At 57.9% G+C, this 56,460-nt stretch carries 60 protein-coding genes (2 of these 60 only partly in view); 47 read left to right on the top strand and 13 right to left on the bottom strand.

Translation table 11 applies throughout. The features are described 5' to 3' along the window. On the top strand, positions 1–405 hold the end of the coding sequence (locus H7B67_RS24930; protein WP_185122590.1) for an FAD-dependent oxidoreductase. Its footprint begins 936 nt before the window's first position; the window shows 405 of its 1,341 coding nt (coding positions 937–1,341); its start codon lies beyond the left edge, outside the window; its stop codon occupies positions 403–405. Between the two features lie 211 nt (positions 406–616). Beyond that, entirely contained in the window at positions 617–973 is a 357-nt protein-coding gene (locus tag H7B67_RS24925; protein WP_185122589.1) for a hypothetical protein, read from the top strand. Positions 974–1,067: 94 nt separating this feature from the next. Here the strand turns inward: H7B67_RS24925 and H7B67_RS24920 are convergent, their stop codons facing one another. Next, complete coding sequence (locus H7B67_RS24920; protein WP_185122588.1) at positions 1,068–1,244, bottom strand: YjfB family protein; 177 nt, start codon at positions 1,242–1,244, stop codon at positions 1,068–1,070. A gap of 247 nt (positions 1,245–1,491) precedes the next feature. Here H7B67_RS24920 and H7B67_RS24915 point away from each other — a divergent pair, with 247 nt between their 5' ends. From H7B67_RS24915 to H7B67_RS24885, 7 genes are all read left to right on the top strand, one after another. Then, positions 1,492–4,047, top strand: a complete 2,556-nt coding sequence (locus H7B67_RS24915) for an S-layer homology domain-containing protein (RefSeq protein ID WP_185122587.1) — start codon at positions 1,492–1,494, stop codon at positions 4,045–4,047. Positions 4,048–4,168: 121 nt separating this feature from the next. Then, the gene (locus H7B67_RS24910) at positions 4,169–4,702 is read left to right on the top strand and encodes a type 1 glutamine amidotransferase domain-containing protein (protein WP_185122586.1); all 534 of its coding nucleotides are present in this window, start codon (positions 4,169–4,171) and stop codon (positions 4,700–4,702) included. A 256-nt stretch (positions 4,703–4,958) separates the two neighbouring features. Beyond that, entirely contained in the window at positions 4,959–6,095 is a 1,137-nt protein-coding gene (locus H7B67_RS24905; protein WP_185122585.1) for an ABC transporter substrate-binding protein, read from the top strand. 2 nt (positions 6,096–6,097) lie between these two features. Then, positions 6,098–7,042: an NHLP bacteriocin system secretion protein gene (locus H7B67_RS24900; protein WP_185122584.1), complete on the top strand. Its 945-nt coding sequence runs from the start codon at positions 6,098–6,100 to the stop codon at positions 7,040–7,042. Positions 7,043–7,058: 16 nt separating this feature from the next. Then, the gene (locus tag H7B67_RS24895; RefSeq protein ID WP_185122583.1) at positions 7,059–9,272 is read left to right on the top strand and encodes an NHLP family bacteriocin export ABC transporter peptidase/permease/ATPase subunit; all 2,214 of its coding nucleotides are present in this window, start codon (positions 7,059–7,061) and stop codon (positions 9,270–9,272) included. Positions 9,273–9,293: 21 nt separating this feature from the next. Continuing rightward, positions 9,294–12,239, top strand: coding sequence for an NHLP bacteriocin export ABC transporter permease/ATPase subunit (locus H7B67_RS24890; RefSeq protein ID WP_185122582.1), 2,946 nt, complete (start codon positions 9,294–9,296; stop codon positions 12,237–12,239). Between the two features lie 104 nt (positions 12,240–12,343). Continuing rightward, entirely contained in the window at positions 12,344–12,826 is a 483-nt protein-coding gene (locus H7B67_RS24885; protein WP_185122662.1) for a hypothetical protein, read from the top strand. Positions 12,827–12,946: 120 nt separating this feature from the next. Here H7B67_RS24885 and H7B67_RS24880 read toward each other — a convergent pair whose 3' ends face one another. Continuing rightward, positions 12,947–13,537 (bottom strand): ImmA/IrrE family metallo-endopeptidase, encoded by a 591-nt coding sequence (locus H7B67_RS24880; RefSeq protein WP_185122581.1) that lies wholly within the window; start codon positions 13,535–13,537, stop codon positions 12,947–12,949. A 101-nt stretch (positions 13,538–13,638) separates the two neighbouring features. Then, positions 13,639–14,031: a helix-turn-helix domain-containing protein gene (locus H7B67_RS24875; protein WP_185122580.1), complete on the bottom strand. Its 393-nt coding sequence runs from the start codon at positions 14,029–14,031 to the stop codon at positions 13,639–13,641. 242 nt (positions 14,032–14,273) lie between these two features. Here H7B67_RS24875 and H7B67_RS24870 point away from each other — a divergent pair, with 242 nt between their 5' ends. The 23 genes from H7B67_RS24870 (at position 14,274) to H7B67_RS24760 (ending at position 32,232) form a co-directional block, all read left to right on the top strand. Further along, positions 14,274–14,858 carry a sigma factor-like helix-turn-helix DNA-binding protein gene (locus tag H7B67_RS24870; RefSeq protein WP_185122579.1) on the top strand — a complete coding sequence of 195 codons (585 nt, stop codon included), beginning with the start codon at positions 14,274–14,276 and terminating at the stop codon, positions 14,856–14,858. 108 nt (positions 14,859–14,966) lie between these two features. Then, the gene (locus H7B67_RS24865; protein ID WP_185122578.1) at positions 14,967–15,824 is read left to right on the top strand and encodes a hypothetical protein; all 858 of its coding nucleotides are present in this window, start codon (positions 14,967–14,969) and stop codon (positions 15,822–15,824) included. Positions 15,825–15,834: 10 nt separating this feature from the next. Continuing rightward, complete coding sequence (locus tag H7B67_RS24860; protein ID WP_185122577.1) at positions 15,835–16,050, top strand: YqzN/YkzM domain-containing protein; 216 nt, start codon at positions 15,835–15,837, stop codon at positions 16,048–16,050. A 4-nt stretch (positions 16,051–16,054) separates the two neighbouring features. Then, the gene (locus H7B67_RS24855) at positions 16,055–17,503 is read left to right on the top strand and encodes a phage tail sheath family protein (protein ID WP_185122576.1); all 1,449 of its coding nucleotides are present in this window, start codon (positions 16,055–16,057) and stop codon (positions 17,501–17,503) included. A gap of 15 nt (positions 17,504–17,518) precedes the next feature. After that, the gene (locus H7B67_RS24850) at positions 17,519–17,926 is read left to right on the top strand and encodes a phage tail tube protein (RefSeq protein ID WP_185122575.1); all 408 of its coding nucleotides are present in this window, start codon (positions 17,519–17,521) and stop codon (positions 17,924–17,926) included. Between the two features lie 20 nt (positions 17,927–17,946). Next, positions 17,947–18,357 (top strand): phage tail assembly chaperone, encoded by a 411-nt coding sequence (locus tag H7B67_RS24845; RefSeq protein WP_185122574.1) that lies wholly within the window; start codon positions 17,947–17,949, stop codon positions 18,355–18,357. A gap of 23 nt (positions 18,358–18,380) precedes the next feature. After that, entirely contained in the window at positions 18,381–18,518 is a 138-nt protein-coding gene (locus H7B67_RS24840; protein WP_185122573.1) for a hypothetical protein, read from the top strand. A gap of 15 nt (positions 18,519–18,533) precedes the next feature. After that, positions 18,534–19,979, top strand: coding sequence for a hypothetical protein (locus H7B67_RS24835; protein WP_185122572.1), 1,446 nt, complete (start codon positions 18,534–18,536; stop codon positions 19,977–19,979). 37 nt (positions 19,980–20,016) lie between these two features. Continuing rightward, entirely contained in the window at positions 20,017–20,646 is a 630-nt protein-coding gene (locus tag H7B67_RS24830; protein WP_185122571.1) for a LysM peptidoglycan-binding domain-containing protein, read from the top strand. Then, positions 20,643–21,608, top strand: a complete 966-nt coding sequence (locus tag H7B67_RS24825; RefSeq protein ID WP_185122570.1) for an XkdQ/YqbQ family protein — start codon at positions 20,643–20,645, stop codon at positions 21,606–21,608. Before H7B67_RS24830 ends, H7B67_RS24825 begins: the two co-directional genes overlap by 4 nt. Beyond that, positions 21,601–22,020 carry a hypothetical protein gene (locus tag H7B67_RS24820; RefSeq protein ID WP_185122569.1) on the top strand — a complete coding sequence of 140 codons (420 nt, stop codon included), beginning with the start codon at positions 21,601–21,603 and terminating at the stop codon, positions 22,018–22,020. Before H7B67_RS24825 ends, H7B67_RS24820 begins: the two co-directional genes overlap by 8 nt. Next, positions 22,013–22,468, top strand: a complete 456-nt coding sequence (locus H7B67_RS24815) for a DUF2634 domain-containing protein (RefSeq protein ID WP_185122568.1) — start codon at positions 22,013–22,015, stop codon at positions 22,466–22,468. Before H7B67_RS24820 ends, H7B67_RS24815 begins: the two co-directional genes overlap by 8 nt. Beyond that, positions 22,465–23,559 carry a baseplate J/gp47 family protein gene (locus H7B67_RS24810; protein ID WP_185122567.1) on the top strand — a complete coding sequence of 365 codons (1,095 nt, stop codon included), beginning with the start codon at positions 22,465–22,467 and terminating at the stop codon, positions 23,557–23,559. Before H7B67_RS24815 ends, H7B67_RS24810 begins: the two co-directional genes overlap by 4 nt. Before the next feature lie 3 nt (positions 23,560–23,562). Beyond that, positions 23,563–23,961 (top strand): phosphoglucomutase, encoded by a 399-nt coding sequence (locus H7B67_RS24805; protein WP_185122566.1) that lies wholly within the window; start codon positions 23,563–23,565, stop codon positions 23,959–23,961. A gap of 1 nt (position 23,962) precedes the next feature. Further along, positions 23,963–24,988 (top strand): DUF2793 domain-containing protein, encoded by a 1,026-nt coding sequence (locus H7B67_RS24800; RefSeq protein WP_185122565.1) that lies wholly within the window; start codon positions 23,963–23,965, stop codon positions 24,986–24,988. A gap of 12 nt (positions 24,989–25,000) precedes the next feature. Further along, a complete protein-coding gene (locus H7B67_RS24795; RefSeq protein WP_185122564.1) occupies positions 25,001–25,360 on the top strand; it encodes a hyaluronate lyase N-terminal domain-containing protein in 360 nt (119 codons plus the stop codon). A 3-nt stretch (positions 25,361–25,363) separates the two neighbouring features. Beyond that, positions 25,364–25,981 carry a putative phage tail protein gene (locus H7B67_RS24790; RefSeq protein ID WP_185122563.1) on the top strand — a complete coding sequence of 206 codons (618 nt, stop codon included), beginning with the start codon at positions 25,364–25,366 and terminating at the stop codon, positions 25,979–25,981. A 7-nt stretch (positions 25,982–25,988) separates the two neighbouring features. After that, the gene (locus tag H7B67_RS24785) at positions 25,989–27,671 is read left to right on the top strand and encodes a phage tail protein (RefSeq protein ID WP_185122562.1); all 1,683 of its coding nucleotides are present in this window, start codon (positions 25,989–25,991) and stop codon (positions 27,669–27,671) included. Positions 27,672–27,686: 15 nt separating this feature from the next. Continuing rightward, a complete protein-coding gene (locus H7B67_RS24780; RefSeq protein ID WP_185122561.1) occupies positions 27,687–28,073 on the top strand; it encodes a hypothetical protein in 387 nt (128 codons plus the stop codon). Between the two features lie 93 nt (positions 28,074–28,166). Beyond that, positions 28,167–28,571, top strand: a complete 405-nt coding sequence (locus tag H7B67_RS24775) for a phage holin family protein (protein WP_185122560.1) — start codon at positions 28,167–28,169, stop codon at positions 28,569–28,571. 265 nt (positions 28,572–28,836) lie between these two features. Beyond that, positions 28,837–30,069 carry a glucosaminidase domain-containing protein gene (locus tag H7B67_RS31360; RefSeq protein ID WP_342592619.1) on the top strand — a complete coding sequence of 411 codons (1,233 nt, stop codon included), beginning with the start codon at positions 28,837–28,839 and terminating at the stop codon, positions 30,067–30,069. A gap of 55 nt (positions 30,070–30,124) precedes the next feature. Then, the gene (locus tag H7B67_RS24765; protein ID WP_185122559.1) at positions 30,125–31,219 is read left to right on the top strand and encodes an AI-2E family transporter; all 1,095 of its coding nucleotides are present in this window, start codon (positions 30,125–30,127) and stop codon (positions 31,217–31,219) included. A gap of 269 nt (positions 31,220–31,488) precedes the next feature. Further along, positions 31,489–32,232 (top strand): tyrosinase family protein, encoded by a 744-nt coding sequence (locus tag H7B67_RS24760; protein WP_185122558.1) that lies wholly within the window; start codon positions 31,489–31,491, stop codon positions 32,230–32,232. On the opposite strand, the gene H7B67_RS24755 is transcribed toward H7B67_RS24760, so the two are convergent. After that, positions 32,175–32,858: an NUDIX hydrolase gene (locus H7B67_RS24755; RefSeq protein ID WP_185122557.1), complete on the bottom strand. Its 684-nt coding sequence runs from the start codon at positions 32,856–32,858 to the stop codon at positions 32,175–32,177. The two genes, H7B67_RS24760 and H7B67_RS24755, sit on opposite strands and share 58 nt — an antisense overlap. Positions 32,859–32,877: 19 nt before the next feature. Continuing rightward, the gene (gene mscL, locus H7B67_RS24750) at positions 32,878–33,384 is read right to left on the bottom strand and encodes a large conductance mechanosensitive channel protein MscL (RefSeq protein WP_185122556.1); all 507 of its coding nucleotides are present in this window, start codon (positions 33,382–33,384) and stop codon (positions 32,878–32,880) included. Between the two features lie 106 nt (positions 33,385–33,490). Here mscL and H7B67_RS24745 point away from each other — a divergent pair, with 106 nt between their 5' ends. After that, positions 33,491–35,248 (top strand): ATP-binding protein, encoded by a 1,758-nt coding sequence (locus H7B67_RS24745; protein ID WP_185122555.1) that lies wholly within the window; start codon positions 33,491–33,493, stop codon positions 35,246–35,248. Here the strand turns inward: H7B67_RS24745 and H7B67_RS24740 are convergent. Further along, positions 35,212–36,132, bottom strand: a complete 921-nt coding sequence (locus H7B67_RS24740; RefSeq protein ID WP_185122554.1) for a diacylglycerol/lipid kinase family protein — start codon at positions 36,130–36,132, stop codon at positions 35,212–35,214. The two genes, H7B67_RS24745 and H7B67_RS24740, sit on opposite strands and share 37 nt — an antisense overlap. 181 nt (positions 36,133–36,313) lie before the next feature. On the opposite strand from H7B67_RS24740, the gene H7B67_RS24735 reads away from it, so the two are divergent. Further along, positions 36,314–37,417: a DNA alkylation repair protein gene (locus H7B67_RS24735; protein ID WP_185122553.1), complete on the top strand. Its 1,104-nt coding sequence runs from the start codon at positions 36,314–36,316 to the stop codon at positions 37,415–37,417. After that, positions 37,414–38,490, top strand: coding sequence for an FUSC family protein (locus tag H7B67_RS24730; protein ID WP_185122552.1), 1,077 nt, complete (start codon positions 37,414–37,416; stop codon positions 38,488–38,490). The genes H7B67_RS24735 and H7B67_RS24730 overlap by 4 nt, the downstream gene beginning before the upstream one ends. A gap of 75 nt (positions 38,491–38,565) precedes the next feature. Here H7B67_RS24730 and H7B67_RS24725 read toward each other — a convergent pair whose 3' ends face one another. After that, positions 38,566–38,847: a transposase gene (locus tag H7B67_RS24725; RefSeq protein ID WP_185122551.1), complete on the bottom strand. Its 282-nt coding sequence runs from the start codon at positions 38,845–38,847 to the stop codon at positions 38,566–38,568. A gap of 49 nt (positions 38,848–38,896) precedes the next feature. Here H7B67_RS24725 and H7B67_RS31170 point away from each other — a divergent pair, with 49 nt between their 5' ends. Continuing rightward, positions 38,897–39,028, top strand: coding sequence for a hypothetical protein (locus tag H7B67_RS31170; protein WP_281067898.1), 132 nt, complete (start codon positions 38,897–38,899; stop codon positions 39,026–39,028). A gap of 160 nt (positions 39,029–39,188) precedes the next feature. Here H7B67_RS31170 and H7B67_RS24720 read toward each other — a convergent pair whose 3' ends face one another. The 3 genes from H7B67_RS24720 to ilvA form a co-directional block, all read right to left on the bottom strand. Next, the gene (locus H7B67_RS24720; RefSeq protein WP_185122550.1) at positions 39,189–39,515 is read right to left on the bottom strand and encodes a hypothetical protein; all 327 of its coding nucleotides are present in this window, start codon (positions 39,513–39,515) and stop codon (positions 39,189–39,191) included. A 65-nt stretch (positions 39,516–39,580) separates the two neighbouring features. Next, complete coding sequence (locus tag H7B67_RS24715) at positions 39,581–40,210, bottom strand: TVP38/TMEM64 family protein (protein ID WP_245364004.1); 630 nt, start codon at positions 40,208–40,210, stop codon at positions 39,581–39,583. Between the two features lie 515 nt (positions 40,211–40,725). Further along, positions 40,726–41,988: a threonine ammonia-lyase IlvA gene (ilvA, locus tag H7B67_RS24710; protein WP_185122549.1), complete on the bottom strand. Its 1,263-nt coding sequence runs from the start codon at positions 41,986–41,988 to the stop codon at positions 40,726–40,728. A 401-nt stretch (positions 41,989–42,389) separates the two neighbouring features. Here ilvA and H7B67_RS24705 point away from each other — a divergent pair, with 401 nt between their 5' ends. The 5 genes from H7B67_RS24705 to H7B67_RS24685 all read left to right on the top strand — a co-directional run bounded on the left by H7B67_RS24705 (position 42,390) and on the right by H7B67_RS24685 (position 46,929). Next, positions 42,390–42,950: a hypothetical protein gene (locus H7B67_RS24705; protein WP_185122548.1), complete on the top strand. Its 561-nt coding sequence runs from the start codon at positions 42,390–42,392 to the stop codon at positions 42,948–42,950. A gap of 133 nt (positions 42,951–43,083) precedes the next feature. Then, complete coding sequence (locus H7B67_RS24700; protein ID WP_245364020.1) at positions 43,084–44,283, top strand: copper amine oxidase N-terminal domain-containing protein; 1,200 nt, start codon at positions 43,084–43,086, stop codon at positions 44,281–44,283. 121 nt (positions 44,284–44,404) lie between these two features. Then, positions 44,405–45,877, top strand: coding sequence for an AMP-binding protein (locus H7B67_RS24695; protein ID WP_185122546.1), 1,473 nt, complete (start codon positions 44,405–44,407; stop codon positions 45,875–45,877). A 256-nt stretch (positions 45,878–46,133) separates the two neighbouring features. Next, positions 46,134–46,469, top strand: a complete 336-nt coding sequence (locus tag H7B67_RS24690; RefSeq protein ID WP_185122545.1) for a hypothetical protein — start codon at positions 46,134–46,136, stop codon at positions 46,467–46,469. A 268-nt stretch (positions 46,470–46,737) separates the two neighbouring features. Further along, positions 46,738–46,929, top strand: a complete 192-nt coding sequence (locus H7B67_RS24685; RefSeq protein ID WP_126959616.1) for a hypothetical protein — start codon at positions 46,738–46,740, stop codon at positions 46,927–46,929. Between the two features lie 53 nt (positions 46,930–46,982). Here H7B67_RS24685 and H7B67_RS24680 read toward each other — a convergent pair whose 3' ends face one another. Then, a complete protein-coding gene (locus H7B67_RS24680; protein WP_185122544.1) occupies positions 46,983–47,714 on the bottom strand; it encodes a hypothetical protein in 732 nt (243 codons plus the stop codon). Between the two features lie 448 nt (positions 47,715–48,162). On the opposite strand from H7B67_RS24680, the gene coxB reads away from it, so the two are divergent. The 6 genes from coxB to H7B67_RS24650 all read left to right on the top strand — a co-directional run bounded on the left by coxB (position 48,163) and on the right by H7B67_RS24650 (position 53,596). Next, positions 48,163–49,176 (top strand): cytochrome c oxidase subunit II, encoded by a 1,014-nt coding sequence (gene coxB / locus H7B67_RS24675; RefSeq protein ID WP_185122543.1) that lies wholly within the window; start codon positions 48,163–48,165, stop codon positions 49,174–49,176. An 84-nt stretch (positions 49,177–49,260) separates the two neighbouring features. Next, on the top strand, positions 49,261–51,066 hold the full coding sequence (gene ctaD / locus H7B67_RS24670; protein ID WP_185122649.1) for a cytochrome c oxidase subunit I: 1,806 nt from the start codon (positions 49,261–49,263) through the stop codon (positions 51,064–51,066). Further along, positions 51,063–51,677 (top strand): cytochrome (ubi)quinol oxidase subunit III, encoded by a 615-nt coding sequence (locus H7B67_RS24665; protein ID WP_185122542.1) that lies wholly within the window; start codon positions 51,063–51,065, stop codon positions 51,675–51,677. Before ctaD ends, H7B67_RS24665 begins: the two co-directional genes overlap by 4 nt. Before the next feature lie 4 nt (positions 51,678–51,681). After that, entirely contained in the window at positions 51,682–51,996 is a 315-nt protein-coding gene (locus H7B67_RS24660) for a cytochrome o ubiquinol oxidase subunit IV (protein ID WP_185122541.1), read from the top strand. A 137-nt stretch (positions 51,997–52,133) separates the two neighbouring features. After that, positions 52,134–53,045: a cytochrome c oxidase assembly factor CtaG gene (gene ctaG, locus H7B67_RS24655; protein WP_185122540.1), complete on the top strand. Its 912-nt coding sequence runs from the start codon at positions 52,134–52,136 to the stop codon at positions 53,043–53,045. Positions 53,046–53,134: 89 nt separating this feature from the next. After that, complete coding sequence (locus tag H7B67_RS24650) at positions 53,135–53,596, top strand: DUF420 domain-containing protein (protein ID WP_185122539.1); 462 nt, start codon at positions 53,135–53,137, stop codon at positions 53,594–53,596. Positions 53,597–53,688: 92 nt separating this feature from the next. On the opposite strand, the gene H7B67_RS24645 is transcribed toward H7B67_RS24650, so the two are convergent. Both H7B67_RS24645 and H7B67_RS24640 read right to left on the bottom strand, forming a co-directional pair. Continuing rightward, entirely contained in the window at positions 53,689–55,566 is a 1,878-nt protein-coding gene (locus tag H7B67_RS24645) for a putative bifunctional diguanylate cyclase/phosphodiesterase (RefSeq protein WP_185122538.1), read from the bottom strand. Between the two features lie 270 nt (positions 55,567–55,836). Further along, positions 55,837–56,460, bottom strand: the 3' portion of a protein-coding gene (locus H7B67_RS24640) for an RluA family pseudouridine synthase (RefSeq protein WP_185122537.1). It continues 321 nt past the right edge of the window; the window shows 624 of its 945 coding nt (coding positions 322–945); its start codon lies beyond the right edge, outside the window; it ends in the stop codon at positions 55,837–55,839.

Raw genomic sequence — 56,460 nt, 5'->3', positions numbered from 1 at the left:
ATTCGCGAGTCGAGGCGGATCGACGGGCTGTACAGCTTGACGATCGACGACGTCGTGTCCGGGCGCAAATTCCCGGACGCCATAGCTCGCAGCGGCTATCCCGTCGACATTCACGATCCCTCGGGCAAGGGAGTCAAGGCTGCCTGGATCGGAGGAGACGGAGCCTATGACATTCCGTACGGCTGCCTGGTCGCCAAAGGAATCGATAACCTTCTGGCCGCCGGCCGATGCATCTCGACGACGCACGAGGCGCTGGCGACGACCCGCCTGACGCCAAGCTGCATGGCGACCGGCCAAGCCGCGGGTACCGCCGCCGCCCTGGCGGCGCTGCAAGGGACCTCGGCCGCCGAAGTGGACGCGAACCGGTTGAGGGAATGCCTGAGGAAGGATGGCGCCGTCGTCTAGGGATGGCGCATTCCCGATAAAGATTGGCGAAATAAGATGCGGTTCCTCGAACGAGGACCGCATTTTTGCATGCCGCGGATGTGGGGGAGCGCGAGTATAAAAAAGATAGGAGAAACTGCAAAATAATTGATCCGATACTCCTTCTTTTCTGGTAAAATATGTTCTGCCTAATGACGAATACGACAAGCGATTATAGACAAGGGGGATTCCCATGAGCAAGGATCCGCGTATCGCCAATCTTGGCGACGAGCTGATCGCCAGGGCGGAGAAGGACCCGGCTTTCCGGCGGCTGCTGGCAGACGATTTAGAAGGAACGCTCCGGCAGGCGACCGCCGAAATTCTCTCTTCCAAGGATCCTTCGGAGCTGTCCGATCAGGAGCTGGAAGCCGTCGTAGGAGGCGCCGGGCTCGAATCGGAGGCTCAGTATCGAACGACGGAGTCGGGCAGCGACAACGCTAACGACCAAATGCAGCAAATGATGGAGCTCATTCGCCAAGTCAGAGAGAAGCTCTCGGATATAGAACAATCCAGAGCGGACACCTTCAAGGGAATTGCCAGGAATACGTAGGGAGCTAACCCGACTCCCGCTACTCCAATACGATCCGATAGGAAAAGGGCTGTCGCGCTAGGTGAAGAACCTCGCGGCAGCCCTTTTCGCATGCCTACACCCGAATATCCAATCGATTGCCCAGATTCGGGTCCAAGCTCTGGGTCATCATCTGCGCGAGATTCTGACCCTGCACTTCCATCTGATCCTTCATCAGAGAGAGGACCTTGATGCTTACCGCTTGCGCAAGCGACGCTTGACTCATCGATACGGATGCTGCCGCGATATCCATTTTGTCCACCTCCCTCCCTAATATCGGCGAAGGCTGCCGAAGGAATGAATAGACGGATTTGGATATAGGAGATTAGAACGAGAATCGATAAGAATCTGTGATAATAAACCATTAAATGTAAAATAATATGTGATAATTTAACTATTCTTTAGGTGAATTTTCCCAATCGCATGCTATTATCGAACTTGTCAACTACCTAGTTGATAGGAATTGTAGGACATTTAACCTAGTCGGAGGGGAATCGGGTTTGAGAAAAGCAAGAATCGCAACAGCTAGCCTTCTAACATTCGCTCTAACATTCGGATCCATGCTGTCCGCCGCATTCGGTGCGGTTCCAAAGGATGCCGAGAAGCACTGGGCTTCGGCTACGCTTACGAAATGGACCGAATCCGGTCTTCTCAAGGGGTATGAAGACGGGACGGTCAAGCCTGACGCTGCCGTTACCCGCGGCGAGTTCGCGGCTTTGCTCAATCGCGCGTTCGAGCTTAAGGAAGAAGCCGCCGACGCGGCTTTCGCCGACTTGCCGAAGAGCAATTGGGCGTACCATGACATCGCGGTAGCGCTCAAAGCAGGCTATATCCAAGGCAATGGCAACGGCGGCGCGGCTCCGAACGCGAAGACGACGCGCGAGGAAGCGGCTGTCATGGTGGCCAAGGCGCTGCAATGGAAGGGGGACGCGGGCGCCGACCCGATCTCGTTCAAGGATGCCGCGCAAATCTCCGAATGGAGCCAAGGAGCGATCTCCGAGCTTGCGGCCGCGAACGTCGTCAAGGGCGACATGCAAGGCAATTTCCGTCCGAAAGCGTCGATTACTCGCGCGGAAGCCGTCGTTCTGCTCGATGCCGCGCTTGGTTTGAAGAACGCGGCGAAGGTGTTCGATCAAGCGGGCGAATACGGCTCCGACGACCGGACTCAGACGATCGCGGGAGACGTCGTAATCTCCGCGAGCGGCGTAACGCTAACCAATATGGTCATTGCGGGCAACCTGACGATCGCCAAGGAAGTCGGCGACGGCGACGTTACGCTTAAGAAAGTAACCGTTAAGGGAACGACGAACGTTAACGGCGGCGGCGCGAACTCCGTTCACGTGGAGGATTCGGTTCTGCTGCGGATCATCGTCGATAAGCCTTCCGGCACGGTGCGTATCGTCGCCATCAGCGCGACGACCGTACAGGACGTCATCGTCAACTCGGCCGTTAAGCTCGAGGAATCGAACACGACCGACAGCGGCTTCACGAACGTAGAGCTGTCGAAGGCGCTGCCTAAGGACTCCGGCGTCGAGCTGGTCGGCCAATTCGAAGACGTTCGGGTGCTGGCCGCGAATATCCAAATCAACGTTCCGAGCGGCTCCATCGGGAATCTGTCCGTAGCGGAAGGCGCGGACAACAGCACGATCAACCTGAGCAAGGAAGCTCAAGTGTTGAAGCTCGTGCTCGACTCCGTCGCCAAGCTGATCGGCGAAGGCAAGATCGAGAACGCTACGGTCAACGAAGGCGCGAAGGGCTCCTCGTTCGAGACGAAGCCGAACGCAGTGGACGGAAGCGGCAAGGATACGGGCTCGACTCCAACGGGTTCGACGTCTCCGGGCGGATCGAATCCGCCGGGAACGACCGATCCGGGCACGCCTAGTCCAGGCAACGGAAACAACGAGTGCACGGAAAATTGCGCCGACGCTACGCTGCATTCCCTGTCGGTCGCGAGCAGCGTGTACATGGAGCTTGAACAGAGAGATGGCGGCAACCTTTTGCTAGGCACGGGCTATAGTCCGGACGTAATGTCTTACTCCGTTGCTATTCCTGCCGATTTCACCGAGTCGGATGTTACGCTAAGCGTATCGAGCGCCGTTTATTCTTCGGTTAGGTACACCGTGCAAACCGACGACGGCAATTACAGCTGGGGAAGCTTGGAGAACGGAGCGACCGAATTCTCCGTCCGACTGCAGCCGCATCATGATCTGCACGTCTATCTCTACGTGTACAGCGCCGACGGAGTGCGTTCCAAGCAATATCAAGTTCATTTCTACTATGAGCGTTCCCTTCAGGAAGCGTTCCGACTGAGGAATGCCGGCAACGGCCCTGAGGTAACTGTCTACCAATTAGAAACGGGCTCTCTCGAGAAGGGAGACCGGGTAACCATTACCGTCCCTGCGGCGGATACGACGCTGGGATCGGAGATTTCGGTAACCGAGACGGTCTATTACCCGAATGCTTCGTTCAATCTGGATGATTGGGGCAGGGGGAACCACTTTAGCCCGTCTTCGCTCCAAGGCGCGTTGCATGTGGTAGTCGAACGAGCGGGACAAACGGTTATGGACGGCGATTATCAATACGACCTGACGCCTATTACGGTAATCGAGAACCAAGCCGGCCTATCGGTCGAATTGTTGACCAAGGAAGAACTGCTTGAAGAAGACGCTACGAGCAATTCCGAGAGCAGGCATTCCTTCCAACTGAGAATCAACTTGAACAAGGAGACGGCGGACCCGTCCCTGCGGAACGCGCAGTACATCGAAATCAAATCGACGGACAAGTACTATACGGATACGCAGCCCCGCTTGTGGACGAAAGAAGATCTCAAGAACGTACAAAATCAGTTCACCGGGATGTTCTGGCCGATCAAGCTGTACGAAGGCGGTAATGAGCACGGGTTCCTGGGATACAAAGAACTGTACAATCAGTATCTGTACGTGTTCTACTATGATGCGCAAAAGAATCCGATCGGCTACTTCCTGTACGATCTAAACTTCGACTACGATCATGTTGGCAAGGATGTCAAGCTGATGCCTTCGAAGACCAGAGAGTAAACCGTAAGTCATCCAAACAACCGCCCGAAGCGAATAAGCTTCGAGGCGGTTGTTTTTAGATCCGGCTGCTTTGGGTAAGTTAAAGGACGGAAGGAATGTCCAACGAAGGGAGCGAGACGTCATGAAACAGAGCGCGAAGAAAGTCGCTTTCCTCTTGGCCGAGGGCTACGAGGACTCGGAGATGAAGAACCCTTACGACGCGATGATCGAGAACGGCACCGATGCCGTCATTATCGGGCTTAAAGCGGGCGAGGAGCTGAAGGGCAAGAAGGGGACGATCTCCTACACGACTCACCTCGCCGCTTCCGAAGCGAACGCGGCCGATTACGAGGCGGTGATCATCCCCGGAGGAAGCTCGCCGGAGAAGCTGCGCGGGGACAAGGCCGTACAGGACTTCGTGAAGCAGGCGAATAGCCGGGGCATCCCGATCGCGGCGATCTGCCACGGCCCGCAGGTGCTCGCGAGCGCGGGCCTGCTGCAGGGCAAGACGTTGACCGGCTATTCCGGCATTCAAGGCGAGATCGAGCAGGCCGGAGGCAAGTTCGTCGACAAGGAGGTCGTCGTCGACGGGAACCTGATCACGTCGCGGGGGCCGAAGGACGAGCCGGCGTTCATCCAGGAGACGATCGACAAGATCGGCGTAACGGCGTACTAAGGCTCCTCGACAGTTTAATAACGTTAAAACGCGAAACGCGGCATCTCGAACCCGAGAGCCGCGTTTTTGCGTATTCGCAATCTCGCAATCGGATCGTTTGACCCCTCAAGCGAAGGTTGCGAAATCTCGCTTTTTTACATTTTTCGGCACTATTTTACCTTAATGAATGCAGAATTCGGAGAGAAAATGCTAGAATGCTAGAGATAGAGGAATAGAGAGGGAAATAAAGGGCGATATGGCGGAGGGGGCCAGGCAAGTGAGGGGACGATGGCTGATCGTCTTGATCGTTATGCTTTTGATAGGAGGCTGCGCCTCGAACGGAAATAATCCCGTGCGGGGATCGGATAAAGGGGACATCGTCATCGGAGTCGGCTGGCCGCTCGCTTCCCGCAACGAAGGGCTGGCGGAAGGAGTGGCGATGGCCGCGGAGGAGATCAACTCGAATGGAGGCGTGCTTGGACGCCAAATCCGGATTGAGAGCATGGATGACGGCGGAACGGCAACGGAAGGCTTGGCCGTGGCGGGCAAGCTCGCGGAGAATCCGGATACGGTCGCTGTCATCGGCCACCGCGGCTCGTCCGTCTCGATACCGGCGTCCGCCATTTATGAGAAAGCGGGCATCGTCATGCTGACGCCGGGCTCGACTTCGCCTAAGCTGACGCAGAACGGATACCGGTACGTCTTCCGGATGATTCCGAGCGACGCGGAGATCGGAGAGCGAATGGCGCGCTATGCGGCTTCCCGAGGCTACAAGAGGGTAGCGATCCTATACGCGGACGACGAATACGGGCGCGGGCTGGCCAACGCGTTCGAGGACGGGGGCAAGGGACACGGGATCGACACGATCGATCGGCTGACCGGCTACTCGGATTCGGCGGAGCTGACCCGTCTCGTCCGCGAATGGGAAGCGCTTCGCTGCGATGCCGTGTTTATCGCCGACGTGATGCCGGCAGCGGGACGCACGGTTGCGGACCTGAGGCTTGCCGGCTCCAACCTGCCGGTGCTCGGCGGCGACGGCCTCGATTCGGACCAGCTGCCGCGGACGGCGGGAGCCGCGGCGGAGGGCGCGGTCGTCGCTTCGATCTTCAATCCCGAGGGCAACAATCCGGAAGTCGCCCGGTTCATAGCCGACTATGAGGCGAAGTACGGGACGAAGCCGGGCAAATGGGCGGCGCAAGGCTACGATGCCGTTCGGCTCCTTGCCGATGCGATCGCCCGCGCGGGCTCCGCGAAACCGGCCGATATCGCGCAAGCGCTGCGGGATACGAAGGGATGGACGGGCGTGACGGGCAGCCATGCCTTCGACGACGACGGCGAGCTGACGGGCAAGCCGATCGTTCTTAAGACGATCAAGAACGGGCAATTCCAATATTCCGACGGGCAGGAGGGATAGACGTGTCAACCCGGAACGTATTCCGCCAATCGGCGGTCGACCGCCTCTCCTCGCCCGAACAGCTCGATACGCTAACGCGCGTCACGACGCCCAAGGGGTGGATCGCGCTGGTTGCCGTGGGCCTGCTGATCGCGATAGCCGCCGTCTGGTCGATTGCCGGCAGCCAGTCGGTGAAGATAACCGGCGACGGCTTCATCGTAAGACCTGGAGGCGTCGTCGCCATTGGGGCGACCGTGGAAGGTCAGATAACCGACGTGAGAATCCGGCTGAACGACCAGGTCAAGCGGGGAGACGTCATCGCCAGGGTCAGTCAGCCCGAGCTGATGGACGAGCTTCTGCGGTTGCGCAACCTGCACCAGGCGACGGCAGCCTCGGATACGAAGGCGATCGCCGAGCTGGACGAAGCGATTCTCCTGCAGGAGCAGCTCATTAGCGAGAGAACCCGCATCGTCAGTCCTTATGACGGAAGAGTGCTCGAGGTCGGCGCGAAGAAGTACGACCGGCTGTCCGCCGGAGTCCCGGTGGCGACGCTGGAATTGGACGGCGGCACCCAGGGAGGCTTGCAGACGATCATGTACATCCCGGCGCAAGTGGGCAAGAAGATTACGCCGGGGATGGAAGTATCGATCAATCCTACGTCCATCAATAAAGAAGAATACGGCAACCTGCTCGGCCGGGTCGTCTCCATCTCGGAGTATCCCGCAACGCAGCAGAGCATGATGAACACGCTCGGCAACGAGGCGTTCGTCCGGCAGTTGTCGGTAACGGGAGAAGCTCTGCTCGAGGTACGGATCGAGATGCTGACGGACGGTTCCACGCCGAGCGGCTATCGCTGGTCGACCAAGGAAGGACCGCCGATGAAGCTGGACAGCGGGACGCCGATGACGGGCTCGATTACGCTTTATAAGCAGAAGCCGATCACCAACGTTCTTCCATTCATCCGATGAGGGGGGAGCGCATTCGATGAGACGGTTTACATTAGGGCGAAGAACCCGCAAGTCCGCTCCCGGCGACCGCGTCCGAACGCCGACGATCCTGCAGATGGAAGCGGTCGAATGCGGCGCCGCTTCGCTGGCGATCGTGCTGGCTTACTTCGGAAGGCAAGTGCCGCTCGAGAGGCTTCGCATCGATTGCGGCGTGTCGCGCGACGGCAGCAAAGCGATCAACATCGTGAAGGCGGCCAGATCGTACGGCTTGGCTACCAAAGCCTACCGCAAGGAACCCGGCGAATTGCGAGCCATGAAAGGGCCGATGATCGTCCATTGGCGGTTTAATCACTTCGTCGTGCTGGAAGGCTTCGGCCGGGGCAAAGTGTATTTGAACGACCCCGCGACCGGGCCGCGTACGGTGACGGATGAGGATTTCGACGAGTCGTTCACCGGCGTCGTCCTGACGTTCGAGCCGACGGACGAATTCGAATTCGCCAAGGAGCGATGGCGAACGCTTCGTTCGCTGCGCAGCCGTCTCGGAGGCACCGGCGACGGAATCGCCTACGCGGCGCTCGCCGGGCTGCTGCTCGTCGTGCCCGGGTTGGTGATCCCGGCGTTCAGCCGCATCTTCGTCGACGACGTGCTGCTGGCCGGCTTGTCCAATTGGCTGATGCCGCTGCTGATCGGGATGGGAGCGACGGCTTTGATCCGAGGCGCGTTGATTTATCTGCGCCAGCACTTCTTGAATCGGCTGGAGACGAGCCTCGCGATGAATATGTCGGGCCGGTTCGTCTGGCACGTGCTGAGACTGCCGCTAGCCTTCTTCCAGCAGCGCCACCCCGGCGAGATCATGTCGCGGATCGCCATCAACGGAAGGATCGCCCAATTGCTTGGGGGAGAACTGGCCTCGACCTGCCTGGATCTGGTCATGATCGTCTTTTACTTTATTATGCTTGTGCAGTACAGTTGGGCGCTGACGCTGGTCGGACTCGGCATCGCTCTTCTCAACTTCGTCTATCTCCGGTTCGTCTCCCGTTCGCAGATCGACCGGAACCAGAAGCTGATGCTCGACGCGGGGAAAATGGACGGGGTGTCGATGTCGGGACTGTCGATGATCGAGACTTTGAAGGCCGGCGGCTCGGAGTCCGATTTCTTCACCCGCTGGTCGGGCTGGCAGAGCAAGCTGATGAATACCCAGCAGAAGCTCGGAGAGACGGGCCAGGTTCTCTCGGCCGTGCCGGCCTTCCTGTCCGCGATCAACTCGGCGGTCATCCTGGTCGCGGGCGGCCTGCTCGTCATGAACGGCTCGTTCACGATCGGCATGCTCGTCGCCTTCCAGAGCTTGATGGCCAGCTTTCTTGGGCCTATCGGCCGGATTCTCCAGCTTGCGACGGCGGTTCAAGAGGTATCGGGCGGACTCGCCCGGCTGGACGACGTGTATCGGTATCCGCTCGATTCTTCCGCCGCTCGCGAAGAGGAGCCTCATCGGGAAGGAAGCGAAGAGGAGGAGAGGAGGCAGCAGCCGAAGATGCAGGGCAGCCTGGAGCTGTCCGGAGTTACGTTCGGCTACAACCCTCTGGAGGCGCCTCTTATCCGCGATTTCAGCCTGACGCTGAAGCCGGGAGAGCATGTGGCGCTCGTCGGCGGCACGGGCAGCGGCAAGTCGACGATCGCCAAGCTGATCGCCGGCCTGTACGAACCGCAAGCGGGCGAAATCCGCTTCGACGGGAGGGCGCGGGCGGACATCCCGCGAATCGTCATGGCCGGCTCGCTCGCTTCCGTCGACCAGGAAATCCGGCTGTTCCAAGGGACGATTCGGGAGAACGTGACGCTGTGGGACGACACGGTTCCCGAACGGGATATCGTGCAAGCGTGCAAGGACGCCCTCATTCACGAGGAGATCATGGCCCGGAGCGGAGGCTACAGCCATGAGGTGGCGGAGAGCGGGGCGAACTTCAGCGGCGGCCAGCGGCAGCGGCTCGAGATCGCGCGGGCCTTGTGCGGCAATCCTTCCATGCTCATTCTCGACGAAGCGACGAGCGCGCTCGACCCGCTGACCGAGCAGGCGGTTATGGACGGGCTGAAACGCAGAGGGTGTACCTGCGTGACGGTCGCGCATCGGCTTAGCACGATACGCGACGCGGACGAAATCATCGTGCTCGACCGCGGACAGGTCGCCGAGCGCGGCAATCATGAACAGCTCATTCGACTGAACGGCGCGTATGCGGCGCTCGTTCGAGCGGATTGAAGCGGGGCGGGAGGAACTCTCATGCATGCGTTACAATCCGAGGCCGAGTCGGCAGCGTCGACGGCGCTGCGATTCGGAGGCAAGCCCTTGCGCGCCCCGTCCGGCGGATTGCTGCTGGATGGCGGCGGCTTATGGCTGGTCAAGTCCGGAGGCGTCCGCCTGTTCACGGTGCTCATTCGGGAAGACGGCAGCTACGGAAGACGGTCGCATCTGTTCGACGCCGGCGCGGGGCGGGTGCTGTTCGGGATTGGGGAGCCGGCGGCTTCCGGAGGCGGAGACCGTATCGCCTTATTGGCTTCGTCGCTTGGCGATACCGAACTCGTCTCGCTGGAGAGGACGGCGGTTTACGAGATGGCGGCGGAACCCGCGCCGCGCGGATGGTTGGCGGGCGAGCTGAACCGATGGATCGAGGCGTGGCATCTCGCGCTGGCCGAGGAAGCGCTCGTCGCGCATCCGTTCGTGCTGCCGGCCGGCGAGATCGCCCGAGTGCTTGATGCGGCGGCGATTCGCACGGACGGCTCCGCACTATGGGTGCGTTCGGTAGAGGCGGATTCGCCTGCGCTTGCCTGGAACGTGCGCGGGAGAAGCATCGAGCTCGGACCATTGGGCGAAGAGGCGTTCCCTTTGAGCGGCCCGGGCCGTCTCGAGTGCGCCGGTCCGGTCTCGCTGCAGGCGGACGACACGGAGGCTTGGTGGCGAAGCGAACCGCGCTGGCGGAGCCTCGATCGATTCCACGGGATCGCGCTGTCGGCGCTGCTGCGCATTCGCGAAGAGGAGGACGAGTCGGAGCGGAACCGGCTGAAGAAGCGCATCGACAACGAAGCGCGGCTCCTCGATCGCGCGGTTTCGAAGCTGCGGGAGGTGCATGCCGGCGTTCCGTCGGCCTCGGCCGAGCCCGCGGAATCGGAAGGCCTCCTGCTATCGGCCGCGCGGGCCATTGGCCAATACATGGGCATCGAGGTGCATTCGGCTCCGTCGGGAGCGGGCGGCCAAGGCTCCCAAGGAATTCAAGCGATCGCGGACGCCTCGCGGTTTCGCTATCGGCGGGTGAAGCTGACGGATGGCTGGTTCAAGGAGGATAACGGACCGCTGCTGGCGTTCACGGAAGAGGACGACGGCCCGATTGCGCTCCTCCCGCGCCGCCCGGGGCGTTACGAGTATTTCGATCCATCGACCGGCACCGCGGTGCCCTTGACGGAGGAAGCGGCCGGGAGGCTGTCCGATACGGCCTATATGTTCTACAAGCCGCTTCCGCCCGGAGCCTTGAAGCTGATCGATATCGTTAAGCTGGCGGCGGACCGAAGCGCGTGGCGGGATATGGCGGTCATGCTGGCGATAAGTCTCGTCGTCGGCTTGCTGGGGCTGTTCACGCCGGTCGCTACCGGCATCCTGTTCGACAGCGTCATTCCGGAAGCCGACCGGACGCAGCTCGTCGAGATGGCGTTCGTGCTGCTGGGATCGTCCGTCGCGGTGTTCCTATTCGAGCTGGCGCGCGGCAGCGCGGTCATGCGGCTGGAAGGGCGCAGCGACATGACGATCCAGGCGGCGGTATGGGATCGCTTGCTCCGGCTTCCGGTCGGTTTCTTCCGCGATTATTCGTCCGGCGACCTGGCGATGCGGGCCAACAGCATCAACGCGATCCGCAGGCAGCTGTCCGGCATCGCGCTGTCCACGCTGTTCGCGGGCGTATTCTCGTCCTTCAACCTGCTGCTGCTGTTCCGCTACGACACCGGCATTGCTTTTGTCGCGGCGGGGCTCGCCCTTATCGGCATCTTGGCCAGCGCCGGCTTCGCTTATGCCCAGGTTCGCTATCAACGCGAGTTGATGAAGGACCAAGGGAAGCTGTCCAGCCTGATGCTTCATCTGTTATCGGGGATCGCCAAGTTCCGGATCGCGGCGGCGGAGAGCCGAGCGTTCTATCTGTGGGCGAATTTATTCGGCAAGCTCAACCGGATCGGCTTCAAGAGCAACAGGCTGCAGGCTTACTTCGCCGTTTATCAGGCGATTTTCCCTATCGCGACTTCCATGGTGCTCTATTACTCCGTCGTTTCGATGGGCGAAGGCAGGATCAGCACGGGCGACTTCATCGCTTTTTTTGCGGCCTTCTCCTCCTTCCTGTCCGCAATGCTGGCCATGTCTTCCTCCCTGCTCTCGATTATGGGAATCGTGACACTGTACGAGAGGGCGAAACCGATTCTGGAGGCTCTGCCGGAGGAAGCGGACGGCGGAGCCCATCCCGGAACCTTAAGCGGGAGCATCGAATGGAGCCGCGTCAACTTCCGCTACGAGAAGGATGGTCCTTGGATCGTTCGCGACGTGTCGCTTGCCGTCCAGCCGGGGGCATTCGTGGCGATCGTCGGCGAGTCCGGAAGCGGCAAGTCGACGCTTCTTCGCCTGCTGCTCGGATTCGAGAAGCCGGAGTCCGGGACGGTCCGGTATGACGGCCAAGAGCTTGGAAGCCTCGACATCCGCGAGGTGCGGCGCCAGATCGGCGTCGTTCTGCAGAGCGCGGAGGTCATGGCCGGCGATATCCGCGAGAATATCGTCGGTTCGACGGGTTTGTCGATCGAGGAGGCATGGGAAGCGGCGGCGATAGCGGGGCTGGATACGGACATCCGCGAAATGCCGATGGGCATGCACACCGTCATCGCCGACGGAGGCGGCACGCTGTCCGGCGGCCAGAGGCAGCGGCTTCTGATCGCCAGGGCCATCGTCCGCAAGCCGAGAATTCTGCTTTTCGACGAGGCGACGAGCGCTCTCGACAATCGAACGCAGGCGGTCGTCAGCGAAAGCTTGGAACGTCTGCAGGCGACGCGGATCGTCATTGCCCATCGCTTGAGCACGATTCGGCACGCGGATTTGATCGTCGTCATGAAACGCGGACAGATCGTCCAGAAGGGCACTTATGAGGAGCTTATGGAGCAAGACGGCGAATTCGCGGAGATGGCGCGCAGGCAGACGGTATAGTCGGCTCGATAAATAGTTGTACAACGTTCATTAATCGAGGTAAGATACCGATAGAGGTAATGGAAGAAAATGTTTGAAATTAGGGATTCGGGAGGAATTGGACGATGAGTTGGGAACAGCAATGGGAGCAGATCGAGCGTCAGATGGCGGACAAGGCGAAGGCGGAGCCCGCATTCGCGGAATTGGTGAAGACGGACTTCGAGGAAGCGGTTCGACAAGTGTCGGGCTTCTCCATTCCTTTGGCTCAATGGGAAGCGGCGGCCGTCAATCCTTCCGATACGGGCGAATTGTCGGAGGATGACCTGGAGCTGGTCGTCGGCGGCACGCAATCCGTTAGCGGCGTAGGATCTATCGACCTCTCTTCGATGGACCTGGAATCGGCATTAATGATGGTCCAGAGCCAGCGCGCGCAGATGCTCGAGGATGCATTAAGGAACCAAATGTCGAATACGACCGGAGATTCGCAGATGGACTTGCTTCGTCTGCAATCGCTGACGAACAAGCGCAACGAAGCGTTCGATGTCATGACTAACTTCATCAAGAAGATGCAGGACAGCAGGAACTCCATTCTCGGCAATATGCGATAAATGCAGCTTCCGGCCTCGGATGAGACTATCCCGGCGTAAAAAAAGGCGTGTTGCAGCATGAGAAGATCTCAACGTTAATGGCGGCGTCGGGGAGATTATCCCTGACACCGCCATTTTCCATCAGAGCGCAAAAACCTCGACAAGCTTGGAGGCGGCGGCAGCCGATCCGGAACGGCTTCGAGAAGGCGAGCCCCGCTGGCTCTCCTCCAGCTTCTCGATCTCCTCCCACAGAATCGCTTCGAAAGTACGGCGCTGGATCTGCTCCAGCCGTTGATAAGCCAGGGTATGCGTCACCCCGAAGTGCGAGGCGATCCAGTCGGCGGCTTCGCTCTGGCGATCGGGCAGGCGCACGTCGCGAAGCATGAAGTAAGGAACGGACGCGTACAGGACGAACCGGTTCGCGTCCGCCTCCTGGTGCTCCAGGAACGACTGCGGCATCATCGTCTGGCTGCCCGCATGCCTCAGAACGTGGCACAGCTCGTGCAGGAAGTCCTCCCATTGCTCGACCCGGCTCAGCCTTCGGTCCAACAGAATCGAACGCAGTCCCATCCATTCCAGTGCTTTGCTGGACTGGTTCATATAGTGAATCCAGACGTTGAGACGGGAAGCGACCTCGTCGACGTTAAGCTGGGCGGGCGACGAGATTCCGGCTCTCCTCCACAGGTTCTCGATCCACTGCTCCATCGGAGTCGGCTTGTAGTATCGAAGCATGGCTGCACCTCATTTTAGGGGAATGTATGTTCGCATTAAGGGTGAAAAGAAACGCCCTATCGGGCGGCTTTTCTAATCATAATACAGATCGGACGATTTGTTTACTCTCCCTGACGGTCGCCAGGCTTGCGATTCCGTTCTTTCTCTCGGATAAACTCCCAGAATCTCAGCATTTCTTCTTTTCTCTCCGCCGGGGCATCCAGATATTCCTTAAAAAAAACGCCGTGCTCCGGGTTGTTGACGAAGCGTTCGAACTCGGCATAGAGGGAGGAATCGCTCTTGGCGAGCGTCGAGTCCTCCGTCCGGCCCAGCAAATAATCGGTCGTCGTGCGGTAAAATTCGGCGAATCGGCTTAGCATCTCAGGCTCCGGCTTGCGGTCGTCCGATTCGTATCGGGAGAGCTGCACGTTGCTGATCCCGAGCTCCCTGGCGGCGTCCAGCTGCGTCAAGCCGAACCGCTCGCGCCTCTCTCTCAGTCGCTTGCCCAGTGTCATAGAGAATCTTCCTTCTCTCCGGAATTGGTAGGTTTAGTATAGCATATTTTCCGATTCGGTAAAACCATGAAATAATTTTGGTTGAAACTGGGTTGACTTTTGCCGTAACGGTAATATATGATTCTCTCAGATTCAGAATTTGCCAAATCACATAGACGCATGGAAGATTTGTGACTGTTGTTTTGAAGTGATTTTGCCAAATTGGCAAAACAAATAATCTTCTTAAGAGGGAGCGTGGAAAAATGAGTTTTCAACCGAAGCTGGTGAGAAAAACCGATCTGGGCGGAGCGACTTTAGAGAATTATAGGGAGACTCGACGGGGGCTGCTGCTCGCCGCCGATCGGCTGACTCGCCGGATAAAGAGAATCGAGCCGGTGCGGACGGTGGAGCAGATGGAGGCGGTGCTTACGCTAGAGAACGACCGCAAGCTGATCGTCGAGATGATCTCGAGCTGCTCTTATGTCATCGAATGGTTGGAGACGGGCAGAAGGCCGGGCAACCGCCGCGGAGCGGAGCGTCTGGCTTCCTATCAGAGAGAAATTCCGACCGATCCGGCGCTTCTTCCGGTAAGAGGGAGTACGGATGTCTACGGATTCGAGGAGCCGGAGAGGGAAGAAGAAGGGCGGTCTAACCGATTGGACGCGGCAATGAGGGGGTTGACGGAGAGGGAACGCGACTGCTATTCGCTCGCTCATGGGCAAGGCTGCTCGCTGTCCGAGATAGCCGAACTGCTTCACATCAGCAAATCGAGCGCGGGCACCTATACGACCCGGGCTCAGCGCAAGATCGCGATGAATATCGGCAAGCCGGTCGATCTCGTAGGATGAGGAGCTTGTCGTACGATTGCCACTTATGGATGAGAGGGTCGTAACGGCCCGATCGCATAATCGATACGGGAGGGCAAGCGAACATGAAGCAGAAGGATGTGGCGGCCGATGCGTAACGGAATCCGACAGCGTCTCATCGCCGATATTCCCGAGATCGCGGGGCGCGTGCTCGAATCCCATGAGGACGGCTTGACGGCGGACAAGCCTTATCTCGTTCTCGTACAGGGAGAGGAAGCTTCCGTCAACGATTGGACGGGCTTTAACCGCTTCTACGAGGTATGGCCTTACGAAGCGGAAGCCGCGGGCTTCGAGGCGGTTGACCGGCTCGGACAAGCGGTCATTCAATCGCTTGACGGCCAAACGCTGACGGATTCTTCCACGGGCGAAGTATTCACCTGCAAATACGCGGGTACGGCCGGTTCCGACTTCCCGGACGAAGAGCGGCAAGCGCTGACGAGGGGGCTTCGCTTCTCCGTCGCGGCCGTCGAGGCAGCGGAACGGGCGGAGACGGTGCCGAGAGATGCCTGGACCGAGGCGCTGATCGATTGGACGAAGTCTCTGCTCGGAGCCGCGTGGTCGGTCTACGGCGAGAGGTGGCCGCCAGGCTATCTGGCACCCGCCATTCTATGGAGAATCGTCGGGCTGGAGACATCGGACGGGAACGCCGCAGCCGTGAAGACTCGCAAGCAAGTGACGGGTCACGTGCTCGGACGAACTCCGAACGAGCAAGCGGAAGCGGTCGTTCGGATTGCGGAAGAGCTGAAGCGAAGCGGAAAAATCGAGCTGAATGCGGAGGCGAAGCAGTTCGTCGCCGTTCAGGAGTGCGCGGCCATGATGGAAGCCGATGCTCTGCGATCGGGCCAACTGTCCGTGACGCTGTCCCGGCGTTCGGTTCGAAGCGACGGGAGCTCCTCGGAGGACGCGCCTCTCATGAGGGAAGTCCGCTATCAATCTATCGCGCATTGAGGTGAAGGGAATGGCTGGCAAGAAGAAAGCAGCCGGAGCAAGGGCCGACATCGAAAAGATACTTTATGAGGCCAATGAGCTCATCCGGCAATCGAGGGAGCTGTTCGCGGTGTCTTCGGATGCGGCGGCAGGAGCTCTGTCCGGCTTGGGGGACGGTCGCAAGTCGCTCTCGTTGGAAGAAGCGCAAGATCTCATTCATCAATTCATGAACAGAAAGGTGAGCTGATACGATGGCTGGAGGAAATTGGAGCACGACGGACATGCCGGTACTGCCCGGCTTTTACATGGCTTTTAAGGCGGCTGCCGCGGCGGCGATTCAACCGGGGACAAGAGGCGTCGTCGCCGTCCCGATCCGGGCGCATTGGGGGCCGACTCGGGATATTACCGAGATTGCGAGCGAGAATGAGGCAATCGAGACTTTCTCGGCTGTCTCCGAAGGAGGCGCGACGGCTTATTCGACCTTGCGTCTCGCCCTGCTGGGCGGAGCGAACAAAGTCTTGGCCTATCGCCTGTCGGACGGTACCGATGCGGCTGCTTCCGTAGCGCTTAAGGATACGACGGAGACGCCGGTAAACGTGCTGAAGCTGACTGCCCGGTATACGGGCGAACGAGGCAATGAGTTCAAGGCGACCGTTCAAACCAATGCGGCGGATTCGAGCAAGAAGGATCTCAAGCTCTATGAAGGAGCGACGCTGCTGCGCACCTTTACGTTCGCGGGAGGTTCGATTCAAGAGGCCGTCGACTCTATCAACGGGGATTCCGCCAACAAGTGGATCGTCGCCGAGAAGCTGAGCGAGGGTAACGGAGTGCTGGCCGACATCATCGGGTCCGCGATGACGGGGGGCGCCTCCGGCATTAACGGCATCGACAATGCGGATTATTTAGCCGCGTTCGAAGCGTTCGAGACGCAGTCTTTCAACGCATTCGCGCTCGACGGTGTCACGGACCCGGCTCTTCAATCGAGCGTCCTGTCTTGGGTAACCCGCATTCGTTCGGAAGGACTCGGAGTGATCGCCGTTCTTGGCGGCTCTACGAGCGACGATCAGGCGGCGGACGCGGTAGCGAAGGCAACGGCGCGCAGCGCGACCTTCAATTGCGAAGGCATCGTCAACGTCGGCGTCGGAGCGAAGGAAGGCGACGTCGTGTACAGCTCGGCTCAGCTCTCCGCCTACGTCGCAGGCCGAATCGCCGGTCAATCCTTAAGCGAATCCACGACGTACGCATCCGCTCCTTTTGCCGACGTGTCGCGCCGCTGGACCCGCAGCGAGCAGGAGCAGGCGGTTCGCGGCGGCGTTTTCCTCCTCGTGCATGACGGTCGTCAGGTGAAGGCGCTTCGCGGCGTAAACAGCCTGGTATCTCCGGGTCAAGGCCAGAACGCGGCGTGGAAAAAAATCCGCACGATCCGAGTGCTCGACACGATCAATTCCGACCTGCAACGTACGGCGGAGGACAGCTACATCGGCAAGGTCAACAACACGGAGGAAGGACGTCTGGCGCTGATCGGCGCGTGCAAGCAATACTTGCAGTCTTTGGCTCAGTCCGGCGTTATCGAAGCGACCGGCTACAACGTGTATGAGGACAAGAGCATCGTCGCCGAGGCGGATCAGGTCTTCTTGAAATGGGAAGCGCGGCTGACCGACGTGGTAGAGCAAATTTTCGGCACGTTCACCGTGCAATAAGGGGGATAACGGAACATGATGGATCCGACTAGAGCGATTCTTGGCACGTACGGGCAAGTGTTTATCGACGGCGTCTGGCAGACGAACATCAACCACCTGGAGGCTTCCGTCGAGGTGGAGAAGCGCGAGCTGAAGCTGGCGGGCGCGGAGTGGACCGTCCATAAGCTCGGGGCCAAAAAAGGGACCGGTACGATGAGCGGCTACAAGGTGACGAGCGACATGGTGAGGCGCGGCTTCGCGAAGTTCGACGTCATCAACAAGCTCAGCGATCCGGAGTCCTACGGCTTCGAGCGCATCCGCCTGATCAATTGCGTGGCGGACAAGATCCAGCTCGCCAACTGGACGGCGGGCGAGGAAGTGGCGGAGGAGACGGCCTTCACTTTCGAGGGCTACGAGCTGCTCGACCCGATTACGGCTAACTGATTCTGCGAGGAGGACTGGCAATGGCATTGGAATTCGAAGCGTTGACCGAAGATCAGGTTCTCGAGCGGCTGCTCGCCGCGGACACCGTGCCGGAGAAGGCCGTTCTGCTGGAGCGCCTTGGCATCCCGGTGCGCCTGCGCGGTTTGACGGGCAAGCAGGTGTTCAGCATTCGCGAGCGCTGCACGGAGCGCAAGGAGAAGCGCGGCCAGACGATCGAGCGGCTCGACGAGGAGCTGTTCAACGTCTCGCTGATCGCGGCCTCCACCGTCTCCCCGAACTGGGGAGACTCGAAGCTGCTCGCGAAGTTCTCGGCCAGCGGCGCCGAGGAGGTCATCAAGCGCATCCTTCTCGCCGGGGAGCTGTCGGCCCTGGGTGACGTAGTGCTTGACCTGTCCGGCTTCAACACGGAGCTCGAAGACGTAAAAAACTGATCCGAACCGGGGCGAAGGCCGGCATGCTTCATGCCATCTGGGTCCGCCATCACCTGCGCCCCGGTCAGTTCTGGCAGCTGCCGCGCGGCGAGCAGCTGTTCTTGATGGCGAGCATGGAACTCGAACTGGAGGCCGCCTCCCAGGCGGCCGGCTCCGGCTAGAAAGGAGGGATGGATATGGCTTCGGAGCAGATTGTTATTGACGGGAATGGTGTGGACAGAGCCGGGAAGGTTTTTCAGACGACGGGTAAATTTTTGGAACAAGTTCGAAAACGTTCGGAAATACTGAGCCGGATTCAAGTGTCTCCAATGGTCCGACTGATGGATTTGGCCTCGGGACCGTTAAGCCAAATCTTCTCGCGGCTCGCCGAATATGCCCAGAAGCAATGGGGGATCTCTGTTAGAGTCGTGCCTGCGTCTTATCAAGGGGCTTTTGCGGCTGCGGGAACAGTTGCTGGCGGCGTGTTTCTGAACTCATTCCTAGAAGCTTTTGACGCTAGCAAGATTGCCGACAAAGCAAAATCCTCGATGGACGGAATTACGGTTAACGTTAAGGTTGAGGGTGGGGCTGGCGAGGACAAGGGAGTAAGCGGTGATCTGAATGATATTTTGAAAGATACGCTATCTGGGTTTCTAGGTGGAGTCTTATCAAATACCTTTTCAGAAGGTGAAGCTGGAAAGAAGAAAGGAAAAACGTGGATTGGTTCAGCTCTAGGAAAGTTGAGCTCATCCCCAGTAAAGACCGAGAGTCCTGATGTGCGAACATCCTCTAAGCTTCCTATTCAATCTAAACCGTCTACTCCTTCTAAACCTCTTGCCCAACCAGAACCAACAACAAAGAAGTTCTCTCTGCAACCATTGAGTTCGTCTAATAAGTCAAAGAGTCTCCCTGCTCAATCCAAATGGCCATCAGGTTTGCGAGGATTCTCTAAAAATTTTAATAATAATGGTTCTTCAAACGGATTCGCCAACATGGGATTTGCAAATATGGGACTGCCTAGCGTTCCCGGTGCCAAACAGATCCTCAAATCAAGCAGCAAGGTCCTTAGACCTCTAGCCATCGCATCTGACGTTGCCAACATCGCGGCCGCGAAACCAGGTAACGAACGCAATGCGGCCATCGGCAAAGCGGTTGGAGGGACGGTCGGCGCGACCGCTTTGGGAGCTTTAGGAACCATGATCTTGCCGGGCGTTGGAACGGCGATCGGTACATGGGCTGGAGGGATGGCAGGCGATTGGGTTGGAGAGAAAATCGGCGCCAATATTAACAAAATCAAAAAACTATGGCCCTTCGGAAACAAGAATAAAAAGAAAAAAGCGCCGGAGGCGATTCCCGAACCGTCCGAGACCACTTCCGCTCGGCGGGAGGGGGGCATTGGTCCGGTCATAGGGACTGGCATGGTGGCGGGAGCGGCAGCAAGCACGATCTACTCGCGGACAACTATGGGAATCAAGAGTGCGCAGCAGCCTCCGGCTCCCGCCCCAACCAACGTAAGCATCATGAACGGAGCGGTTCAGCTCAGCATCCAGCAAAACCAAAAAATCGATTACGACGCCATCTCCGCTCAGATCGGAGCCCAGCTCGCGGTCTCGATCCGCCAAAGCATCGAGAACCGCGCCTAATTCCCATGAAACACGATTAGAGAGCGGGTGAAAGCGAATGGACATTTATTTGATAGACGGCTCCGAGAAATTTCAATTTCCGGTGAACCCGGAAGAGATCTCGATCAACCGGGAGAAGCAGTACGAGACGTTCCAGATCCTCTCCCTGGGCGAGGTTGATATGGCGCAGCAGGAGAAAATCAAGGAGATTTCGTTCTCCTCGTTCTTCCCTATGGAGGAGGATCCCAGCTATTGCCGGTATGCCGGCATTCCGGATCCCCAAGAGGCGCTCGAGCGGCTGATCACTCTCCTAAATTCCAAAAAACCGGTTCGTCTCCTCATCACCGAAACGGCCGTTAACGTCCTTGTTTACGTGTCTTCGGTCAATACCGTCTTTAGGGGCGGCGAGCCTGGCGACATCTCCTTCGATATCGCCTTCCGCACTTGGCGGGAGATGAAGGTAAAGAAGGCGGGCTCGGAAGCGGCCGATGCGGTTGCCCCTGCTCGGACGGACACGAAGGCGGTTCCCAAGGTTTACGTCGTTCGCGCGGGCGACACTTTGTCCGCGATTGCGAAGCGGGAGCTGGGGAGCAGTTCGAAGTGGAGCGCTATCTATGAAAAGAACAAGACGACCATCGGCAAGGATCCGAACCGAATCGTCGTCGGGCAGAAGCTGGTGATGCCGTGAGTTACGAGGTAGTTCTAGCCGAGAAATACGATCTCACCGATCTGGTCGAGGAGATCTCGATCGAAGAATCGCTGGAGGAGATCGCCTGCCGGGCGAGCCTTCAGCTCGCGGTTACGGCCAATCTTCCGACCGTCGCTCCCGGCCAGGCGATTCGAATCTCGGGAACGCCTTACGGATCGACGGGGAAGACGGACCTGCTGAATCCCGGGCTCGTCTGGGAGTGCTCCAGCACGAATAACGGAAGCAAGCGGTTGAGCCTGACCGCATACGACCGGACGATCTATCTGGCCAAGTCCGAAGACGAGCGGCTGCTGCCCGCTGGACAGACGGCCTCGCAAAGGCTGAGGGCCTACGCGAAGGACTGGAGCATCCCCATCGGAACGCTTCCGGACACCCGGATCCTCCTCGCCCGCAGCGTGAAGCGCAGACAGTCCATTTTCTCCATGGTGCAGGAAGATTTGAGGGAGACGGCCGACAAGGGCGGCGACATGTACCGTCCCCGAATGAGCGCAAGCGGCTTGGAGCTTGTCCGCATCGGCGGCAACTCCACGATCTGGGAGCTGGAGACGCTGGAGGAGGTCACTCAGCTTCGTACGCTGGAGGGCGCGGTGACGCAGGTGAAGGTGCTCGGGAATTCGGGGAGCGACAAGAAGCTGTCCCCGGTGCTGGCGCTGGTCAAAGGCGAGACGGAGAAATACGGCACGCTGCAAAAGGTCATCCAGGACTGCAAAATCGAGTCCGTCGCCGAAGCGAAGGAAGCGGCCAAGAACATGCTGATGGGAATGCAGGAGACGTTCACCGTGACCGCGCCCGATATCAACACGATCCGCGCCGGGGACAAGGTTCGCTTGAATGGACTGGACCTCTTCGTGACATCGGTGAAGCACAGGCTGGGCACTCCCGGTCATATGGAGCTGGAGCTGGCCGGAGAGGCGAAAGTTAGGAGGGATTGGTGTGGCTGATCCTTATCGAAATCTGGTCTCGTCGCTTGAGCAGAGGTTCAACGGAATCGTGTCTCAGGCGGTATCGGGACTTGGAGCGGAGCTAGGTACGATCACGGCAGGCGGGCTCAAGCTCGATTCGTTCAAGCATGAGATTCCGGACTACGGAGTCGCGGAGTGGATGGCGAAGCTGCATGTTCCGGCCTTTACCTGGGTGGGGACGATGACCTCTCCGGTGCAAGAAGACGGGATCCCTCTAGCGGGGGCTTCGACTTCCGCTCCGACTCGATTCGATTTCGATGAGGCGGAAGTGGAAGGGGTCCGGGTGGAGATAAAAGCCGGATTCAGCCCCGGCGATCGGGTGCTGGCGATTCCGGTCAACGACGGCAACCACGCGGTGGTTGTGTGCAAGGTGGTGGGAGCGGATGGCTAATTTATTTCCCGAGGCAGAGGCGACGGCGGATGAACCGGTGACGATCCGGGAAGATCAGTTCGCCTTCGGGCGGAGTCCGAAGTTCGATTATCTGGCGGGGGACTTCGTTCGAACCCCGACCGGCAGAATGGCCGAGGTCGAGGGGACGGACGCTTGGCTCGAATGGTGCGCCAAAGCGCTGCTAACGGAGCGGTATAAATACTTGGTGTATTCGCGGGACTACGGGCAAGAGTTCGAAGGCTTAATCGGCCTGAACCTGTCACGGGAGGCGGTCCAGAGCGAGATCGCTCGCATTACGACGGAGACGCTTTTGGCCGATCCTCGGACCGCTGCGGTAGGCCATTTTACTTTTGAATGGGAGAAAGAGCGGGTCACGTTTGCTTGCGAGGTAAAGAACGTGCGCGAGGAGACGGGGACCGTTCAAGGAAGCGTGGTGACGACGAGATGACGACGGTTTTGCCGGATTATTTGCAGGAGCAGACGGAGGAAGCCATTATGGCCCGGATGCTGGCTCGGCTCCCTTCGGATGTAGACCGATCGGAAGGATCCTTCTTCTGGGACGCTCTGGCTCCTGTCGCTTACGAGCTGTTCAATTCGGCGGTTTGGGCGCAGGAGGTGCTGCGGCGGGGATTCGCTTCCACGACGTTCGGGGCTTATCTGGATCTTAGGTGCGAGGAGCATGGCATCAGCCGGAAGGAAGCCCAGAAGGCGACCGGATCGGTGAAAATCACGGGAGCTGCGGGGACGGTCATTCCGGCGGGAACGCTGGCGGCGACGGAGGCGGATGCGGCGACGAGCACACCGTCCGTCGAGTTCGAGACGATCGAAGAGGCGACTCTGAATTCGGACGGTATGGCGACCGTTGCGATTGCGGCGGTCGAACCCGGAGCTCACGGCAACGTGGCGGCTTCGGCGATCAAGCTGCTGATGACTTCCGTAGGAGGAGTTGCCGGGATTACGAATGAGGCGGAGACAGGCGGGGGCGCGGACATAGAGAGCGACGAAGCGTTGTTGGGTCGGCTTATGGCCAAGATTCGCCAGCCGGCCACCTCCGGCAACGCGGCTCAGTATCGCCAGTGGGCGCTGGAGGTGCCGGGGATAGGCGATGCGAGGGTGTTCCCGACCTGGAACGGGCCGGGAACGGTGAAGCTGGTGCTCGCGAATCAGGCGGGTAAGCCCGCCGGTGCCGAGCTGGTCGCGGAAGTGGCCGCTTATGTGGAGAACGTGCGGCCGATCGGAGCGACGGTGACGGTGGCTTCGGCCGAGCAGAAGAGCATTGCCGTGGCCGCCAAGGTTACTCTCGCCACAGGTTATACGCTGCAGGATGCCCAAAACTCGTATGAGACGCTGGTAGAGGATTATTTTCAGGAGACGGCCTTTAAAACCTCTTACGTGAGCTATGCCAAGCTGGGCACGCTTCTTCTCGACGTCCCCGGGATCGTGGATTATGAAGAATTCTTGGTCAACGGGGCTTCGACCAACGTCGCGCTGACGGACGAACAGATTCCGGTGCTGGGCAGCGTCTCTCTGGGGGTGTAGGGGATGGGATATTCTTTTGCCGCTAAGCTGAACAAGAAGGCCGCCGGAGAAGTTTATTCGATCGAGGAAGCCTTCGAGACGAAGGACGGCGTCTATGAAGGTCCGCTCTCTCACGACAATGTGCCGCCGAGTTCGATTCAAGCGTATACCGGACCCAAGTTCACGGGAGAAAGGGTAACGAACTTCACGGTATCGATTCCGTCGGAGACGCCTTGGAAAAGAGAGATTCGGATTTATACGACAGCGAATCCCGTCTATGTCGTCTATGAAACGCCGGGGGATACCGTGGAAGCGGAGGACATCAATCTTCTGCAGGATAGACTGGCAGCCACTCAAGACGAACTGGAACGATACAAGAGCTCGGGGATCATCGACGGGGGTTCTTTTAAAGAGGAGGTTTAAAATGGCGCAAACGGTCAGGATACGGCGGGGAACCAAAGCGGAATTGACGGCCCGCGGTGCTCTTCTGTCCGGAGAGATGGGGTTTTGCACCGATACGAAAGAGGTGTATGTCGGCGACGGAACCTCCAATCTGTTCGTCGGCCGGGCGATGTCGGGCACTTACGCTAACCGTCCGAGTGCCGCCTCTTCCGGTCGTACTTATTACGTGACCTCGGGGGCGAACTCGGGTTATCTATATCTGGATGACGGAACGCAGTGGATCAGGATCAATGCGATCGGAATCTCGGATCTGACGGGGACGTTGGACGATGTTGCGGAGGGCGCGACGTATGGCCGGGTCCTGAAGTCGGATTTGACGGCCGGGCATGTCAGCAAGCTGAGCGACGGCTCGGCGTCCGCGTCGGCCGCGGAGGTTCGCGCTCATGTGGACGATGCGGCCAAGCATCGTCAGATCAACGATTCCGGAGCTTCGACCACCGAGCTGTGGTCCGCTCAGAAAATTCGGAACGAGATCGAGCTGGCCAAGCATAACATCGAGCCGCAAGCCTCGGTCAAAAATCAAACGACGGTTACGCCGCCGGCATCCGGCAACGCGGAAGGCGATCGTTATATCATCCCGGCGAACGCGACCGGAGCTTGGGCCGGCAAACAGACGCAGATCGCCGAATGGCAATCGGGCGCTTGGGTTTACTATCCGCCTTCGGTCGGTTGGACTTGCTACGTGGATGCCGAACAGAAGGTTTACAGCTGGAACGGAACCGCTTGGGTCCGAACCGGCGGCGCGCTTCAGACGATTACGGCCGGTACCGGGTTGACCGGAGGCGGGCAAGCCGACAGCGTGACTCTGAACGTTGGCGGCGGCAACGGGATTACGGTCGCCGCGGACGCGATCTCGGTGAAGGCTTATCGGGGGATTGCCGTCGATACGAATGGAGTAGCGGCCCATATCGACGAGAGCAGCATCGTGTACGATTCCGCGAACGGCAACCGCCTGACGGTCAGCGCGATCGACGGCGGCACGTTTTAAGGCGGTGATGAGATGGCTCGCAAAGTATTGATTCAAATCCGGCGAGGACTGGAAGCCAACATCGGAACCTTGTCCGATGGAGAGCTGGGGTACTGCACGGATACGAAAAAGCTGTTTGTCGGCACGGCGACGAGCGGGAATGTCCTTCTGGCGTCCGGCTTGGCGGCGGGGGACATGCTTAAGAGCATTTACGACACGAACGGCAACGGTAAGGTCGATTCCGCCGAGGCGGCGGACAGCGTAGCTTGGGCGGGAGTGACGGGCAAGCCGACCACCTTGTCGGGTTACGGCATTGCCGATGGGGCGACCAAGCTGGAGGTCAACGCCAAGCTGAGTCCCGGCGTGACCTGGAACCAACTGAAGGGGGTGTAGCCGGTGGCTTATGGGGAAACGTCGTACGGTAACTTGCTGTTCTCGGAAGAGCCGGAATCTGGCGGCTCGTCTCCGGGCAACCCGCCGGATCTGTTAAGTTATTTGCCCTATTACTACGCCAATAGCCGAGTGATGAAGGCCCTGCAAGCAACCATCGCGGAGGAGGCGGCTCAGCAGCGGTTTGCGTTGGACGAGACGCTTCGTCAACGGTTCGTGAGCACGGCCACTTGGGGATTGGATCGCTGGGAGGACGAGCTGGGGCTGACGGTCGATCCTTCCAAGACGATCGAGAGGCGCCGGGAGCAAGTGATGGCCGCCCTTCGCGGAGTCGGCACGACGACTTCGGCGGCGATCGTGTCCGCGGCCGCGGCTTTCAGCGGCGGCGAGGTTCGAGTGACCGAGTACCCTGCGGAGTACCGGTTTGAGATCCAGTTCATCGGGGTGAAGGGCATTCCGGCGAACATGGCGGGGTTCTTGTCCATGCTGGAAGCGATCAAGCCGGCTCACCTGGTTTATAGCATTAAATATACTTATACAACTTGGGATCAATTGTCGGGGCTTCGATGGTCCGACGCGGCACTCAAGACATGGAACGAGCTTAAAGTTTACGAAGGAGAGTGACGGACTCATGCAACAGACACCGAATTTAGGACTCAAGAAGCCGGAGGGCACGGACGTCGTCGATATCGGGAACTTCAACGACAATTCGGATATTCTCGACTCGGCCGTCGCGGAGAAGGCTCCTCTTGCTTCGCCTACTTTTACCGGCACGGTGACGGCCGCGAACCTCAAGGTAAGCGGACCGATCACTTCCGCTGTGGCGACGGGGAGCGCGCCATTGGCGGTGACTTCCACCACCAAAGTAACCAATCTGAACGCGGACAAGCTTGACGGCTATGACGCGAGCACGACGGCGGTCGCGAATACGATCCCCGTCTACAACTCCTCTGCGCAGTTAGTCGGCGGCATCACCGGCAACGCGGCAACCGCCACGAAGCTGGCGACGGCTCGCGCAATCTCGCTTACGGGCGACGGTGCAGCTTCCGTTACTTTCGATGGCTCGGCAGCGGCAAGCGGTACGCTAACCTTGTCGAACTCGGGCGTATCGGCAGGAACCTACCGAAGCGTAACCGTCGACGCGAAGGGACGCGTGACGGCGGGGACGAACCCGACGACGTTGAACGGGTATGGGATTACGGATGCGGCACCTCTCTCTCACGTTTCCGATCTGACCTCTCACGTACCTTATGCTGCAGCAACTGGCTCAGCCAACGCCTATGCCGTAACTCTATCCCCGGCGCCAACTTCGTTGCCGGCCGGTCTGGCTCTTGCCGTGAAAATTAACGTTGCCAATACAGGTGCTTCTACCATTAACGTGAATGCGCTGGGGGCGAAGTCTATCCTTAATAGCAAGGGTGCTGCCCTGGCATCGGGCAAGCTTGTGGCGAACGGGATCTATACCCTGCGCTATAACGGTACGGCTTTTATCTTACAGGGTGAAGGGGGGGAGTATGGGACGGCTGGGGCTGATCAGATCCTGTCTGGTTATACAGTGGGTACTGAAAACGGCATTGTATCGGGTACTTTGCAGGATAAACGCAATCAAGCTGTTTATGGCGGAGCTGAAGGGGTTCTCTCTCTGGAGGTATACAGTGGCAACACAGCTTACGGTAAATTGGTGACAAGGCCAAGCCCCAATAATTCTGCGTCCAAAGGCTACATGGACTCGACAACGAAGTTAGAACACCATATTCATGCGCTGTTGCCTGATAATATCAAGTACGGGGTACAAATCGGCGGATCTGATCTAAAAATGACAGGTACGTTTACAGGTGATGCTACCGCAACGGCAGATAAAATTCTTTCGGGATACACGGCGTATGTCAATGGTGTTAAGGTGACGGGCACAGGGAGGCGGAGTGCTAGCGGGTCGGCGACAACTATCAGCATGACTTACACTTCGGGCATTCTGGTCACTGGTCTTGGGTTTACTCCGTCTCTGGTTTTTGCCAAAAGGCTAAGCGGGACTAATTGGCCGAGTGTAAACATCCTTTTTGACGTTGGTTTACTTAACAACTCCGGTTTTTTTACCAACGCCTCCAATACCTTTAACTACATGTTCTTCTCCGATAACTTTTATGGTCAGAGCTCTATGCCAGGAAACGGTACGGAGCCGTATTATGGAAATTGGATCTATCAGACAAGTCCCGCTTCGACGCTAGGTACTTATGGAGGTTATTATGGGCCGGGATTCTTCCAAGTGTCAACGGTAAGTGATACAGGTACATTTAGCTGGGTGGCATTCGAGTAAAGGAGGTAATCTGGAATGAAAAAAGTTGGACGAAAGATTTATTATGATCGGGTAACGGGCAACGTGCTCGTAGACACCGGAGAGCGTTCGGGTGAGGTGATCGAGACGACACAAGAAGGGGATTTCGCCTCTTATGGGGCTTTGGCGGAACGTATTCCTGAGACGGTTGGCGTCCTTCACCTGGAATTTGGTCAATACGCAGCTGACTTTACGGCTTGCAACGGATATAGGGTGGATATTAAAGGAGAGGAGCCGATTCTTGTATTCTCATACCCTAATCCTTCACATACCGCAGAGCCAGTCTATCAAAAACCGTTGACGTTGCAAGTGGCTGAACAGCAGAGGCTCATCGATGAATTAAAACTTTCCTTATCAGATCTGCAAAACAAAATGAAAGAATAATAGATGCAAAATGATAGGATCACATTCATTTCTTCGTAAGACTCCTGAACGGGCCATTGGCCCGTTTTTTATTATCCCAAAGGAGGTCCCCACATGAACGCACAAACCCTCATCAACTATTTTTCCGGCGTGCTAGGAGCCTTCATCACTTTCTCTTTCGGCCACTGGCCCGAATCCCTCACATTCCTACTTACCGTGGTTGCTATAGATATCATCAGCGGAATGTACGCGTCGCTGAAAGAAGGACATGGCCTGAACTCGGCGGTCGGAGCGGTTGGATTAGCGAAGAAGGGCATCATGCTGCTCGTCATCCTTCTCAGCTATCGAGTGGACGTGCTGCTCGGAAGCGAGATGGTCATGGGAGGAGCTATTTACTTCTACATCGCGAACGAACTGGTGTCGGTCACAGAGAATTGCGGCCGCATCGGCCTCCCGATGCCGGAGAAGCTAAGGCAAATCATTGCGGTGCTCAAGCAGAAGGGCGAAACGGAAGAGTAGAGACTGCTTCTACTTGACGGTTGGAGGAAAGAAGGCACAAGAACAGAATATTGTATTAAGTGGGGAATCGATCTCTCGTTCTGCCATTGTAATGCTCCCCAGGCTAACGCCCGCCGTTCCGTTCGCCTTCACGCCAACATATACTAACTCGTCCTTAAAAATAATCGCCCTATTTTTCTCACCCCAATGCATCCCTATAAATGACCCAAAACGACCAGCAACCACATCCCATCCCCGACGTATAAGGAGGGGTACGCCAAGAGCGATGTCCATCTATGATGCCTTTATAACCCGGATTCTTCCGTACGTCCTCGCCGATCAACTCAACACGGGCGTCCCGGCTTCCCTTACCCTGGCGCAGGCGGCGCTGGAGTCGAACTGGGGGCGGAGCGGGCTGACGCAGAAAGCCAATAACCTGTTCAGCATCAAAGGCACCGGCCCGGCCGGCAGCGTGACGATGGCGACGACGGAATATGCGGACGGACGCGCGACGCAAGCGCAAGCGGCGTTCCGCGCCTATAACAGCTGGGAGGAGTCGATCGCCGACCATTCCGCGCTGCTTAGCCGCCCGCGCTACAAGAAGGCGCTTAACGCAGACGGCCGAACCGCCGCCCGGGAGGTCGCCGCCGCGGGCTACGCGACGGATCCGGGCTACGCCGACAAGCTGATTTCGCTGATGAACGCCTACGACCTTTATCAATATGATGTTTTTAAACCCAAACCCTCAGAGGAAGGAGAGAAGCCGCCCTTGGCAACAACGACATCCGGAATCGATTGCGCGACTCCGCTCACCGCGCAGACGGCGAAGCAGATCGCGGCGGCGGGCTATAAGTTCGCGGCGCGCTATCTGGTCCCGGCCAACTACACTTGGAAAAGACTGACCCGAAGCGAAGCGGAAGCGATCACCGCCGCGGGAATGCAGATCGTCTCCGTTTACGAGACGTCGGCGGATCGCCCGAAGGGCGGAGCCTCCGCGGGGAAGGCGGACGGAGCCGCCGCCCTCAAGGAAGCCCGGACGATCGCCCAGCCTCCCGGCAGCGCCATCTACTTCGCGGTGGATTACGACGCCCAGCCGTCGGACTATAACGCGATCGAAGCGTACCTGAAGGCCGCCGCCGCCGAGCTCCCCGGCTATGGAATCGGCGTTTACGGCTCCTACGCGGTAATCGAAGAGATGCACAAGCGCGGGGCCTGCAAGCATTTCTGGCAGACTTACGCCTGGAGCAGGGGCAACGAAAGCAGCAACGCGAATATTTATCAATACAAGAACGGCACCTCGGTGGCCGGAGTCTCGCTGGACCTGAACCGCTCCTTCGGCGGCGAAGGCTGGTGGAACACGAATGAAGAGGAAGGTGAGATAACGATGAGCAAAGAAGACGCGGAGAAGATCATCAAGTTCCTATCGGCAGGCTGGTATGCGGCGGTCGATCAAGCTTCGAAAGACGAGTTCAACCGCCTGGCGAACGAGGTTCGCAAAGCGGCCGGAATTCCGGTATAATGCCCCATATATGACAAACATTTGACATGTGCGGGACTACTATTTCTAGGATTGGGTGATTCATATTCCACAGGGCAAATATTTTCGCATCGGCTACGGCATTATCGTTGTACTCCTTATCTTCTTCCTAGCGTCCAAAGTGGATTTCCTCTTCGAGCCTTTCTGGAAGATGATCAAGGGGCTGCTCACGCCGCTCCTTCTCTCTCTTGTTTTCTACTATTTACTGCGTCCGCCGGTCAATTACCTGGAGAAGTACCTGCGGAACCGAACGCTCTCGATCTCGGCGGTCTTCCTGATTCTTGCCGGAGTTCTCGTGCTGATCGGCTTCCTTATCGGTCCGGTTATCGGCGATCAGGTCAACAGCTTGGTCGTCAACCTGCCCGAACTGATTAAATTGGGACAGGATCAGGTGGAGACGCTGCAGAAGAACGACTGGGTGGCCAACTATCTGCAAGAGCATCAGGTCGACCTCTCCGCGAAGACCGAAGAGATCATCAATCGGGTCGTCAACAACATGGGGGATGCGTTCAACAGCGTCATGAGCTTCGTTTCGAGCTTTTTCCTCCTGCTGTCGACCGTTCCGTTCATCGTGTACTACATGCTTAAAGGGGACCGCCAATTCCCCAACCTGTTCCTGAAGCTCGTTCCGGATAAGCACGACGATCGCGCGTATGCGATCATGAAGGAGATGGACGGGGCGCTGAGCGCATACATACAGGGGAAAATCCTCGTCAGCTTCGGACTGTGCCTTCTGACGTGGATCGGGTACTCGGTGATCGGTCTTCCGTATTCGCTGCTGCTGGCGGTCGTTCTGACGCTTATGAACTTTATACCGTATGTCGGCGCTATCATCGGGATGGTTCCGGCCGTCATCGTAGGCTTCATCGAATCCCCTATGCAGGTCGTGTGGGTCATCCTCGTCGTTCTGATCGTCCAGCAGATCGAGGACAAAGTCCTCTCGCCGCAAATCATGGGCAAGAAGCTGGCGATCCATCCTCTGACGCTGATCATCGTGCTGCTTGCGGTGGGAAGCATCGGCGGACTGTTCGGCATGTTCGTCGCCGTACCTTGCTACGCGCTGCTCAAGATCGTCGTCACTCATGCATGGCGGCTCTACAGGCTGCGCAACATCGACATCATCGACCCGTAAGGTTCGTTTCCGCGAACACCCGAACCCGCTCTCCCGCATACAATGGAACGACAAGACATTCGCCTATGCGGAACGTCCCTCCATGCTCCCGCCGGCAAGAAACGCAGGGGCCTGGGCGGACGTTCCCGAAGGGCGAAGGGAGAGTGCGCAAGCCAATGACCCGAATCCCGAATTTTCCGAAGGACTTGCTCGAGGAGCACAGAAGATGGCATCACGCCCGGCATTCCGTAAACGTAGAATATCCTCCTTCCGGTTACGGAGAGGATTTTTTGTCATTCCATCGCAGCTTCATCACGCGGGCCTTGGATTGGTACCGGCGGCAGAATCTGGACCCTCGCTTGGTCGAACCGTGGCCTTCCGTTCCGGAGCCGATCCGAAGAGCTCCTTGCTACGATCAGGGAGCGGAAGGAAGGATCCTCTATCAGCCCGGGACGTTCCGATCCTCCGACGAGCTGGGACGCTTCATCGAGTCGTCCGGCGTCCACGGCTGCATCCATCAAGAGGCGGCCGTCCTATATGGAGACGATGAGATCAACGACTTGGATATCGCTCCGCAAAATACGGTCTTCTACAACATTCATGGAATGATCGACCGCTGGTGGCGCAACTGGGAGGGACTCGGCCGCTTCCGGGAGGGCATGCCCTATTGGAGCGGGACGTTCCTCGACGCGGCTGGGGAAGTCCTTCGTTACGAGAGCGAAAGCGGAAGCTGGTGGCTTGGCAGAACGGAGAGCTTCAAGGGAGAAGAACGCGTGGAATGGGGAGCCGTCGGGGACAGCTCGGCTTTCGGGGAGATAGCGGACGGCCGCCCCTTCCGCATCTGGGATACGGATAGAGACGGCCGTCTCGAGATCGTGTTCCGCCAGCCGGAGACCGGCGAATGGTGGGAGGGCTCTCTCCGGACCGGAAGGCTGGAGTGGTCCCGAATTATCCTGGAACGGATCGGCGAGCCGATTCAGCGGGACGACTCGTTGAGAGCGAGCCCCTTAAGGAAGCGGAAGATATCCACGTAATACTCGCGCTCCCTCGGCACGAAGTCCTCGGCCCTTATCTCCGCGACAACGGAGGCAAGGGCCTCTTCTTGCTCCATGGACATAGATTCCCCGTCCCCAAGGTCCCGGTAAGCGGCCCCGGCGGCCGACACGGTCTTCCTCTTGTCTAGCATAAGATCGATCAGCTCGTCCGCATCCGCTTCGTAGATTCCCGCCACTTCTTCCTTCTGCAAGCGGAACGAGCCGAGCGGGAACTCGGTGACGCAACCGTATACGGAGCTGATCTCGCGGTCCACGTAATGCACGGAGCGGGCGAACCCTTCGTCCTCTTCCCGGAGATCCCCGTAGTAAGAGAGCTGCTCGAAAGGGACGCTCCACCCGATCTCCTCTCTCATCTCGCGAGCCGCGTCGCGTACCGTCTCCCCCGCGGAGAGGTGGCCCGCGGCGGTAATGTCGTAGCATCCGGGATTCGTATCCTTGTCGAGGCACCGTTTCTGGAACAGGATGCGGGCCGATCCCTCTCCCGTCCGCCGAACCAGCCAGCAATGAAACGTATGATGCCATAAGCCAAGGGCATGAACGTCCGGACGCGCGGCCCTGCCGATCCCGTACCCTCGTTCGTCGTAGATGTCGAAGTGCTCCGCCATGGTTTGTTTTCCCCTGTCCTTAAACGGTTTCGGCTTGTCCATCGCTCAGGATGGAGGTGCAATGCCCGCAGCGGGTCGCCTTTACCGGGATGGCGGACAGGCAGTAAGGGCAGTCCTTGGTCGTAGGAGCGGCTTCCGCGGCTGCCTGCTCTTCTTCCTTTTTGTTTTTGCGCGATAGCGTGTTGATGACTTTAATAAGGAAGAAAATGCAGAACGCGACGATCAGGAAGTTAAGCAGAACGTTGATGAACTGGCCGTAGGCGATGACGGGAATCGCATTTGCTTTAGCGCCTTCTAGCGTAGTGATATTGCCGGTCGGGTTCTCCGGAATCGGCCCGATCCGAATAAACAAATCCTTAAAATCGGCCCCGCCCAGAAGACGCCCGATCGGAGGCATGACGATATCGTTCACCAGCGAGGTGACGATCTGGCCGAAGGCTCCCCCGATGATGACCCCGACGGCGAGGTCGATGACGTTGCCGCGCATGGCGAACGTTTTGAATTCTTTTAACCAATTTCCTATCATTTTCACTTCCTCCAATTTCGGTTAATTGTGGAGAGGATTTCTTCGATCATCGTCGAAAACTAATCAACGGGCACGAATCTTGACGACTGAAGAGAGGGCGTGGAGAATGAACAGTCACGAAGGTGCGTGGTCGATCGTATTCCTGCTGCTTGCCTTGCTGATCAGCATATTTGCATCATATACCATGTTTAATTTCATTGGCAATCTTAAACGCCAGAACAACGAGTTCCGGTTCTTCTGGCTGGCAGGAGGCTCCTTCGTGTTCGGAATCGGGCTGTGGGCGAAGCATTTCGTCGCGTCCATGGCCTTGGAGAACGTCCTCTTTTTTACCTGGAGCATGCCGTTCGCCCTTCTTTTGAGCATTTTTTTCTCCCTGATGGCTTTCGTGGTACTGACTTCGCAGGCCAGCGCCAAATACCGCATGGCGATCGGCACTTCCGTTCTCACGTTCAGCGTGGGGTTCCTGAACTACTTCTCGATTCTCGGGCAGCCGATCGCCAGAATCACGGTGCAGCCGGTCTTGATCGCGTGCTCGCTGTTGATTCTTCTGATGGGAACCTATACTTCGCTGAAGCTGCATTTTATGGTCAAAGAGAAAAACCGAGTGTTGGCGAGCGTGACGCTGGGGCTGTCCGCGCTTCTCGTCCAAGCGCTCAGCACGGAAGCGATTCGGCTGGAATACCGGACTCACTACAACTGGGACAAGCTTAACGAGGACATCCACTTTCTCGTCCTGATCGTCGGGTTGGGCGGCTTGATCATTCTGGCTTCCACCTGGGCGACGTGGTACATCGACAAGAGAATGACCCAGATGGACGAGCGGTACCGGCTGCTGATCGAGAATTCCCTGGATACGATCGCTATTTTCAAGAAGGAAAAGTGGGTGTTCGTCAACCAGGCGGGGCTGCGGATGTTCGACGCGGAGCAGCCGAGCGACCTGCTGGGCAAGCCGATATCCTCCTTCCTCCGGACCGAGGATATCGAGAGGGTGCGCGAACGGCTTCAGAACCTGCAGTACAAAGGCTCCAATAAGCCCGTCGAGCAGATTTGGTACTCGCTGAGCGGACGCATGCTGGACACGGAGATCGTAGAGACGCTGACGACCCTGAACAACGAGCCCGCGGTGCAGGTTATCATTCGGGACATCTCGGAGAGGAAGAAGAACGAGGAGCTTCTGATCAATTCGGAGAAGCTGTACGTGGCCGGACAGCTGGCGGCGGGAATCGCGCACGAGATCCGCAATCCGCTGACGTCGCTCAAGGGCTTCCTGCATCTCATCGGTTCCGGCCGCAAGGAAGCGAGCTACTACGACATCATGAATTCCGAGCTGGACCGGATCGAAGGGATCGTGAGCGAGCTGCTCATGCTGGCCAAGCCGCAGGTCTACGATCTCAGCTATCATGACGTTCGCGTCATGATGCGGGATACGGTGACTCTTCTGGAGACGCAGGCGATCCTGCACAATGTTTACATAGAAGCGGAATACGGCAAGGAGCCGATGTGGGTCTTCGGGGTGGAGAACCAAATCAAGCAAGTGTTCATCAATATCATCAAAAACGCGATAGAAGCCATGAGCGACGGAGGAGCCATTCACGTCAGGCTGAGCAGGGAGGAAGACTCGGTGCGCGTTCTAATCTCCGACGAGGGGCCGGGCATCCGGGAGGAGCAGTTGGCCAAGATGGGCCAGCCTTTCTACACGACGAAGGAGAAGGGAACGGGATTGGGCCTTATGGTCAGCTATAAGATCGTCGATAACCATGACGGCCAGATTCGCGTGAGCAGCCGCTTGGGAATCGGAACCTCCTTCGAGATCCGATTCCCGTTCCGTTATCCCGAGACGCCCGCCGTGATGAACGGCAATTGACCGGGAACGACGGAGGAGGATAGAGGAGTGTGGCCGACAGGCTCGCCATCCCCGAACGCCGGCAGGGATCGTCCGGCCGTGATTTGAATGTTCTTGCCGCTCAGGACCGTCACGTAGCGGGTACGAACGTGAGAGCCGTTCAGAATGGTCGGAAAAACCCGCAGCAGCTGTATTTTCGAACAGTCGTGGACGATGCACACATGAAGCCTGTTATCGGTCGGACGGGCTTCCGGACAGATTTTCAGCCCTCCCCCGTAATTGGAAACGTTCGTAACGGCGGATAGCCAAGAGGCGCGGAACACGTGCTCCTTGCCGTCCACGGAGACTTTGACAACCTCCGGCTTGTAACGGGCAAGCGCGCGCAACAGGCCGATGATATAGGCAAGGGAGCCGATGCGGAATCGGTTGCACCATTTCTTGTAGCCGGAGACGTTGACGTCTTCGGCTACGGCCGCGTCCAGGCCGATGGCCAGGGCGGTTAGGGTCAGCAGCTCTTCGCCCGTGGCCAGCTTCGCCTTTAAGAGATCGGCCGGCTGCGTTCGTAGGGAGAGGATCAGATCAAGTGCGGCCGCCGGCTGCTTCGGAATGCCGAAGGCTCTCGCGGTATCGTTGCCGGATCCGGCCGGTATGAGGCCGAGCGGAATAGAGCCTCCCGCCAGCAGGGGAAGGACGCTGTGCAAGGTGCCGTCGCCGCCAACGACGGCAACCGCTTTCACATGGCCTCGCTCCAATTCCTTGGCCGCAAGCTCCACGGATTGCCGCTCGGTATCCTCCAAGACGACGGTATAAGGAATCCCGTCCCGGCGCAGCCTGCTCTCGACCTTATCCCAGACGATTCGACCTTTCCCGTTGCCGGACGACGGATTCACTATGAACATGATCATGGATGATGAGGCCCTCCCTGTCTTCCGGACGGTGCCGGTAGACCTATTATACGGGCATTCGATCGAATAGGGGAAGACCATTTCACAGAAGCTCGCGGCGCGCTTGGCCTGGACGGGCGAGGCGATCGCGACTCATGCTATAATAAGCTATCATTTGGATTCGTAAATGCAGGAGGAACCTATGGCTGAGCCGCTTAAAGCGATCTATAACGCGACTTTTATCCGGGAGTTCGGGGCGAAGGTGCGCCGCGGGTGGAGTGATTTCGATAGCGAACGATTCGCCGAGCTGACGTTCGCGGATGGCTGGGACGAGCTTGAGCTCAAGGGGCGGATGAGACGGATCTCCTTGAGCCTCGGGGCGACTCTTCCCCAAGACTACCCGCGGGCGCTGGCGATCCTGGAGGCGATCTCTCCGGAATGCCGCGGGTTTCCTTATTTGATTTTTCCGGACTTCGTGCAGGTATACGGGCTAGGCCATTGGGAGAGATCGATCACGGCGCTGGAGCGGTTCACTCCGCTGTCGAGCGCGGAGTTCGCGATCAGGCCGTTCATTCTCAAGGAGCCGGAGCGAACGATGGAGCAGATGCTGAGGTGGGCGGAGCATCCGGACGAGCACGTGCGCCGTCTGGCAAGCGAGGGCTGCCGTCCTCGCCTGCCTTGGGCGGATGCGCTGCCCGCGTTCAAGAAGGACCCGGCGCCCATCCTGCCGATTCTGGAGCTGCTGAAGGCGGATCCCTCCGAATATGTCCGTCGCAGCGTGGCGAACAACTTAAACGACATCTCGAAGGACCATCCGGATCTCGTGCTGGATATCGCGCGGCGCTGGAGCGGGAAGAACCTGGCGACGGACGCGATGCTCAAGCACGCTTGCCGCACTCTCATAAGGGCGAATGCCGATCCGGAGGCGTTATCCCTGTTCGGATTGAACGCTCCGAGCGGGATCGTCGTCGAGCGTTGGGAGCCGTCCGTTAGACGGGTTCCCGCCGGCGGGTCGATGGAGGTCGCCTACGAGGTTCGCGTTCCGGTCGGCGATGGCGCGAAGCTTCGGCTGGAGCTCGCGGTTTCCTATCCGCGGAAGGGCGGGCGCTCTTATCGCAAGCTGTTCAAGCTAAGCGAGAAAAGCGTCGAAGGCGGCGGCTCGCTCGCGGGCAAGCGCAAAGTCGACTTCAGGGACCTGTCGACGCGCAAGCACGAGCCGGGAATCCACGGGCTGGCTCTTATCGTAAACGGGCATGAACTCGCCTCCGCGGAGGTAGAGCTGGTGGAGGGAGGCCGGGAAGCATGACGATCGGAGCCCGAGTCTTCAAGACGGGACTGGCCGTCGCCGTCGCTCTCTGGATCGGGGAGTGGATCGGCCTCGACTCTCCGCTTCTGGCGGCGATCACGGCGATCTTCACGATCCAGCCTTCCATCTACCGCAGCTGGATGCAGATCGTCGATCAGCTCCAGAGCAACGTGCTCGGCGTCATTATCGCGATTGGCGCGTATTGGATGTTCGGCAGCTCTCCCATTACGGTCGGCCTCGTCTGCATCGTCGTCATCTTGATTTGCTTGAAGCTCAAGATCGGGGACACGATCGGCTTGACGCTCGTCACGGTCGTCGTCATCATGGAAGCCCGCAGCCAAGGCTGGCCGACGGCGCTCGACCGTTTGGGCGGCCTGCTGCTCGGCATCGCTTCGGCGTTCGTCGTGAACGTGGCGATCGCTCCGCCAAGGCATCGCAACCGGTTCATCACGCAGGCGCAGGAGGCTCAGGCGCTGTTGTCCAGGCTGCTTCGCACTTCCGTCTCCAACGAGCTGAAGGAGAACGTGTTCCGCGAGGAGCAGGAGAAGCTGCAGAACCAGATCAAAAAGCTGCAAGAATACTACCATATGTTCGCGGAAGAAAGAGTCTGGCTGCGCAAATCGCGCGCGAAACGCAAGCGCCTGCTCGTCGTGTACAAGGAGATGCTCGTTACGCTGCAGCGGGGAGAGAATCTCATCGAAGCGGTAGACGAGCAGTATTGGTCCGTATCGAGCGAAGCGTCCTGGAACCGGAATGCCGACGACCATCTGGAGGCGCTGTGCGGCTACCACGAGCAGTTGATCTGGAAGTGGGAAGGGAAGCTGAAAGCCGGCGCCCACGCCGCCGCCCCGGCTCCCGAGGAAGTGGTCCGCCTGACGGACACGATCATGGCTTCCGCCGCCTCGGACGCGGTAACCCGCTCGCGCCTGCTCGTCATCACCTCCTCCATGTTCGCATACGAGGATCGCCTCCGCCGGCTTGACCGCCTGATGGACCGCTACCTCGAGCGCGAGGAAGCGGAGGAGGAAGCCGAGGCGGACAAGCTGGAGGCAGCGGAGGAAGGAAGAGGGTAACCAGGTGCGGCCCACCCCCAAAAAATAGAAAAGGCGATGCCGGGAGTCGAGCTCCCGGCATCGCCTTTTGCCGTTTTACTTCTTCCCGCGATCCATCTGCCTGCGGGGGTGGACGATCTTGCCTTGCTTGTCGATGTCGTCCTTCTTGGGAGTGAGCCGGGGGTCGGTCTCGCCCTCGTGGTGATTGTCGAAGCTCATCTCCACGAGTTCCCATTCGGTGTTGCCGAGAATCGGGTCGGCGGGGAACGATTCGCCGCGGTTGAATTCCTCCTCGCGGCCCCATTCGTTCTTATAGACACCATCCGTCTCGACGTGCTCGCCGGAGATCGGAGGCATGGAATAGTCGCGTTCGCTCATTTCTTGGTGTCACCTCTTCTGCGGATGATCGGACTGGCTTCTAGTCGCCGTGCTTCCGGTAGCCGGCAGAGTCCGCTTCGGATTGGAGCTTCCGGGCCTGCTCTTTGCCATGGCCGGAGCGGTCGGCCTTGGACTGGGCGCGGCTGGCCGCGAGCTGCTTCTCGGATGGATATTCGCCTGACAGAATAATCTCCTCCTTCCCCTTGCTCGATCCGTTCGCGTGTTAGAATGCCACGGCGGAAGGAGGGTTATTCCCTAGGCGAAGGCTTGACGGTTCCCGTCCGGCGTAAGCGCCGCAGCAGCGTCTCCTCAATGCCCGGCCTTTCCCGCCCCGCCACCGATCACTGAAGGCGAAGCTCGCAGGACGGGCAGAAACGGTGCCGCTCGTTGACCGTCTCCCCGCAGGCGGGGCAAGGCTCCTCGAAGGCGGGGCGCGCGGATTCGGTGCCCGCGGCCGCTTCCCCTTCCCCGGACGCGGAGCCGGGAACGGGATCCGCTCCGGGACGAAGATGGGCGGGGGTGTTGAACAGCGTCTCCACCATCTCCTTGAGGTCTTTGAACTGCTCGGAATCTCCGGATAAAACCCGCACGATCCATAACATGCCGGCAAGCAACCCCAGAATAAGGAGGATAGAGGCGCTATAGCCGATGATCCCGATCCAGTCCACGCAGCAGCCCCCTTCGTCATAGTCGAGCTTCTCCCCGTTACGCGCCGGCCGACTATCGGATTAAGCTATTTAAGATAGCGCTTTTCCAGCCTTTTGCCCACCAGCCAGAGAAGGAACAGAATCGTCGCGGCCACGATGAGGCGCCAAGGATGCTCGATGAGTGCGCGAATGTCGTGCCCGAGGAAGCTTAGGATAAAGATCATGACCGCTTTGCCCAGAATGGTAGCGGTGACGAACGTATGAAAAGGGATTTTCGACAAGCCGGAAGAGACGTTGATGATGACCGACGGCGCGAAAGGAAAGCAGGACAGGATGAAGATCGGACTGAAGCCCTTGCGCTCGATCCACGAGAAGAACCTCTCCATCCTCGGCAGTCTTTTACGGATACGTTCCCCGTATTTGATCCCGATTTTTCTCGCGATCCAGAAGACGAGAATGGAGCCGACGGAGACCCCGATCCAGGAGAACAGGAACCCGAACCAGATACCGTAAGCGTTAGAATTCGCGACGACGAATACGACTAACGGCAGGAAAGGAAGAAACGCCTCGAGTAGAGGCAGCAAGATCCCGGGCAAAGGCCCCAGAGCCGAATACTGATCGAGCAACGATTGGATGTCGTCCAGGGTGAAGCTCTTGAAGTAGTTGGTCCATTGCTCCCACGATTGAGCCCCGAACAGGGCCATGAAGTCATGCATAATTTACCTCGCAACATCTCCCGCAGGCATTTCCCCGCGGAATTAACGGAATGGAGAAACACATAAAAAACGCTTATGACAAGGAAATCGCTCCGGCCGAGCCGACCGCCGCTCCGTGCATCCTCCGCCTATGAAAAGAAACGGGCTATATGGGAATGGGATAGGCCCCAGACGATCGCTCGCGAAGCTCGGCAGAATCGGCATCAGCATTCCGGCGTAGACCGGATGCGCCCTAACAGCATTCTACTTGATTATAGATAATTAAGGAATGAAGTCCAATTTTCGCATTAGCTTCCGGCGCCCAAGGACAAGGCATATATTTCTATTACGTATCGGGCGAACGGGAAGTTCCCGATTTTCATTCGAATGCGAGGCGCGGTCCCCGCGAGTGCTTCTCTGAGCATGTTACCCACATGGCGTACGATGGATTCATTGGAAAAACAAAACCCGCAGGCGGGCCCTTCGATTCGAAGAGTCGTCCTGCGGGTGACGGTCGATGACAAACGGGGGATGCTTCAAATGAGAAGATTAAACAAGATCGGGTCTTTGTTCAGCTCGGAGAAGACGAAGCCCTTGCGGTTCATTCGCTCGATCAACGGCTCGTAATCCTCCCGGCTCTTCAGCTCGATGCCGACCAGCGCCGGGCCGTTATCCTTATTGTGCTTCTTCGTGTATTCGAACTGAACGATATCGTCGTTAGGTCCCAGCACGTCGTCGAGAAACTCGCGAAGAGCGCCCGCGCGCTGCGGGAAGTTGATCATGAAGTAGTGCTTCAGCCCTTCATAGATCATGGAGCGCTCCTTGATCTCCTGCATCCGGTCGATATCGTTGTTGCCGCCGCTGACGATGCAGACGACGTTCTTGCCCTTCAGGCGGTCGCCAAGAATGGAGAGGGCGGCTACCGGCAGCGCGCCAGCCGGCTCGGCCACGATGGCGTGCTCGTTGTACAGCTCCAGGATCGAGGTGCACGCCTTGCCCTCCGGAACGACGACCACGTCGTCCAGCAGCTCGCGGCACATGGAGTAGGTGAGGTCTCCTACTCTCTTTACGGCGGCGCCGTCGACGAATTTATCGATCTCGGGCAAGGTGACGACCTGCCGCTCCTCGAACGACTTAAGCATGGACGCCGCGCCTTCCGGCTCGACGCCGATAACGGAGGTGGACGGGCTGACCGCCTTCACGTACGCGGCAACGCCGGCGGCGAGTCCGCCTCCGCCGATCGTCACCAGCACGACGTCGATCGGCTGCTTGCTGGACTCGATGATCTCCTTGCCGACCGTCGCGTTGCCGGCGATGATTCGCGGATCGTCGAACGGGTGAACGAAGGCTAACGACTCTTTTTGACTTACCTGGATAGCCGCGTTGTAAGCATCGTCGAACGTATCGCCGACCAAGCGGATATCGACGTTGTTACCGCCGAACAGCTTGACCTGGTTGATTTTCTGGCGCGGGGTCGTCGTCGGCATGAAGATGATGCCGGGGATATCCAGAGCCTGACAGGAGAAGGCGACTCCTTGGGCGTGGTTGCCCGCGCTCGCGCAGACGACGCCAGCCCGCCTCGTCTCTTCCGGCAAGGAGGAGATCAGGTTATAGGCTCCTCGGATTTTGAACGAACGCACGGTCTGCTGGTCTTCCCGTTTCAAGAAGATCTGGCAATCGTGCTTGGCGGACAATCCCCGGTTCGGCTGCAGCGGCGTCGGCAGGACGACCTCCTGGAGAACGCGGTGGGCGTGCAAAATATCTTCCAATCGAACGAGAGACGGCGCGGTGTTGGACATGACCGATTCCTGCCTTTCCAATTCATAATCGTTATGATGGGTAAAAAATAAAAAATCCGCCCCTCGAAAGGGACGGATGCAATCTCCGTGGTACCACCCTTGTTCCAGTCGCGCGTTAACGGTTCGGACAACCCGCGCGCTTCCGGCACTTCAGCCGCGCCTTCGCAGGCGCGAGCCCGTAACGGGGGCGAATCGTTCATCGCCTACGAACGTTCGGCGAGACTTCTCGGGGAGGATATTCGCCGGACTCGAACATCGGCTCGCAGCTAACGCCGACTCTCTGGGATCGAGGGGACCGGGGAACGTGTTCCCGTCATTGAATTTTAAGTAATGTTATACTCTTACCTAGGGCGGAAGTCAATGCTAAGATCATGCCAAAGTCGAAGAAGGAGGAATCCGGCTTGAGAAAATGGTTCATTGCGCTCTTTATTTTGATCCTCTTATTAGGGGGAGCGGGCGTTGGCGCCTATCTGTACGTTTCTCCCGGCCAGGAGCTGGACCTTGCGTACGAAGAGGTTCCGCTTAGGGATCGCGCGCTCGACATGGCGAAGCGCTTGTCGCCGGAGCTTGTCCTCACGGAAGAGGACGTCAATAATCTGGCCAAGTCGCAGCTGGCATCCAATCCATTTTATATGAAGAATGTGGAATTGACGGGCGTCAACTTTCGCCTGGCGAACGGCCGCTTGATCGCGGACGCGAATATAAAGGCATTCGGAAGGGTTCCCGTCGGCATGGAATTGACTTACGACGTGGTCTGGAACGATCCCAATCTGGTAGCGACGGTGACGGAAGCTCGGATCCGCGACATTAAGCTTCCGGCGGATTCGTTCAACGAGGTCGTCATTCCCTTGGGGGCGGAGCTCCCCAGTGCGTTGAAGGTGCAGGAGGTGCGGATCGGGGAAGACCGGGCGACGATCGAGTTTAAACTGCCCAGCCCTTCCGATCTGCGGAGTCTGTTTTAAGAATGGCCTCATTTTATCGATTTTGTCGGAAGATGGCCTTGCCATATAGGCCGGTGTAATCATTGCAACCTTTCTATGATTATTGTAAATTTTTTTATAGCATTCATTTACGAATCGGAAGGGTTGGGAATTGATGAAGCGATTGACGACGGCCGTGCTGGCCGCGGTTCTGCTGTTTTCCTCGGCGGAAGCCGCGGCGGCCGCAAGCGCTCCGAAGCCTATTCAAGTCACCTTGAACGGACAAGCTCTGAAGTTTGAAGTACAACCGACCAGCATCGACAGCACGACCTTCGTCGAGTTCCGATCGCTATTCGCGGCATTAGGCTACACGATCGATTACGCCGCGAAGACCAAAACGATTCGCGCCGTCTCGGACGAGCACGAGATCCAGATGTCTCTCGGCGGAGACGTCGCTTTCGTCGACGGCGCGTCGGTGCCGATAAACGGCCAGCTGGTCTCCCAAGGCGGGAGAACGCTTGTCGGCGTTCGCTTCATCGCGTCGCTCTCCGGCAAGGAAGTGACCTGGGATTCGGCGACCCGTACGGTCGTTATCGTGGATAATGGCCCGACAGCGGAGGAGAAGGAGGCGGTGCTTGCGTTCCTGGACCGCTCGGAGCAGGCGTTCAATACGGCAGAGCTCGATATCGATGCGATTCTCGCCCTGACCGCGGAGGATTCCCCGTTGCGGGAGGACCTGAAGAAGTCGCTCGAAGAAGAGAAGAACTCCTCTCTTCGGACGAAGACGACTTACCGGGAAGCCAGCATTGAGGAATATTCGGATGCCGAGGCCGTTCTCTATGCCGTGGAAGACAACGTGAAGGTAAGCGGAGACGAATACTACTTCGACAACACGGCGGGAATCGAGTTCGTCCTTCGTCCGAACTCCCAAGGCCAATGGCTTCTGTACGACATGTACTACGATTGGATCGACTATACGGACGACGAGACTTTGATCGACAAGACGGTGACGGTGCCGGATTCGGAGAGAGCGGCAATCGAAGCGGCGCTGGCCGCCCAGCTTAAGGCCATGAACGACGAGGACATCGAAGCCTATAGAGCGACCTTCGCCTCGGCGGAGGGACTGGAGAGCTACTTCGATGCGATCGAATCCGGTCTCGCCGAATACGATCAACGGTTCACGGCCGAGAAGACGTCGATCGTCTACTATAACGGAACGGACAAGGCGGTCGCCATTCGCTCCATTGTCGTGGAAGACCTGAAGGACGGCTTCAAGACCCGATTCCATCAGGGCAACTACCTCGTAAAGAAGGACGGCAAATGGCTGTTCGACGATTCCGAGTACGTTTACAACATCAAGGAGATCGAAGAGTGACCGCCCCCTAAGCAGCCCTCAAGAACCCCGTTCGGCCGAGATGGCCTGGCGGGGTTCTGTCCTTCTCTCCTCCCGAATAAGTTGAGGTAAGCTTCGCTTGATTCGATGGGGGGATAAGGAAATGGATAACGACAACGGGCATCGCTTCCCGGGCAACGGCCAACCATGGTGGAGCAAATATCCGCTGCTCAGGGAGGACATGGGCGAGCTTCCAGCCGGCAACGCGGCGAACGGGCTGCTGCGAGCGGCGGAACGGCATCCGAATTCCCCGGCTTACCGTCATGGCGGGAGAGCCTGCTCTTATGCCAAGCTGCTGCGCCGCAGTCTCCGTTACGCGAACGGGCTGAAGAGCATCGGGATCAAGCCCGGCGATCGGGTGGCGATTTATCTGCCTTCCGTTCCGGACGCGATCGCGGCTTATTACGGCGTTCTCCTTGCGGGAGCCGTTGCGGTGCCCTTCCATGAGAACTGCGGGCTTGAGGAAGCGATTCGCCGAACCGTCGAGACGGAAGCCGCGGCGGCGATAGTCGGCCGGAGCCTCGTTCCGGATCCGGAATCGTTTCGGGAAGCCGCGGCTGTGATTAAAGTCATAGTAATAGAAGAAAGAAGGGGGAGCTGGGCGCAAAAGGAAGCGGCGAGGTCGGTTTGGAGCAAATGGCGGACGGCGATGGCGAAGGGAGAAGGCGCTTGCGTGAACGGGCTGGCCTTCCTGCGAAGCTCGTCGCCGGAAGGCGCCGGCGAGGGGCGGGACGATGGGGAACCGGCCGTCATCCAATACACGAACGGAACGACGGGACAAGCCAAAGGGGCGATTCTCACCCATGGCGCCGTCGCGGCCGGGGCGGCCCAGCTTGCCTACTGGATCAAGGGAGTGAACGCGGAGCAAGAGCTTGACGTCCTGAATGCGCCCGTGCTTCATCCGGCCGGGCTGGCGGTCCTGAATGCGTCCGTCTACCGGGGAGGCTGCTTGACGATTTCCCCTTCCCCCATGCGGCCCTCGGGCAAGTATTGGTTGGCCGAGGCGGCTTCTCCGGCCCTTGCGTTGCCGCCGCGGTCAAGAGGGAGCGACGGGGCGCTTGGCTATCCGCTGCCTAGGGCGGAGGCGAGAATCGTCGGAGAGGATAGTTGGGACGACTTGCCGCCGGACACCGTCGGAGAATTGGCGGTGCGCGGACCGCAGACGGCGATCGGCTACTGGGCGCACGATCCGATTCCGGCCGAAGGCTGGATCCGTACCGGAGATCTGGCCAGAAGGGACGAAGAGGGATGCTTTTACAGGGCAGACCGCAAGCGGAACCGCTTAGCGACAGCGCAAGGGACTATGCTCCCGATCGAAGCGGAGTCCGCGCTATGCGGGCATCCCGCGGTTCTAAGAGCCTGCGTGATCGGAGTCGAAGAGGAGGGCGGCAGCGTTAGCGCCAGGGCGCTGGTCGTTCTTCGCGGCGACAGAACGGCGTCCGCCGCCCAACTCGATCGTTGGGTTCGGAATCGGTTAGGGCGGAAAGGGGTAACCATGCGGTATGAATTCGTCAAGGAGCTGCCTTCGACGCTGTGGGGGGAGGCACTGAAACGCGAGCTTCAGCCCCGTTTCTAAATGGTAATTTAATGGAATTTTAAGGTCTGCTTTCATTGTGAACGGCCCTCGTTTTTTGTATACTGGATACATGTCTAAAGCTAGCAAGACGTTTTTTTGAACCGTGAATAGTAAGCGTTTACATTTATAATGATAAGTAATCTTATCCGCGTGAGGGGTGAACTCGTTGCCTAGTCGTTCCGATATAGAAGGTATAGGGGGGATCGAATTGATGATAGCGCCCGTTGTCCGGAGATCGGCTTCCGGAGAACGGACGATGGCGACGAACGCACCGGATTTCGAAGCGGAGAAACCGGAACGAACCAAGAAGACGAAAGAGCTAAACAGGCGCAGTGGCAGATTCGTTGCACGTACTTTGGCGTTAGGGACTTCTTTGTGGTGTGCATTCGGGGCCGCGCCCGTTCAAGCGTCCGATAGATTGGCGACCTCTTCGGTGGTGGAAGCGGGAATCGGCACCTTGCCGCTTCTGGCTGCCATGGGATTGGGCATCCTCGTATCCGTCGGAGCGGTTATCGCGTTCTTGCAAATGACGGCCAAATCGAAAGGGATCCCCGAGGATCACGAGGAGGCGGAGGAGGACTCCGCCGAATAGTCGAATCGAACCGAGATACGACTAATCCTTCCGGGGACGAATCAGAGGGGCCTTGTTCAACATAGGATAGAGTATCACCCGGAGGAGCCGCCGCGCTGCCGCGGCGATCCGCCAGGAGAGCGGCGAAGTTCCGCCCTAGTATGGTTTTGCTTTTAACCTAAGCCGAAAACTGGTATAATGGGGAGTAGCAGGGTTAAAATTGTCGACAACTGGAGAGTGGACCGCTTTAGCAAAACTTGCGGGTTTTATTCCGCTGGGAGGGAATCGCATGGCAGCCAAACGAAGCCACAACGAGGTTCAAGAAAGTCTACGAGAACTGACGAGAATTTTCCGGCCCAAGGACCCGCGCAAGTTTGTGAAAGATTACATCCGCAAATATAGAATTACAGGCGGATATGAGGATGAGTTGACTCTGCTCGTTGAACGAGAACTGGTTAAATTAAATTCCCCTGCTTCCTAAGAAGAGAGGATAAATTTAAGATCGATCAGCCCCTTAAGGGGCGTCGATCTTTTTTATTTGGGTATCCTATGCTCGGGAAGCGGGGTCGGAATTTCCTTGCCCAGACTGAATACATACTTGACGAGCGTGTTGAAATCGTCGGTCAGCCCGGCGGTGTCTTGCCCTTTCCATGAAGCTCGGGCGAACAGGAGCAGCTGGTTGACGTATTCCCGGTTGGCCGAAATATAGATGTCTTGGATCCCCGGCTGTTTTTTGCGAATCGCGTTCCCGATCGTTTGCCTTAATTCCGAGGATAAGTCGGAGACGTCCTTATGGCTGAAGTAGGAATTGTACGGGGTGACCATCTCCCTGTAAACCGGAGTTTTGCCGCCCGTATCGATGTTATAGACCCCTTCGGTCGTTCCCGTGTTGTCTTGCTCTCTGGTAGCCGCGCCGCCGTGGGATTTCGTCCCGGTCGCCGTCCAATCGGTCATGATGCCGACATAGGCGTTTTTGTCCGTGAGAATGACGATGGCCGAATTCACGCCGGGAAGAGCCCGGACGTCATAGGACAATTGGGAGCTGTATTTGAAGGATTTGTTGTCGTGAGAGGGGCTGCGCGCGGACAAAGTGCCGAATGATTGGATGCGGGCAACCTTGGGATCGTTGGGGCTGCGGCTGGAATAATCGTGGGCGCTCTTCTGGAACTTGGCGGTGTAGGTGTTGCATGCCGAGAGACCGAATGCCAAGCTCAATCCGCAAGCCATGAGAAGAAGCTGCCGTAAGGTCGGTTGACGGGCAATCAAGATCCATTCCTCCTTGTTCCTGCTGTTAAGGGTAGGATAACCTGAAGGGGAATTCGTATGCTCGAAGTCGCGTACATAAAACAAGGGCGGTTTGGTAAAAGCTGATGAAGAGGCTCGAGGCTCCGGCAGCGTGACGAATTGGGAATGTGTGCGTTTGCACGAAGGCGATTGCGGCGGCGCCGCATGGTCCTTTAGGAGTGCGGAGGCGTTGAGCCGCAAGGATTTTGACAGTTATAAGAACAATTTGTGAACTGTTCTGTGAACATTGACAAACTGTAGGGCCAAACTCTATATTATTTGATTAGGAACGTGTGTTTTTTAAGGTTTGTTTAAGGTTCGTGTAAGGTTCGTGCATGAGTCACCACATGGATTGCATTCGCCACGACATGCAGCAGCAATCTATGAAAACGTCGAGATGGGGTTGAATTGAATGAATCGGTGGCGTGTAATGAAGCGGTTACTACCGATGCTGGCGGGGATGGCGCTTCTCCTGTCGGCATGCGGGGGCAGAGAGGATCTGTCGGCATTAAAGCCGCAAGGGCCGGTAGCCCAAGGCCAATTTGATCTGATGGTGTTATCGATCAGTATCATGGCGCTTGTTGTCGTCGTCGTATTCGGTATTTGCCTATACGTGCTGATCAAGTTCCGTCGCCGGAAGGGCGACAACTCGATTCCGAAGCAAGTCGAGGGCAACCACAAGCTTGAGATTATCTGGACCGTAATTCCGATCGTCCTCCTTCTTATCCTTGGCGTGCCGACCATCGACAAGGTCTTCGGCTACGCGAAGGACTATTCTCATGACAAGGATGCCGTACAGGTCGTCGTGACTTCTCATCAGTATTGGTGGGAGTTCGAGTATCCCGAGTACGGAATCACGACGGCTCAGGATCTGATCGTCCCGACGGGCAAGAAGATTCAATTCAAGCTCGCGTCGGCCGACGTTAAGCATTCCTTCTGGATTCCTTCCATCGGAGGCAAGATCGATACGAATACGGGAGTCGAGAACAAGCTGTATCTGGAATTCCCGAAGGAAGGCGTGTATCGGGGCAAGTGCGCCGAGCTCTGCGGACCTTCCCACAGCTTGATGGACTTTAAGGCCAAAGCGGTTGACCAAGCATCGTTCGATCGCTGGGTAGCGGCGATGAAGAATCCGGGCCAGCTTCCGGAAGACGCCGCGATCAAGGAAGCGTTCGAGAGCAAGTGCCTCAGCTGCCACGCTGTCGGCGAACAGAATTCCGGCGCCGGCGCGCCTAACCTGACGGGAATCGGCGGCCGCGAAACGATCGGCGGCATTCTGTACAACGACGAGCGTTCGGCGGAAGAGAACCTGAAGGAATGGATCGAAGAGCCGCAAAGCGTTAAACCGGGCGCAACGATGCCTTCTGCCAAGGATCTGGATCTGTCGCAGGAAGAGCTCGACGGAATCGCCAAGTACTTGGCCAACTATAAGCTTGATTACTAATTCTGCTCGGAATGAAGGGGGTTCGTTGCTTTGACTGCACATGCACATGCACATGCGCATCCGGTCAAGCGATATCGCGGCTTGATGGATTGGCTGACAACCGTCGACCATAAGAAAATCGGGATTTTATACTTAATCGCTGGAGCCTTATTCTTCTTGGTCGGCGGACTTGAAGCGGTTCTGATCCGGATCCAGCTCATTAAACCGATGAATAATTTCGTCGGCGCGGATACATTCAACGAATTGCTTACGATGCACGGCACGACGATGATCTTCCTTGCGGCGATGCCGATGCTGTTCGCGATGATGAACGCGGTTATTCCGCTTCAGATCGGCGCGCGCGACGTAGCGTTCCCGTTCTTGAACGCTCTCGGCTTCTGGACCTTCTTCTTCGGCGGCTTGCTGCTGAATATCAGTTGGTTCGCCGGCAACGTGCCGGACGCGGGCTGGACGTCTTACGTTCCGCTGGCAGGCCCGACCTATAACGCGGGGCATGGCGTAGACTACTACGTGCTCGGCCTGCAGATCGCCGGTATCGGTACGCTGCTCGGCGGTATCAACTTCATGGCAACGATCATTAACATGCGCGCTCCGGGCATGTCTTTCATGAGAATGCCGATGTTCACCTGGGCGATCTTCATTACGTCCGCCCTGATCGTCTTCGCATTCCCCGTACTGACGGTAGGTCTTGTCGCCCTGATGTTCGACCGCCTGTTCCAAGCGAACTTCTTCGAGACGACGAGCGGCGGCAGCACCGTCCTGTGGGAGCACGTGTTCTGGGTGTTCGGTCACCCCGAAGTATACATCCTGATCCTGCCGGCGTTCGGGATTATCTCCGAAGTCGTCAGCACGTTCTCCCGCAAGCGCCTGTTCGGGTACAGCTCGATGGTATTCGCGACGATTCTGATCGCGTTCCTCGGCTTCATGGTTTGGGCTCACCACATGTTCACGACGGGCTTGGGTCCGGTAGCGAACGGCCTGTTCTCCATCGCGACGATGCTGATCGCGGTTCCTACGGGCGTCAAGATCTTTAACTGGCTGTTCACCCTGTGGGGCGGCTCCATCAAGTTCACGACCGCAGCGCTGTTCGGGATCGGATTCATTCCGACGTTCACGATGGGCGGCGTAACCGGGGTTATGCTCGCGGCGGCTCCGGCCGACTACCAATATCATGATACTTACTTCGTCGTGGCGCACTTCCACTACGTAATCGTCGGCGGACTTATTAACGGGATCTTCGCCGGCCTGTTCTACTGGTGGCCGAAGATGTTCGGACGCACGCTCAACGAGACGCTGGGCAAGTGGTTCTTCTGGACGTTCTACATCGGCTTCCATCTGACCTTCTTCGTGCAGCACTTCCTCGGTCTGATCGGGATGCCTCGCCGGGTATGGACGTACCTCCCGAACCAAGGCTTCGACACGATGAACGTGGTCAGTACGATCGGCGCCTTCCTGATGGGAATCGGCACGATCCTGCTTCTTATCAACGTCGTTATCACGTCCTTCAAGAAGAAGGATGCGGCGAACGATCCGTGGGAAGACGGCCGCTCGCTCGAATGGTCCATTCCTTCTCCTCCTCCGGAATACAACTTCAAGCAGATCCCGCTCGTACGCGGATACGATGCTTGGTGGAAGGAGAAGATGGAGGGCAAGAAGGAGATGACTCCTTCCGAGCCGGTAGGTCCGATCCATATGCCTTCCCCGTCGATTCTGCCGTTCGTCATGAGCGTAGGACTCTTTATCGCCGGCTTCGGCTTCATGTATGACAAGCTGTACCTGGCTATCGGCGGCATCGCCGTCACCTTGATCTGCATGCTGCTTCGCTCGGTATTCGACGATCATGGCTTCCACATCAGCGAAGAAGAACAAGAGAAAGGGGTGCACGCATGAGCGCACACGATCTGAACGGCGCATTGCCGCATGAGCCTGAGAAGGCGACGCTGGAAGGCCGCAATAAGATTCTGGGCTTCTGGCTGTTCCTCGGCGCGGAGACGGTCCTCTTCGGCACCTTGTTCTCGTCCTATCTGGCTCTTCGCCACAATATCGGCGACGGCCCTCCCGCAAGCGAATTGTTCAAGCTTCCGACCGTATTCGCGGCGACGATGATCCTGCTGACGTCGAGCTTGATGAGCGTGTTCGCGGTGCAAGCCTTGCACCAGAAGAAAGTCAAGCCGATGATCGGCTGGCTGGTGGCCACGATCGTGCTCGGTCTCGGATTCCTGGGACTGGAAATTTACGAGTTCACGGAATATATCCATGAAGGGCACAAGATGCCGACCAGCGCGTTCAGCTCCTCCTTCTATACGCTCGTCGGCTTCCACGGCGCTCACGTCGCCTTCGGGGTTCTGTGGATCGGGCTTCTGATCCTTCAGATCATGAAGAAGGGCCTGACCGTCGTTACGGCCCCCAAGATTTACGTGTCGGCTATCTACTGGCACTTCATCGACGTGGTATGGGTATTCATCTTCACCGTTGTTTACCTGATGGGAAAGGTGGGTTAACCGGATGTCGAGCAACCAATCTACTCATGAAGAGACAAGACGTCATCGCGAAGAAGGACCCAAGAAACACATCGTTGCCTTTGTCCTGTCGCTTGTCCTGACGCTCATCGCGTTCGCGGCCGTTGCCTCCGGGGAGATCAACACCACGTTCACCTACGTCATCCTCGTAGGAATGGCGATCGTTCAAGTGTTCGTGCAGCTGTCGTTCTGGATGCACATGAAGGACAGAGGACATCTGTTCCCGATACTCGGGATCGTCTTCGGTGCCGTTGTCGTCTTCACGATGGTCATTATGGCCGAATATTGGGTATGGTGGTAGGTTATACCGGATAAACTGCAGAGAGGCGGGCGATGTTCCCGCCTCTTTTTTTGCGGAGCTTGGCCGCTGAGGTATAATGGCTTAGAAGCCGTTAAACCGGCATAATCGCAATTAAGAAGCAAGAAGGGTGAGCTAGAATGGACAGCTTGAAGTATTTCTCGTTCGGAGACGTGTGGAGCCCCTATTTTCTAATCTTCATGCTTGCTGTCGCAACGTTGTATTCGTTTGTCGTAGGGCCATGGAGAACGAGGTTCGCCGGGGCGGAAGCCGTCTCCATCGGAAGACAAGCAAGCTTCTATCTGGCTCTGCTTCTCCTATATATCGTTCATGGCGGACCGCTTAGTCTTCTAGGCCATCTGATGTTCTCGTATCATATGACGGACATGGCGATCTCCTACGTCCTGGTGCCGCCGATGCTGCTCTATGGAATACCGGCATGGCTGTGGCGTTCTATCTTGGGACGGTCCGTTCTTAAGCCATTTCGTTTCCTTGGCAATCCGCTCGTGGGTTTGTTCCTGTTCAATCTGTTGTTCTCGTTCTATCATCTGCCGAACATCCATGACTGGATAATGGTTCATTACTTCATTCACGCCCTGTATTATATCGTCCTGCTGTTGACCGCCATGCTCAACTGGTGGCACATTCAGTGTCCCGTTCCGGAATGGTCACGCGTTTCTCCGCTTCTCCGTCTAGGCTATATCTTCTTGAACGGCTTGCTCCTCACCCCCGCGTGCGTGCTCATTATCTTCGCCGGAGAGCCGCTGTTCGGCGTCTATAGCGATCCGAACGTATGGGCGCAGGCCATGCAATATTGCGTATCCGGCGACACGGCAGAGCTCTTGGCCAAGTTCGAGGGCCCTTCCTTCTTCGGTACCCTGAGCGCGAGGGAGGATCAGCAGCTCGGGGGAATTATCATGAAGCTGATCCAAGAGTTCATCAATATCTGGGCGCTATACACCGTATTCATGCAATGGTTCCGAAGAGAGCGCAAGGATGAGGAGGACACGGCTCCCGAATCCGCCGCGACGGCGCGTTTGAACAATGTGTGACGTCCTCGAGAAAGATTTGAAGAGACAAGCGGGGCAAGTTACAATGTTATCAGCTTAATCATTGTTCATTGGAGCAGGTGAATCGCTAAATGACTTGGTACGAGATTTTCCCTACGATCAGTACTAGTTTTATCGCGCTCAGCGCCATTCTGGTCGCAATCGGCTGGCGTCTGATTATTCTCCGCAAGAGAGAAGCGCATGAGAAGACGATGATCGCGGCCGCGGTCGCGGCCGTCCTGTTCTTCCTTATGTATACGTCTCGTACCATCTTCGTCGGCAATACGAATTGGGGCGGTCCGGAGAGCCTGGAGACGATCTATCGGATCTTCCTGGTCTTCCACATCGTCTTGGCGATGGTAGCCGCCGTATTCGGCATCTCGACGCTCGTGCTGGCATTCAAGAAGAGCTTCGCCAAGCATCGCAAGCTCGGACGCGTGACGGCGGTAACCTGGTTCGTGACCGCGATTACGGGAGTGACGGTATACGTGCTGTTGTATCTCATGTATCCGGGCGGACATACGAAGCCTGTGATCGACGCGATATTCGGTTAATTGCAGGAAAACAAACCCGCCGGCTCTGCGCCTTCCTAAGGATTAGCGCAGAGCCGGCGGGTTTTGTTATTGGGGGTATGAATGTAGATCGGCTAAGAGCTCTTCTTCAGGAAGCGCAGGACATCCTCCTCGGAGATCGGCCGGCTGATATAATATCCCTGGATCTCGTCGCATCCGTAGGAGGCCAGGTAGGCTAGCTGCTCCTCGGATTCCACTCCCTCGGCGACGACCCGGAGGTTCAGGTTATGGGCGAGGGTGATGATGGTCGAGACGATCGAGCGGTCATTCGTCTCCGATAGCAGCTCGCGGACGAACGATTGGTCGATCTTCAAGCAATCGACCGGGAAGTTCTTCAGGTAGCTCAGAGAGCTGTAACCGGTGCCGAAATCGTCGATCGAGATGCTGACTCCCAATTGCTTGAGCTCCCTTAAGGTGGAGAAAGAACGCTCGACGTCCAGAGTCATCGATTCGGTAATCTCGAGCTCCAGATGAGACGGATCCATTCCGGTCTCGAGCAGAGTCCGTTTGATGAAGGGGACTAACCCTTTGTTCAGGAACTGACGTCCGGAGAGATTTACCGCGATTCGGATCGGCGGCAGCCCCTGCCGCTGCCATTCGCGGCTTTGACGGCAAGCGGTTCGAAGCACCCAATCCCCGATCTGCACGATCACCCCCGTCTCTTCGGCCAGAGGGATGAAGTCGGACGGCGGGATAATCCCTTTTTTGCCATGCTTCCAACGCAATAGAGCTTCTACGCCGGCAACCTCTCCGGTAGCCGCATGGATCTGAGGCTGATAGACCAAGTAGAACTCTTCCCTCTCGAGCGCCTTGCGCAGATCCGTCTCCAGAAGAACGGATTCGCGAAGGGTGCTGTTCATGTTGGGGAGGTAGAAACGAATCGTATTTTTGCCTTCATCCTTGGCGGAGTAGAGAGCCGCTTCGGCGTTCTTCATCAGGCTGACGGGAGTCTCTCCATCGGACGGATACATGGAGATTCCGATGCTTGTCGTCAGATGGATCTCCATCTCGCCGAAGAAGAGGGGCCGGGAGATGTCCGACAGGAGATGGCCGGCCGTGAGCAGCAAGCTGTCGCGGGAGAGACCGGCGCGGAACAGAATCGCGAACTCGTCCCCTCCGAGCCGGGCAATAAGAGCCTTGTCGGCCACGCACTCCCGAATGCGATTCGCCACTGTCTGCAGAAGATGGTCCCCTACGTTATGGCCAAGGGAATCGTTGACGTTCTTGAAACGGTCCAGGTCGAGGAACATGACCGCGAAGGGCTGCCGCTCTCTCTCCGCTTCCGAGATGGCGACTTGAAGGCTCTTCTCGAACAGGCCGCGCCCGGGAAGGCCGCTTAGCGTATCGTATTGTTCTCCCGATGAACGACCCGAGAAGGGAAGCAGAAGAATGCTGATGAGAGCAATCGACGCGATCAATCCGATTACGATGCCAAGGGTTCCGGCCGTAAACGGATCGGCCGGTTCTCCGGCAGCAAGCGATCCCTTCGGGTAGGACGATTGAATCAACCCTAGAACCGGCAAGCATAACGCGGCGCCTCCGATCAGGAGCGCGGCGGCTATTCTCTTGAAAGTCGACGCGGAAGAAGACAGGGATGCCAGGACTCGAATCGCGATAGCGGACAGCAAGAACGAGAGGATGGCGGATAAGGCTATCCACCGCTCCTCGTAGGTGAGCCGAGCATCCCTTGGAAGGGTGGCAAGCATGGCGAAACCCACGGAGCAGAAGCCGGCCCCCAAAAGGAGGGCGGAGGGAAGAAGGGAGATCCATCTCGCGTTCGATCGGATGCGGAAGAGAAGCGCCGCGAGACCGGTTGCCGCCGATAGGATCAGGGATAGGATGAGCATAGAGACGCTGCGGGACGCCACAGGCAATTCCATGGCCAGCAAGGCGAAGAAGGCAGCAAGCCAGATGCCGATTCCCAGAAGGGCGGATACGCCCAAGAGAGGCATGGCTCGCAGGGCCCTTCTCGGTGCCGAAGCCCTATCGATCAGAGCAAAGGCATAATAAGAGAAGGCAGCCGCGACTAAATAAGATAGCAGGAAGTAGATTACAGGATGCATTGGAGCCATCTCAGCCATATTGTCACCTATACCGGATTGGATTACAAAATTCTACAAAATATTCGGTATTGATATTGTAACTTTATTGGCGAAATTTTCATAGTCCAATAGTCCGGTATTCTTGTTAAATGAAGGGGAATGCGACTAGCGGCAACCATTTTATGGGGACGGCGACTGCATTCCGTTGCGGAACGGGTTCAAGAACGCCCTCGGAATCGGGCTCTCGAACCGCATCACTTCTTTGGTGACGGGATGCTCGAAGGCGAGGACGAAGGCATGCAGCCCCAGTCGTCCGATCTCCTTCGATTTGGACCGATACTTTTTGTCGCCGACGATGGGATGCCCGATGTCCTGCATATGGACCCGAATCTGATTTTTGCGGCCGGTCTCGAGCCGAACCTCAAGCAGAGTGAACTGCTTGTTCGATTGCAATCGCTTGTAATGGGTCACCGCATGCTGTCCGTCTCCCGGATAAGGACTGGAGTACATCTTGAGCGTCTTGCTCTCCTTCAGCCAAGAGGTGACCGTTCCTTCCGCCTTCTTGACCTCCCCTTCTACCAGGGCGATATAGCTGCGTTCCTTGACGGCGTCCTGCCAACGGTTCTGAAGCTCCTGCTGCACCGCTTCCGACTTCGCGAACATCATGATGCCGGACGTATCGCGGTCCAGCCGATGCACGATAAACACCCGGTTAGCGGGATTCTCCTGCCGGACATGGTCCATGAGCTGCCGATAAGCGGTCAGCTCCTTCTCTTGCTCCGTCGCGATCGACAGCAAGCCGGC

Source organism: Cohnella thailandensis (assembly GCF_014212135.1).
Taxonomy (GTDB): Bacteria; Bacillota; Bacilli; order Paenibacillales; family Paenibacillaceae; genus Cohnella; species Cohnella thailandensis.
Note: the sequence above shows the minus strand (reverse complement) of the source record. Positions and strands in the feature narration are given on the sequence as shown.

Excerpts from the sequence above, each read along its gene's own strand:
- H7B67_RS24925 (WP_185122589.1), top strand. The coding sequence starts at position 617 with ATGAGCAAGGATCCGCGTATCGCCAATCTTGGCGACGAGCTGATCGCC.
- H7B67_RS24920 (WP_185122588.1), bottom strand. The coding sequence starts at position 1,244 with ATGGATATCGCGGCAGCATCCGTATCGATGAGTCAAGCGTCGCTTGCG.
- H7B67_RS24910 (WP_185122586.1), top strand. The coding sequence starts at position 4,169 with ATGAAACAGAGCGCGAAGAAAGTCGCTTTCCTCTTGGCCGAGGGCTAC.
- H7B67_RS24895 (WP_185122583.1), top strand. The coding sequence starts at position 7,059 with ATGAGACGGTTTACATTAGGGCGAAGAACCCGCAAGTCCGCTCCCGGC.
- H7B67_RS24890 (WP_185122582.1), top strand. The coding sequence starts at position 9,294 with ATGCATGCGTTACAATCCGAGGCCGAGTCGGCAGCGTCGACGGCGCTG.
- H7B67_RS24885 (WP_185122662.1), top strand. The coding sequence starts at position 12,344 with ATGAGTTGGGAACAGCAATGGGAGCAGATCGAGCGTCAGATGGCGGAC.
- H7B67_RS24880 (WP_185122581.1), bottom strand. The coding sequence starts at position 13,537 with ATGCTTCGATACTACAAGCCGACTCCGATGGAGCAGTGGATCGAGAAC.
- H7B67_RS24875 (WP_185122580.1), bottom strand. The coding sequence starts at position 14,031 with ATGACACTGGGCAAGCGACTGAGAGAGAGGCGCGAGCGGTTCGGCTTG.
- H7B67_RS24870 (WP_185122579.1), top strand. The coding sequence starts at position 14,274 with ATGAGTTTTCAACCGAAGCTGGTGAGAAAAACCGATCTGGGCGGAGCG.
- H7B67_RS24865 (WP_185122578.1), top strand. The coding sequence starts at position 14,967 with ATGCGTAACGGAATCCGACAGCGTCTCATCGCCGATATTCCCGAGATC.
- H7B67_RS24860 (WP_185122577.1), top strand. The coding sequence starts at position 15,835 with ATGGCTGGCAAGAAGAAAGCAGCCGGAGCAAGGGCCGACATCGAAAAG.
- H7B67_RS24855 (WP_185122576.1), top strand. The coding sequence starts at position 16,055 with ATGGCTGGAGGAAATTGGAGCACGACGGACATGCCGGTACTGCCCGGC.
- H7B67_RS24850 (WP_185122575.1), top strand. The coding sequence starts at position 17,519 with ATGATGGATCCGACTAGAGCGATTCTTGGCACGTACGGGCAAGTGTTT.
- H7B67_RS24845 (WP_185122574.1), top strand. The coding sequence starts at position 17,947 with ATGGCATTGGAATTCGAAGCGTTGACCGAAGATCAGGTTCTCGAGCGG.
- H7B67_RS24840 (WP_185122573.1), top strand. The coding sequence starts at position 18,381 with ATGCTTCATGCCATCTGGGTCCGCCATCACCTGCGCCCCGGTCAGTTC.
- H7B67_RS24835 (WP_185122572.1), top strand. The coding sequence starts at position 18,534 with ATGGCTTCGGAGCAGATTGTTATTGACGGGAATGGTGTGGACAGAGCC.
- H7B67_RS24830 (WP_185122571.1), top strand. The coding sequence starts at position 20,017 with ATGGACATTTATTTGATAGACGGCTCCGAGAAATTTCAATTTCCGGTG.
- H7B67_RS24815 (WP_185122568.1), top strand. The coding sequence starts at position 22,013 with ATGGCTAATTTATTTCCCGAGGCAGAGGCGACGGCGGATGAACCGGTG.
- H7B67_RS24810 (WP_185122567.1), top strand. The coding sequence starts at position 22,465 with ATGACGACGGTTTTGCCGGATTATTTGCAGGAGCAGACGGAGGAAGCC.
- H7B67_RS24805 (WP_185122566.1), top strand. The coding sequence starts at position 23,563 with ATGGGATATTCTTTTGCCGCTAAGCTGAACAAGAAGGCCGCCGGAGAA.
- H7B67_RS24800 (WP_185122565.1), top strand. The coding sequence starts at position 23,963 with ATGGCGCAAACGGTCAGGATACGGCGGGGAACCAAAGCGGAATTGACG.
- H7B67_RS24795 (WP_185122564.1), top strand. The coding sequence starts at position 25,001 with ATGGCTCGCAAAGTATTGATTCAAATCCGGCGAGGACTGGAAGCCAAC.
- H7B67_RS24785 (WP_185122562.1), top strand. The coding sequence starts at position 25,989 with ATGCAACAGACACCGAATTTAGGACTCAAGAAGCCGGAGGGCACGGAC.
- H7B67_RS24780 (WP_185122561.1), top strand. The coding sequence starts at position 27,687 with ATGAAAAAAGTTGGACGAAAGATTTATTATGATCGGGTAACGGGCAAC.
- H7B67_RS24775 (WP_185122560.1), top strand. The coding sequence starts at position 28,167 with ATGAACGCACAAACCCTCATCAACTATTTTTCCGGCGTGCTAGGAGCC.
- H7B67_RS31360 (WP_342592619.1), top strand. The coding sequence starts at position 28,837 with ATGTCCATCTATGATGCCTTTATAACCCGGATTCTTCCGTACGTCCTC.
- H7B67_RS24755 (WP_185122557.1), bottom strand. The coding sequence starts at position 32,858 with ATGGCGGAGCACTTCGACATCTACGACGAACGAGGGTACGGGATCGGC.
- mscL (WP_185122556.1), bottom strand. The coding sequence starts at position 33,384 with ATGATAGGAAATTGGTTAAAAGAATTCAAAACGTTCGCCATGCGCGGC.
- H7B67_RS24745 (WP_185122555.1), top strand. The coding sequence starts at position 33,491 with ATGAACAGTCACGAAGGTGCGTGGTCGATCGTATTCCTGCTGCTTGCC.
- H7B67_RS24740 (WP_185122554.1), bottom strand. The coding sequence starts at position 36,132 with ATGATCATGTTCATAGTGAATCCGTCGTCCGGCAACGGGAAAGGTCGA.
- H7B67_RS24735 (WP_185122553.1), top strand. The coding sequence starts at position 36,314 with ATGGCTGAGCCGCTTAAAGCGATCTATAACGCGACTTTTATCCGGGAG.
- H7B67_RS24730 (WP_185122552.1), top strand. The coding sequence starts at position 37,414 with ATGACGATCGGAGCCCGAGTCTTCAAGACGGGACTGGCCGTCGCCGTC.
- H7B67_RS24725 (WP_185122551.1), bottom strand. The coding sequence starts at position 38,847 with ATGAGCGAACGCGACTATTCCATGCCTCCGATCTCCGGCGAGCACGTC.
- H7B67_RS24715 (WP_245364004.1), bottom strand. The coding sequence starts at position 40,210 with ATGCATGACTTCATGGCCCTGTTCGGGGCTCAATCGTGGGAGCAATGG.
- ilvA (WP_185122549.1), bottom strand. The coding sequence starts at position 41,988 with ATGTCCAACACCGCGCCGTCTCTCGTTCGATTGGAAGATATTTTGCAC.
- H7B67_RS24700 (WP_245364020.1), top strand. The coding sequence starts at position 43,084 with ATGAAGCGATTGACGACGGCCGTGCTGGCCGCGGTTCTGCTGTTTTCC.
- H7B67_RS24695 (WP_185122546.1), top strand. The coding sequence starts at position 44,405 with ATGGATAACGACAACGGGCATCGCTTCCCGGGCAACGGCCAACCATGG.
- H7B67_RS24690 (WP_185122545.1), top strand. The coding sequence starts at position 46,134 with ATGGCGACGAACGCACCGGATTTCGAAGCGGAGAAACCGGAACGAACC.
- H7B67_RS24685 (WP_126959616.1), top strand. The coding sequence starts at position 46,738 with ATGGCAGCCAAACGAAGCCACAACGAGGTTCAAGAAAGTCTACGAGAA.
- coxB (WP_185122543.1), top strand. The coding sequence starts at position 48,163 with ATGAAGCGGTTACTACCGATGCTGGCGGGGATGGCGCTTCTCCTGTCG.
- ctaD (WP_185122649.1), top strand. The coding sequence starts at position 49,261 with ATGGATTGGCTGACAACCGTCGACCATAAGAAAATCGGGATTTTATAC.
- H7B67_RS24665 (WP_185122542.1), top strand. The coding sequence starts at position 51,063 with ATGAGCGCACACGATCTGAACGGCGCATTGCCGCATGAGCCTGAGAAG.
- H7B67_RS24660 (WP_185122541.1), top strand. The coding sequence starts at position 51,682 with ATGTCGAGCAACCAATCTACTCATGAAGAGACAAGACGTCATCGCGAA.
- ctaG (WP_185122540.1), top strand. The coding sequence starts at position 52,134 with ATGGACAGCTTGAAGTATTTCTCGTTCGGAGACGTGTGGAGCCCCTAT.
- H7B67_RS24650 (WP_185122539.1), top strand. The coding sequence starts at position 53,135 with ATGACTTGGTACGAGATTTTCCCTACGATCAGTACTAGTTTTATCGCG.
- H7B67_RS24645 (WP_185122538.1), bottom strand. The coding sequence starts at position 55,566 with ATGCCTCTCTTGGGCGTATCCGCCCTTCTGGGAATCGGCATCTGGCTT.